At 58.0% G+C, this 54747-nt stretch carries 60 protein-coding genes and 2 tRNA genes (1 of these 62 cut by a window edge); 28 read left to right on the top strand and 34 right to left on the bottom strand.

What is annotated here, in order from left to right; all coding sequences use genetic code 11:
* A partial coding sequence (locus CLM58_RS13860; protein ID WP_198950966.1) for a tetratricopeptide repeat protein occupies nucleotides 1–537 on the bottom strand: 537 nt, incomplete at its 3' end.
* 498 nt (nucleotides 538–1035) lie between these two features.
* On the opposite strand from CLM58_RS13860, the gene CLM58_RS13865 reads away from it, so the two are divergent.
* On the top strand, nucleotides 1036–1419 hold the full coding sequence (locus tag CLM58_RS13865) for a hypothetical protein (RefSeq protein WP_143226579.1): 384 nt from the start codon (nucleotides 1036–1038) through the stop codon (nucleotides 1417–1419).
* Between the two features lie 493 nt (nucleotides 1420–1912).
* Here CLM58_RS13865 and CLM58_RS13870 read toward each other — a convergent pair.
* The 11 genes from CLM58_RS13870 to iscR all read right to left on the bottom strand — a co-directional run bounded on the left by CLM58_RS13870 (nucleotide 1913) and on the right by iscR (nucleotide 10042).
* Nucleotides 1913–1989 (bottom strand) — tRNA-Arg (locus CLM58_RS13870).
* A 47-nt stretch (nucleotides 1990–2036) separates the two neighbouring features.
* On the bottom strand, nucleotides 2037–3257 hold the full coding sequence (locus CLM58_RS13875; RefSeq protein ID WP_095596480.1) for a cysteine desulfurase: 1221 nt from the start codon (nucleotides 3255–3257) through the stop codon (nucleotides 2037–2039).
* Nucleotides 3250–3852 (bottom strand): YIP1 family protein, encoded by a 603-nt coding sequence (locus CLM58_RS13880; RefSeq protein ID WP_095596481.1) that lies wholly within the window; start codon nucleotides 3850–3852, stop codon nucleotides 3250–3252. Before CLM58_RS13880 ends, CLM58_RS13875 begins: the two co-directional genes overlap by 8 nt.
* The gene (locus CLM58_RS13885) at nucleotides 3849–4367 is read right to left on the bottom strand and encodes a YIP1 family protein (RefSeq protein ID WP_095596482.1); all 519 of its coding nucleotides are present in this window, start codon (nucleotides 4365–4367) and stop codon (nucleotides 3849–3851) included. Before CLM58_RS13885 ends, CLM58_RS13880 begins: the two co-directional genes overlap by 4 nt.
* Entirely contained in the window at nucleotides 4364–5650 is a 1287-nt protein-coding gene (sufD, locus tag CLM58_RS13890; protein ID WP_095596483.1) for a Fe-S cluster assembly protein SufD, read from the bottom strand. Before sufD ends, CLM58_RS13885 begins: the two co-directional genes overlap by 4 nt.
* The gene (gene sufC / locus CLM58_RS13895; RefSeq protein WP_095596484.1) at nucleotides 5650–6405 is read right to left on the bottom strand and encodes a Fe-S cluster assembly ATPase SufC; all 756 of its coding nucleotides are present in this window, start codon (nucleotides 6403–6405) and stop codon (nucleotides 5650–5652) included. Before sufC ends, sufD begins: the two co-directional genes overlap by 1 nt.
* Before the next feature lie 5 nt (nucleotides 6406–6410).
* Nucleotides 6411–6728, bottom strand: coding sequence for a heavy metal-binding domain-containing protein (locus CLM58_RS13900; protein ID WP_095596485.1), 318 nt, complete (start codon nucleotides 6726–6728; stop codon nucleotides 6411–6413).
* A 4-nt stretch (nucleotides 6729–6732) separates the two neighbouring features.
* Nucleotides 6733–6936, bottom strand: coding sequence for a hypothetical protein (locus tag CLM58_RS13905; RefSeq protein ID WP_095596486.1), 204 nt, complete (start codon nucleotides 6934–6936; stop codon nucleotides 6733–6735).
* Complete coding sequence (sufB, locus tag CLM58_RS13910; protein WP_095596487.1) at nucleotides 6936–8468, bottom strand: Fe-S cluster assembly protein SufB; 1533 nt, start codon at nucleotides 8466–8468, stop codon at nucleotides 6936–6938. Before sufB ends, CLM58_RS13905 begins: the two co-directional genes overlap by 1 nt.
* Before the next feature lie 42 nt (nucleotides 8469–8510).
* Entirely contained in the window at nucleotides 8511–9584 is a 1074-nt protein-coding gene (locus tag CLM58_RS13915) for a cysteine desulfurase family protein (protein ID WP_095596488.1), read from the bottom strand.
* Nucleotides 9581–10042 (bottom strand): Fe-S cluster assembly transcriptional regulator IscR, encoded by a 462-nt coding sequence (iscR, locus tag CLM58_RS13920; RefSeq protein WP_095596489.1) that lies wholly within the window; start codon nucleotides 10040–10042, stop codon nucleotides 9581–9583. Before iscR ends, CLM58_RS13915 begins: the two co-directional genes overlap by 4 nt.
* A gap of 156 nt (nucleotides 10043–10198) precedes the next feature.
* Between iscR and CLM58_RS13925 the strand changes: the two genes are divergently transcribed.
* Nucleotides 10199–10852 carry an alpha/beta hydrolase gene (locus CLM58_RS13925; protein WP_095596490.1) on the top strand — a complete coding sequence of 218 codons (654 nt, stop codon included), beginning with the start codon at nucleotides 10199–10201 and terminating at the stop codon, nucleotides 10850–10852.
* Nucleotides 10853–10982: 130 nt separating this feature from the next.
* Here CLM58_RS13925 and CLM58_RS13930 read toward each other — a convergent pair whose 3' ends face one another.
* The gene (locus CLM58_RS13930) at nucleotides 10983–11753 is read right to left on the bottom strand and encodes an IclR family transcriptional regulator (protein ID WP_095596491.1); all 771 of its coding nucleotides are present in this window, start codon (nucleotides 11751–11753) and stop codon (nucleotides 10983–10985) included.
* 107 nt (nucleotides 11754–11860) lie between these two features.
* Here CLM58_RS13930 and CLM58_RS13935 point away from each other — a divergent pair, with 107 nt between their 5' ends.
* From CLM58_RS13935 to CLM58_RS13960, 6 genes are all read left to right on the top strand, one after another.
* Nucleotides 11861–13462, top strand: a complete 1602-nt coding sequence (locus CLM58_RS13935; protein WP_095596492.1) for a GMC family oxidoreductase — start codon at nucleotides 11861–11863, stop codon at nucleotides 13460–13462.
* A gap of 134 nt (nucleotides 13463–13596) precedes the next feature.
* Nucleotides 13597–14691: a TRAP transporter substrate-binding protein gene (locus CLM58_RS13940; RefSeq protein WP_095596493.1), complete on the top strand. Its 1095-nt coding sequence runs from the start codon at nucleotides 13597–13599 to the stop codon at nucleotides 14689–14691.
* A gap of 116 nt (nucleotides 14692–14807) precedes the next feature.
* Complete coding sequence (locus CLM58_RS13945; protein WP_095596494.1) at nucleotides 14808–17276, top strand: TRAP transporter large permease subunit; 2469 nt, start codon at nucleotides 14808–14810, stop codon at nucleotides 17274–17276.
* Between the two features lie 3 nt (nucleotides 17277–17279).
* On the top strand, nucleotides 17280–18326 hold the full coding sequence (locus CLM58_RS13950) for a DUF475 domain-containing protein (protein ID WP_095596495.1): 1047 nt from the start codon (nucleotides 17280–17282) through the stop codon (nucleotides 18324–18326).
* Nucleotides 18327–18353: 27 nt separating this feature from the next.
* A complete protein-coding gene (gene hisD, locus CLM58_RS13955) occupies nucleotides 18354–19661 on the top strand; it encodes a histidinol dehydrogenase (protein ID WP_095596496.1) in 1308 nt (435 codons plus the stop codon).
* 47 nt (nucleotides 19662–19708) lie between these two features.
* Nucleotides 19709–20119 (top strand): universal stress protein, encoded by a 411-nt coding sequence (locus CLM58_RS13960; RefSeq protein WP_095596497.1) that lies wholly within the window; start codon nucleotides 19709–19711, stop codon nucleotides 20117–20119.
* 12 nt (nucleotides 20120–20131) lie between these two features.
* Here CLM58_RS13960 and CLM58_RS13965 read toward each other — a convergent pair whose 3' ends face one another.
* From CLM58_RS13965 to CLM58_RS13985, 5 genes are all read right to left on the bottom strand, one after another.
* Nucleotides 20132–20872 carry a squalene/phytoene synthase family protein gene (locus CLM58_RS13965; RefSeq protein WP_229666094.1) on the bottom strand — a complete coding sequence of 247 codons (741 nt, stop codon included), beginning with the start codon at nucleotides 20870–20872 and terminating at the stop codon, nucleotides 20132–20134.
* Entirely contained in the window at nucleotides 20869–22488 is a 1620-nt protein-coding gene (gene cimA / locus CLM58_RS13970; RefSeq protein WP_095596498.1) for a citramalate synthase, read from the bottom strand. Before cimA ends, CLM58_RS13965 begins: the two co-directional genes overlap by 4 nt.
* On the bottom strand, nucleotides 22485–23855 hold the full coding sequence (gene cysS / locus CLM58_RS13975) for a cysteine--tRNA ligase (RefSeq protein WP_095596499.1): 1371 nt from the start codon (nucleotides 23853–23855) through the stop codon (nucleotides 22485–22487). The genes cimA and cysS overlap by 4 nt, the downstream gene beginning before the upstream one ends.
* 154 nt (nucleotides 23856–24009) lie before the next feature.
* Nucleotides 24010–24924, bottom strand: coding sequence for a DMT family transporter (locus tag CLM58_RS13980; RefSeq protein ID WP_095596500.1), 915 nt, complete (start codon nucleotides 24922–24924; stop codon nucleotides 24010–24012).
* The gene (locus tag CLM58_RS13985; protein WP_095596501.1) at nucleotides 24917–25291 is read right to left on the bottom strand and encodes a VOC family protein; all 375 of its coding nucleotides are present in this window, start codon (nucleotides 25289–25291) and stop codon (nucleotides 24917–24919) included. Before CLM58_RS13985 ends, CLM58_RS13980 begins: the two co-directional genes overlap by 8 nt.
* 80 nt (nucleotides 25292–25371) lie before the next feature.
* Here CLM58_RS13985 and soxR point away from each other — a divergent pair, with 80 nt between their 5' ends.
* Both soxR and CLM58_RS13995 read left to right on the top strand, forming a co-directional pair.
* Nucleotides 25372–25836 carry a redox-sensitive transcriptional activator SoxR gene (gene soxR, locus CLM58_RS13990; protein WP_268236381.1) on the top strand — a complete coding sequence of 155 codons (465 nt, stop codon included), beginning with the start codon at nucleotides 25372–25374 and terminating at the stop codon, nucleotides 25834–25836.
* A gap of 42 nt (nucleotides 25837–25878) precedes the next feature.
* The gene (locus tag CLM58_RS13995) at nucleotides 25879–26472 is read left to right on the top strand and encodes a hypothetical protein (RefSeq protein WP_095596503.1); all 594 of its coding nucleotides are present in this window, start codon (nucleotides 25879–25881) and stop codon (nucleotides 26470–26472) included.
* On the opposite strand, the gene CLM58_RS14000 is transcribed toward CLM58_RS13995, so the two are convergent.
* Entirely contained in the window at nucleotides 26469–28277 is a 1809-nt protein-coding gene (locus tag CLM58_RS14000) for an ABC-F family ATP-binding cassette domain-containing protein (protein ID WP_095596504.1), read from the bottom strand. The genes CLM58_RS13995 and CLM58_RS14000 overlap by 4 nt on opposite strands.
* A gap of 104 nt (nucleotides 28278–28381) precedes the next feature.
* Nucleotides 28382–29119 (bottom strand): GNAT family N-acetyltransferase, encoded by a 738-nt coding sequence (locus CLM58_RS14005; RefSeq protein WP_095596505.1) that lies wholly within the window; start codon nucleotides 29117–29119, stop codon nucleotides 28382–28384.
* A 105-nt stretch (nucleotides 29120–29224) separates the two neighbouring features.
* Here CLM58_RS14005 and msrB point away from each other — a divergent pair, with 105 nt between their 5' ends.
* Nucleotides 29225–29620: a peptide-methionine (R)-S-oxide reductase MsrB gene (gene msrB / locus CLM58_RS14010; protein ID WP_095596506.1), complete on the top strand. Its 396-nt coding sequence runs from the start codon at nucleotides 29225–29227 to the stop codon at nucleotides 29618–29620.
* Here the strand turns inward: msrB and CLM58_RS14015 are convergent.
* Nucleotides 29617–30081 (bottom strand): outer membrane protein assembly factor BamE, encoded by a 465-nt coding sequence (locus CLM58_RS14015; RefSeq protein ID WP_095596507.1) that lies wholly within the window; start codon nucleotides 30079–30081, stop codon nucleotides 29617–29619. The two genes, msrB and CLM58_RS14015, sit on opposite strands and share 4 nt — an antisense overlap.
* Before the next feature lie 81 nt (nucleotides 30082–30162).
* On the opposite strand from CLM58_RS14015, the gene CLM58_RS14020 reads away from it, so the two are divergent.
* The 8 genes from CLM58_RS14020 (at nucleotide 30163) to CLM58_RS14055 (ending at nucleotide 35552) form a co-directional block, all read left to right on the top strand.
* Nucleotides 30163–30714: a YceD family protein gene (locus tag CLM58_RS14020; protein WP_095596508.1), complete on the top strand. Its 552-nt coding sequence runs from the start codon at nucleotides 30163–30165 to the stop codon at nucleotides 30712–30714.
* A gap of 142 nt (nucleotides 30715–30856) precedes the next feature.
* Nucleotides 30857–31066, top strand: a complete 210-nt coding sequence (gene rpmF / locus CLM58_RS14025; protein WP_095596509.1) for a 50S ribosomal protein L32 — start codon at nucleotides 30857–30859, stop codon at nucleotides 31064–31066.
* Nucleotides 31067–31095: 29 nt separating this feature from the next.
* Complete coding sequence (gene plsX / locus CLM58_RS14030) at nucleotides 31096–32202, top strand: phosphate acyltransferase PlsX (RefSeq protein WP_095596510.1); 1107 nt, start codon at nucleotides 31096–31098, stop codon at nucleotides 32200–32202.
* On the top strand, nucleotides 32199–33170 hold the full coding sequence (locus CLM58_RS14035; RefSeq protein WP_095596511.1) for a beta-ketoacyl-ACP synthase III: 972 nt from the start codon (nucleotides 32199–32201) through the stop codon (nucleotides 33168–33170). Before plsX ends, CLM58_RS14035 begins: the two co-directional genes overlap by 4 nt.
* A gap of 94 nt (nucleotides 33171–33264) precedes the next feature.
* Complete coding sequence (gene ihfA / locus CLM58_RS14040; protein WP_095596512.1) at nucleotides 33265–33567, top strand: integration host factor subunit alpha; 303 nt, start codon at nucleotides 33265–33267, stop codon at nucleotides 33565–33567.
* A gap of 3 nt (nucleotides 33568–33570) precedes the next feature.
* Nucleotides 33571–34248 carry a MerR family transcriptional regulator gene (locus CLM58_RS17365; protein ID WP_229666093.1) on the top strand — a complete coding sequence of 226 codons (678 nt, stop codon included), beginning with the start codon at nucleotides 33571–33573 and terminating at the stop codon, nucleotides 34246–34248.
* Nucleotides 34249–34316: 68 nt separating this feature from the next.
* Nucleotides 34317–34393: transfer RNA gene (locus CLM58_RS14050), tRNA-Pro, on the top strand.
* A gap of 76 nt (nucleotides 34394–34469) precedes the next feature.
* The gene (locus CLM58_RS14055; protein ID WP_095596513.1) at nucleotides 34470–35552 is read left to right on the top strand and encodes a 2'-deoxycytidine 5'-triphosphate deaminase; all 1083 of its coding nucleotides are present in this window, start codon (nucleotides 34470–34472) and stop codon (nucleotides 35550–35552) included.
* Here the strand turns inward: CLM58_RS14055 and CLM58_RS14060 are convergent.
* The 8 genes from CLM58_RS14060 to CLM58_RS14095 all read right to left on the bottom strand — a co-directional run bounded on the left by CLM58_RS14060 (nucleotide 35549) and on the right by CLM58_RS14095 (nucleotide 42306).
* Nucleotides 35549–36139: a GNAT family N-acetyltransferase gene (locus tag CLM58_RS14060; RefSeq protein ID WP_095596514.1), complete on the bottom strand. Its 591-nt coding sequence runs from the start codon at nucleotides 36137–36139 to the stop codon at nucleotides 35549–35551. The genes CLM58_RS14055 and CLM58_RS14060 overlap by 4 nt on opposite strands.
* 4 nt (nucleotides 36140–36143) lie before the next feature.
* Nucleotides 36144–36377: a hypothetical protein gene (locus CLM58_RS14065; RefSeq protein ID WP_095596515.1), complete on the bottom strand. Its 234-nt coding sequence runs from the start codon at nucleotides 36375–36377 to the stop codon at nucleotides 36144–36146.
* A 14-nt stretch (nucleotides 36378–36391) separates the two neighbouring features.
* Complete coding sequence (scpB, locus tag CLM58_RS14070; RefSeq protein WP_095596516.1) at nucleotides 36392–37030, bottom strand: SMC-Scp complex subunit ScpB; 639 nt, start codon at nucleotides 37028–37030, stop codon at nucleotides 36392–36394.
* Nucleotides 37023–37805 carry a segregation and condensation protein A gene (locus tag CLM58_RS14075; RefSeq protein WP_095596517.1) on the bottom strand — a complete coding sequence of 261 codons (783 nt, stop codon included), beginning with the start codon at nucleotides 37803–37805 and terminating at the stop codon, nucleotides 37023–37025. The genes scpB and CLM58_RS14075 overlap by 8 nt, the downstream gene beginning before the upstream one ends.
* Nucleotides 37798–38802: a beta-N-acetylhexosaminidase gene (nagZ, locus tag CLM58_RS14080; RefSeq protein WP_095596518.1), complete on the bottom strand. Its 1005-nt coding sequence runs from the start codon at nucleotides 38800–38802 to the stop codon at nucleotides 37798–37800. The genes CLM58_RS14075 and nagZ overlap by 8 nt, the downstream gene beginning before the upstream one ends.
* The gene (locus CLM58_RS14085) at nucleotides 38799–39767 is read right to left on the bottom strand and encodes an SPOR domain-containing protein (RefSeq protein WP_095596519.1); all 969 of its coding nucleotides are present in this window, start codon (nucleotides 39765–39767) and stop codon (nucleotides 38799–38801) included. The genes nagZ and CLM58_RS14085 overlap by 4 nt, the downstream gene beginning before the upstream one ends.
* 79 nt (nucleotides 39768–39846) lie before the next feature.
* A complete protein-coding gene (argS, locus tag CLM58_RS14090) occupies nucleotides 39847–41592 on the bottom strand; it encodes an arginine--tRNA ligase (RefSeq protein ID WP_095597121.1) in 1746 nt (581 codons plus the stop codon).
* 75 nt (nucleotides 41593–41667) lie between these two features.
* Complete coding sequence (locus tag CLM58_RS14095; protein ID WP_095596520.1) at nucleotides 41668–42306, bottom strand: cyclic nucleotide-binding domain-containing protein; 639 nt, start codon at nucleotides 42304–42306, stop codon at nucleotides 41668–41670.
* A 242-nt stretch (nucleotides 42307–42548) separates the two neighbouring features.
* On the opposite strand from CLM58_RS14095, the gene CLM58_RS14100 reads away from it, so the two are divergent.
* Nucleotides 42549–42755: a cold-shock protein gene (locus CLM58_RS14100; RefSeq protein ID WP_095596521.1), complete on the top strand. Its 207-nt coding sequence runs from the start codon at nucleotides 42549–42551 to the stop codon at nucleotides 42753–42755.
* Between the two features lie 63 nt (nucleotides 42756–42818).
* Here the strand turns inward: CLM58_RS14100 and CLM58_RS14105 are convergent, their stop codons facing one another.
* A complete protein-coding gene (locus tag CLM58_RS14105) occupies nucleotides 42819–44132 on the bottom strand; it encodes a deoxyguanosinetriphosphate triphosphohydrolase (RefSeq protein WP_095596522.1) in 1314 nt (437 codons plus the stop codon).
* Between CLM58_RS14105 and CLM58_RS14110 the strand changes: the two genes are divergently transcribed.
* A complete protein-coding gene (locus CLM58_RS14110) occupies nucleotides 44099–44422 on the top strand; it encodes a HesB/IscA family protein (RefSeq protein ID WP_095597122.1) in 324 nt (107 codons plus the stop codon). The two genes, CLM58_RS14105 and CLM58_RS14110, sit on opposite strands and share 34 nt — an antisense overlap.
* On the opposite strand, the gene CLM58_RS14115 is transcribed toward CLM58_RS14110, so the two are convergent.
* On the bottom strand, nucleotides 44419–45552 hold the full coding sequence (locus tag CLM58_RS14115; RefSeq protein WP_095596523.1) for an MFS transporter: 1134 nt from the start codon (nucleotides 45550–45552) through the stop codon (nucleotides 44419–44421). The two genes, CLM58_RS14110 and CLM58_RS14115, sit on opposite strands and share 4 nt — an antisense overlap.
* Nucleotides 45553–45718: 166 nt before the next feature.
* On the opposite strand from CLM58_RS14115, the gene CLM58_RS14120 reads away from it, so the two are divergent.
* The 3 genes from CLM58_RS14120 (at nucleotide 45719) to xth (ending at nucleotide 48509) form a co-directional block, all read left to right on the top strand.
* On the top strand, nucleotides 45719–46900 hold the full coding sequence (locus CLM58_RS14120) for a BaiN/RdsA family NAD(P)/FAD-dependent oxidoreductase (RefSeq protein ID WP_095596524.1): 1182 nt from the start codon (nucleotides 45719–45721) through the stop codon (nucleotides 46898–46900).
* Nucleotides 46901–46972: 72 nt separating this feature from the next.
* Nucleotides 46973–47695 (top strand): hypothetical protein, encoded by a 723-nt coding sequence (locus CLM58_RS14125; protein ID WP_308422187.1) that lies wholly within the window; start codon nucleotides 46973–46975, stop codon nucleotides 47693–47695.
* Between the two features lie 34 nt (nucleotides 47696–47729).
* Nucleotides 47730–48509, top strand: coding sequence for an exodeoxyribonuclease III (xth, locus tag CLM58_RS14130; protein WP_095596526.1), 780 nt, complete (start codon nucleotides 47730–47732; stop codon nucleotides 48507–48509).
* Here xth and CLM58_RS14135 read toward each other — a convergent pair.
* On the bottom strand, nucleotides 48506–49078 hold the full coding sequence (locus CLM58_RS14135) for a hypothetical protein (protein WP_095596527.1): 573 nt from the start codon (nucleotides 49076–49078) through the stop codon (nucleotides 48506–48508). The genes xth and CLM58_RS14135 overlap by 4 nt on opposite strands.
* Before the next feature lie 102 nt (nucleotides 49079–49180).
* Nucleotides 49181–49645: an MAPEG family protein gene (locus CLM58_RS14140; RefSeq protein WP_095596528.1), complete on the bottom strand. Its 465-nt coding sequence runs from the start codon at nucleotides 49643–49645 to the stop codon at nucleotides 49181–49183.
* A gap of 144 nt (nucleotides 49646–49789) precedes the next feature.
* Between CLM58_RS14140 and mazG the strand changes: the two genes are divergently transcribed.
* Nucleotides 49790–50608, top strand: a complete 819-nt coding sequence (gene mazG, locus CLM58_RS14145) for a nucleoside triphosphate pyrophosphohydrolase (protein WP_095596529.1) — start codon at nucleotides 49790–49792, stop codon at nucleotides 50606–50608.
* 81 nt (nucleotides 50609–50689) lie between these two features.
* Complete coding sequence (locus tag CLM58_RS14150; RefSeq protein WP_095596530.1) at nucleotides 50690–51694, top strand: Fe(3+) ABC transporter substrate-binding protein; 1005 nt, start codon at nucleotides 50690–50692, stop codon at nucleotides 51692–51694.
* Here CLM58_RS14150 and CLM58_RS14155 read toward each other — a convergent pair.
* The gene (locus tag CLM58_RS14155; protein ID WP_143226580.1) at nucleotides 51691–52470 is read right to left on the bottom strand and encodes a hypothetical protein; all 780 of its coding nucleotides are present in this window, start codon (nucleotides 52468–52470) and stop codon (nucleotides 51691–51693) included. The genes CLM58_RS14150 and CLM58_RS14155 overlap by 4 nt on opposite strands.
* A 165-nt stretch (nucleotides 52471–52635) precedes the next feature.
* Between CLM58_RS14155 and CLM58_RS14160 the strand changes: the two genes are divergently transcribed.
* Nucleotides 52636–53580: a nucleoside hydrolase gene (locus CLM58_RS14160; RefSeq protein ID WP_095596532.1), complete on the top strand. Its 945-nt coding sequence runs from the start codon at nucleotides 52636–52638 to the stop codon at nucleotides 53578–53580.
* 41 nt (nucleotides 53581–53621) lie between these two features.
* Nucleotides 53622–54747 carry the 5' portion of a protein adenylyltransferase SelO gene (locus CLM58_RS14165; protein WP_095596533.1) on the top strand. 308 nt of this gene lie beyond the right edge of the window, so the window shows 1126 of its 1434 coding nt (coding positions 1–1126); the start codon lies at nucleotides 53622–53624; its stop codon lies beyond the right edge, outside the window.

Below are 54747 nucleotides of genomic sequence, written 5' to 3' on the forward strand. Positions count from 1 at the left end.
ATTGAATTGCGCATCCGTGTCGCCTTGCTCAGCAGCTTTGCGATACCATTTGACCGCTTCCGCATAATCCTGTGTGACACCGTCGCCATAATGATACGTCACACCCAGATTGAATTGCGCATCCGTGTCGCCTTGCTCAGCAGCTTTGCGATACCATTTGACCGCTTCCACAGAATCCTGTGTGACACCGTCGCCATTATCATACGTCACACCCAGATTGAATTGCGCTGATGCGTGTCCTTGCTCAGCAGCTTTGCGATACCATTTGACCGCTTCCACATAATCCTGTGTGACGCCGTATCCGTTGTAATACATCACACCCAGACTGTATTGCGCTGATGCGTGTCCTTGCTCTGCCAACGGACGCCATTCCGTCAGTGCATTCTCATAATCACCGCGCTTAGCCGCTGCCAATCCCTTGTCAAAATCCTGAGCAGACAATCCGCCCGCGCTTGCGATTGCTAAGCCCAACACGAATGAAATCGTTCTAAATGCCTTCACTTGATAATCCTCCCGTTCACGAACGGTGATTACCATCGCGATAATGCGCTGCCCTGACCTATGTCAAAATCGCCACTTCAAGCTTTGAGGCGATAAACAGACTGCCGACTGATACCCATTTCACGCGCTGAGATGTTCATTCCGTCATTCAAAAGCTGCTTGGAGCGTTTTGTATCAATCGTCGCTCTACGACCGAGATACGTGCCCGTGATCCTCCCCCACTGAAGTGCTCCGCCGCTATCTTGAGAAAGCGGACACGCTTCGCCAGCAATCTGTCCCAATCTGGTGGCGGGTCCGGTTTGCCCTGCTCTACCCCGTTTGAACATGTCAGACATGTGGCTTGGTTGGGTGCGTTTCCATCTGCCAACCGTGAACACTAAGATTGGGACGGTATTCGAAAATTGAAAATGCGGTCTTTGGAACTTTAAGGGCATGTGTATCTAGTTCAGCCGCAACTGATACCTTGGCTTGCGCTCGGCAGTATCAGTGCCCATAGTTTTTTGTATAAGGACAAAATTTCAGAAAGGTACGCAGGTGAAGAGCATTATTGGAGGGGTAATAGTTGGCATTACTTTAAGTGCTCCTGTATTTGGCTTCGAAGCCAACGACCGTTTAGCTGCTGTAATGGAGCTTGATAACAAGGAATTTACCGAGGTTCAGGGACATCTCAAAAGAAGTTGGATGTGGGATGAAAGCGACCCGAGTTTTGTCGTGACTGTTGGGTTAGTGACATACGATGTTGAGCTTGACGATGGACGAGGCACAACGAAAAGAGCCATGCAGTGCCCTCAGCAGGAAATTTTTGGGAATCCTAACGAAGGCTGTTCTATTTCGTTTGATGGGATTTATCACACGGAAATATCGAACAATATTGTGGAAGTCGATCTAACCATTTGGAACGTGGAATTTATCGACTAGCGTTCCTTCCCAAACTGTTGATTTCGCAACTGAGCGAACACGGCGCTGCAGACCGTCGCGAGAAAAAACCGAACCGCATTGTCCAAGTGAAGTTTCGCGACGAGAAGGTTAAAATCTAGAATATCGCTTATGTGAAAAAAATAGCGATGCGATCCGGGTGCGCAAAGAAGGTTGAATCACCGAACCACTTTTCTTTGGTTGCTCGCCTGTTGTGCGAACGCTGACAAGGAAGCTCGCTCTTCAGACTATTTTCGCTCGTTAGAAAATGGGAAGGTAAACGTACCCCTCCATTGTTCTATGAATAGGAGGGGGTGGCCCATTTTGGTGAAAGTTGGCCCGTGGAACCGCCTGCCCCAGATTCTTTACGCATCCACAATTCAAATAATTCAACGGATGGCTAAGGCCCCGAGCGCTTGCAGGGGGTATTTTAGGGGGGACAGCAGGGAGTTAAATGTCAATTACTCTTAAATTACAACAGCTTAAATAAGAGAAATGGCGCACCCGAGAGGATTCGAACCTCTGGCCTCTGCCTTCGGAGGGCAGCGCTCTATCCAGCTGAGCTACGGGTGCCTGAGGCCGGGATATAGGGCATGCAACCATGCCCCGCAACCGGCAAATCAGTCGAAGAGATCGTGGCAGAGTTCCAGCGCTTCCACAAGCTTATCAACCTCTTGGGTGGTGTTATACAAACCGAACGAGGCGCGGCAGGTCGCACTGACACCCAGGTGATCCATCAGAGGACCGGCGCAGTGGTGTCCCGCACGCACGGCAACGCCCTTTTTATCCAACACTGTCGAGATGTCATGGGCATGGGCCGCACCTTGCAGCGTGAATGAAAAAATCCCGCCCTTGGTCGCCGAATGGCCCTGCACGTTCAACCAGTTCAAACCGTCCAGCTTTTGTCGAGCATAGGCAGTCAGCGCTTTCTCATGCGCTGCGACATTCTCCATGCCCAACTCCATCAGGTACTCAAGCGCCACACCCATTCCGATTTGCTGGACGATGCCGGGGGTGCCGGCCTCAAACTTCATGGGCGGGTCGGCATAGGTGATCTCGTCCTTGTGGACCTCGCGGATCATGTCGCCACCGCCAAAGAAAGGAATCATCTCGTCCATGCGTTCCTTGCGGATGTGGATCGCGCCGGAACCCGAGGGGCCGTAAAGTTTGTGACCAGTGATGGCATAGAAATCAGCGCCGATATCTTCGACATCCACGGGCATGTGCACCGAGCCTTGCGAGCCGTCAACCAGCACGGCAACACCCTTGTCATGAGCGGCCTGCGTGATCGTCTTCACGTCAACGACCGTCCCCAAAACATTCGACATTTGGGTGATCGCGACCAGTTTGGTTTTGGGACCGATCGCATCAATCACCTTCTGTGGATCAAGATCGCCATTCGCGTCGACATCGACCCATTTCAGAACCACACCCTGTCGTTCGCGAAGGAAGTGCCAAGGCACGATGTTGGCGTGGTGCTCCATCACGCTAAGAATGATCTCGTCCCCAGCCTGCAGGTTCGGCATGGCCCAGCTATAGGCGACCAGGTTGATGCCTTGCGTGGTGCCCGTGGTGAAGACGATCTCATCTTCATCCTTAGCACCAAGGAAGCGCGCAACGATGCCACGGACGCCTTCGTACTTCTCGGTCGCCAGGTTAGAAAGGTAATGCAAGCCCCTGTGAACATTCGAATATTCTTCGGCATACGCTTTGGTAACCGCGTCAATTACGACCTGCGGCTTTTGTGCGGATGCTCCGTTGTCCAGATACACAAGCGGCTTGCCATTCACCTCACGCGACAGGATCGGGAAATCGGCGCGGACCTTCTCTAGGTCATACATTTGGAGCCTCCATCACGGGAAGTAATCCCAGTTGAGAGATCAGTGAGATCAACACAAAAGTTGTCAGGACAAACGACAGAACCGTTACGACGATCGCCTGACCAATGCCGTCGAACTTGTGCAGCTCGGCGACAAAATTCAGCAGCAGCCAAATGAACAAGGCGATCGAAACCAGACCCAGCAAAGCCGCAAGAATGGCCATAACCGGGACCAGCAACAGTTGCACGACCTGCAGAGCGATCAGGATGGCCTGCATCCATGCAAACAGACGCAACCCGCCGTCCATATCACCCTGCCCGCCCATCAGGCGCCCGATGCTTACAATGGCCATGATCAACGCCAGCGTTATGCCACCCAAAAGGCCAACAGCCTGAAATGGGGACATCTGCAAGAATGCCAGAACTTGTTCGGGCGGAACGGGAAACAAAATCTGCCCAATGCCGGTCAGGACAACCGACAGCAAGATCATCGCGACAAAGGCGCCCCAGGCCTGTCCGCGCGTTGCGGGCAATTCCAAAACCTTACGGGCCGCGACTCGCGGTGTTTGGACGGACTCAAGCGCCAAGCTCCAAAGGTTTTGGAGGATCGTAGTCATGACTTGGGGCTACCTTCAGCTGTTTTCACTCGGGTCATGCCCTCTGCTTCCAGCAAGGACAAGAGCCAGATCACCCCAAAGCCAATCAACAGGATCGCACCAACCGCCTGTTCGGCCGGGCCTTCACCGATGAATCCGCGCACCATTCCATAGAACAGCCACAACGGCGTTGATGCCAGCAAGGACCAGAACAGCGCCAGACGCGCGCCGAACCAACTGCCTTTGCCACCAAAGATCATCAACACGATGTGAGAAACTGCCGCGACGCCATACAGAAGCAGCGGCGCAACCAGCAGCCATGCCATGGCGGCGTATTGCAGACTGGCCTCTAGCGGCACGGTGTCGTCCAAGTGCGCCTGACGCGCGATCACCGGAAGCTGCGAGATAAAGATCAGCGCGCAGGCACCCATGGCATAAGCCAAGGCACGGTCTTCACGCTGACCTCCCGCAAGCTGTCGAGCGATCACCCGGCGCGGATTGCGCCAGGTGGCCACGATATCCTGAGTTACGCTCATGCGCGGTGGCGCACCAGCCAGCCAGCCATCCGGTCAAGGATTTCCTCGGCCAGTGCTTCATCCGCGATTTCGTCCAGCGCTTCAGCAAGGAAGGCCAGCGTCAGCATGTCGGTCGCGTCATCTTTCGGGACACCACGCGAGCGAAGATAGAATAGACCCTCTTCGTCAATCGCACCCGAGGTAGAGCCGTGAGAACAGGCCACGTCGTCGGCATAGATTTCCAGCTCTGGCTTGGCCAGGAACTGGCTGTCATCGTCCAGAAGCAACGACTGGCTAATCTGATAACCGTCGGTCTTCTGCGCGCCTTCCTTCACAAGGATCTTGCCTTGGAAGACACCGGTCGCACCGTTACGCAGCACCTTTTTGAAAACCTGACGGCTTTCGCAACGCTCGGCGTCGTGGGTGATGAAAACGGTGTCATCGTGATGGAAATCACCGTCGCCAACACATGCACCGGCGATATGGGCCGATGCATCGTCACCGGTCAGTTCGATCACTGCTTCGTTGCGAGTCATCACACCGTTTGCGGTCAGGGTGAAGGACTTGAACAGGCTTTCTTCGCCTAGACGAGCGAAGATATGGGTCACGGCCTGACGCTCATGATCGCGACCTTGGGCCCGCACATGGTGGAACGCAGCGCGGTCTGCGACTTCGACCTCTAGCACCTTGTTGAACCGCGCGGCGGCGGGGCCGTTCTCCAGAAGGGTCAGTTCGCCCCCCTCTTCCACCTTCACGACGTGATGCAAGATCGCGTCGGATTGGGTGTTGGCATGAACGTAAGACAGCGCGACAGGCTTCGAGACCTTGCCTGTGACGCGGATCAGAACACCGTCTGTCGCAAAGGCCGTGTTCAGCGCCGCAAGCGGGCGTTCCACGGGGGTCTGACCATTCGCTTCAAGAACGCCATAAACGTCCTTGGCCCAATGGATGTCAGCGGCCTGAGCCTCTGCCAAACGGGAAATTTCGATACCTTCAAGCGACAGGTCGTCCGAGGCATCGGCGTCAAACACACCATCCACAAAAATGATCCGCAGCCGATCAACTGTCCCGAATACCGGCGACTCGTCGGTTTCAAACAGCGAAGCGGCCTGCGGCTCGACAGACGTCAAGCGCGCCGGGTTGGTGTATTTCCAATACTCATCCCGCGCACCGGGCAGGCCCATCTGACGGACACGCGCCAACGCATCGGCCCGCACCTTGGCGGACCAGCCTGTGGCCGTAACTTCGCCAAGCGCAGCAAGGCGCGCATCGGTGGCGTCTTGTTTCACTTGCGGCAGGGCCATTATGCGACCTCCGCCAGAATGTCGGCGTAACCGTTGTTTTCAACTTCCAGCGCCAGCTCGGGGCCGCCGGTCTTCACGATACGGCCGTCAGCCATGATATGAACGACATCCGGTTTGATGTGATCCAGCAGGCGCTGGTAGTGTGTGATGACAAGGAAGGCACGGCCTTCGTCGCGCAGGGCATTCACGCCTTCGGCAACCAGTTTCATCGCGTCGACGTCCAGACCCGAGTCCGTTTCGTCTAGGATGCACATCTTCGGTTCCAGCATCGCCATCTGCAGAATTTCGTTTCGCTTTTTCTCGCCACCCGAGAAGCCAACGTTCACAGGGCGCTTCAGCATGTCTGCGTCGATCTTAAGGTCCTTAGCTTTGGCGCGAACGACTTTCAGAAAGTCGGCTGCCGACAGCTCTTCTTCACCACGTGCCTTACGCTGCGCGTTCACCGCGGTGCGCAGGAAGGTCATATTGCCAACGCCGGGGATCTCCACCGGATATTGGAACGCGAGGAACAGGCCCGCTGCAGCACGCTCTTCCGGTTCCAGATCCAGCAGGTCTTCACCTTCCAGTGCTGCTTCGCCATCAGTTACTTCATAGCCGTCGCGACCAGACAGGACGTAGGACAAGGTCGACTTGCCCGAACCATTGGGCCCCATGATCGCATGGACCTTGCCAGCCTCGACGGTCAGGTCGACACCCTTGAGGATCTGCTTGTCCTCTTCTTCAAGTTTGACGTGTAGGTTTTTGATTTCCAGCATTTTTCTCAGTCCTTACTTACGGTGACGGCGGTGCCAGAAGCCGACACCATCAGCATGTTGTTGATCACTTCATAGTCGAGGTCGACCCCAACCACAGCATTTGCGCCGACGGCTGCGGCGCGATCTTTCAATTCCCGCAAGGCGACGTCGCGCGCCTTGCCCAATTCCTGTTCATAGGCCGCTGATCGGCCCCCGACGATGTCGGTAATGGCTGCAAAAACGTCACGAAAAACATTCGCGCCCAAGATAGCTTCGCCTACGGCGATGCCCTTGTAGTCAACAATCTTGTGCCCCTCGATCGAGGGCGTTGTTGTCACGATCATCTTTTCACCCCCAAAGCGCTTTCATCAGCATCATCAACGCCATGGCCCCTAGTCCCAGTACCAAGGCGGTCACCAGGACAGAGTTTCCAATCAGCCCCTCGTCAGTTCCGACACGTTTCCGACGCACGCTAAGACCAATCAGCATGCCGACGAACACGCCGACACCAACGCCAGCCGAGTCGATTGCCAAGGCGATGATGGTCGACATCAGCCCACAGAACCTTCCAACGAAATCGCAACCAGCTGTTGTGCTTCCATTGCGAATTCCATCGGCAGGGCTTGCAGCACTTCCTTACAGAAGCCGTTGACGACAAGGGCCACGGCCTCTTCCTCATCCATGCCGCGCTGGCGGCAGTAGAAGAGTTGGTCGTCGTCGACCTTCGATGTGGTCGCTTCGTGCTCTACGCGGGAAGAGTTGTTCTTCACTTCGATATACGGAACCGTGTGCGCCCCGCATTCCGAACCGATCAACAGCGAGTCACACTGGGTGTAGTTGCGCGAGTTCTTCGCCTTCGGGTGCATCGAGACCAGACCACGATAGGTGTTCTGCGCTTTACCCGCCGAGATGCCCTTCGAGACAATCCGCGACTTGGTGTCTTTACCCAAGTGCACCATCTTGGTGCCAGTATCGGCCTGTTGCATGTTGTTGGTGATCGCGATCGAGTAGAACTCGCCCTGGCTTTCGTTGCCACGCAGGATGCAGGACGGGTATTTCCAAGTGACGGCAGAACCGGTTTCCACCTGTGTCCACATAACCTTCGACCGGTCCCCACGGCAGTCCGCACGCTTGGTCACGAAGTTATAGATTCCGCCTTTGCCCTCTTCATCGCCCGGGAACCAGTTCTGGACGGTCGAGTATTTCACTTCGGCGTCTTCTTCGACGATGATTTCGACGACGGCCGCGTGCAGCTGCGCAGTATCGCGTTGCGGTGCGGTACAGCCCTCGAGGTAAGACACGTAAGAGCCCTTATCCGCGATGATCAGGGTGCGTTCGAACTGGCCGGTGTTTTCCGCGTTGATGCGGAAGTAGGTCGACAGCTCCATCGGGCAGCGAACGCCCGGCGGGACATAGACGAACGATCCGTCCGAGAAGACGGCCGAGTTCAGCGTGGCATAGAAGTTGTCCGATACCGGTACGACCGAACCAAGGTATTTCTTCACCAGTTCCGGATGCTCACGGATCGCTTCCGAGATCGAGCAGAAGATAACACCCGCCTCTTTCAGCTCTTTCTGGAAGGTCGTGCCGACCGAGACCGAGTCAAACACCGCGTCCACGGCTACCTTACGCTCGGAATTCGCGCCGTCGGCAGGCACTTCGTCCGCGCCCTCGACACCGGCCAGGATCATCTGCTCTTTCAGCGGGATGCCCAGTTTTTCATAGGTGGCCAGCAGCTTGGGATCGACTTCGTCCAGCGACTTGGGCTTTTCGGTCATCGATTTCGGACGGGCATAGTAGTACTGGTCCTGAAAATCGATTTCCGGGTATTCGACCATCGCCCAATCCGGCTCTTCCAGCTTCAGCCAGCGATCAAAGGCCTGCAGACGCCATTCTGTCATCCACTCGGGCTCTTCGTTTTTGGCAGAGATCAGGCGGACGATGTCCTCGGTCAGCCCTTTCGGGGCGTATTCCATCTCGATCTCGGTTTCCCAACCGTATTTGTACTTTCCGGCCATCGCGTTGACGGTTTCAACCGTCTCGCGGTCTACGCCTTCACGGACTTCGGTGACTTGATCAGACATCGCTGTTTCCTTCCTGCCGGGGGCGCCGCCCCCCCGTGTTCCTTATGCTGCGCGCGCCTGGTGCCGAGACCAAGCCTTTAGCCACGCTTCGGCAAAACGCAGCACGTCATCTTCTGTTGTTGTGGGGCCAAGCGAGACCCTCACAGCCGACCTTGCCTGGTCAGCGTCATATCCCATCGCACGCAAAACGCGGCTTTCCTTGACCTTGCCGCTGGAACAAGCCGACCCCGCCGAAATGGCAAAACCAGCAAGATCCATCTGCATCACCTGCGTCTCGCCCTTCCAACCGGGCGTGATAAAGCAAGAGGTATTAGGAATCCTACGTGCATCTTTTCCGACAAAAATAGTTTTATTTGCCTCAGCCGCAAGCGTGTTTTCTAGAATGTTTCTAAGTTTTTCGACTTGGTCCGGAATACCGACCTCAAGATCGCGCTGAGCTGCCTCAGCTGCGGCCCCGAAGCCCGCGATTCCAATGATGTTTTCCGTGCCAGAGCGGCGCCCCATCTCTTGTCCGCCACCGACGGCCAAAGAGGTGATATCCAGCCCCTGCTTAACGATCAGAGCGCCAACTCCCTTGGGTCCGCCGAATTTGTGGGCAGAAACAATAGCCAGATCAGCGCCGCTCCATGAGAAGGCAAAAGGGATTTTGCCGACGGCTTGAACCGCATCCAACAGCAGATAGTTCGCCTTGCGCGCGCCATAGGGCAAAAGCCCCTCTGCATCGCGCGCGGGCGGCTCGGTGATCACGCCGGTTTCGCTATTGGCCAGCCCCATGGCCAGCGTGTGGCCACCGGCCCCATCTTCGTTGCTCAGATCAAAATGAGACCACAGACAATCATGCGCGGTGTCTTGCACCATGACATCGCAGCCTGCAGGGCGGTTTTCCAAAACCCTCGCGGCCTCGGTCGCGCCGCTGGTGAACACCACCTCTGAAACGTTGCACCCGACAGCCGCCGCGACCTGTGCGCGGGCCTTCTCGACCAGCGACTTCGCGGCACGCCCCTCAGCATGGACCGAAGACGGGTTGCCCACCACATCCATCGCCGCCAGCATCGCTGCGCGCGCCTCTGGCCGCAGTGGGGCCGTGGCGTTCCAGTCAAGATAGGTTCGGTTCATCCCTCGTCCACCACTTGGAACAGGGTCGGAACCGCAGGACACGGCGCCAGATCATTCCTCACCACATCCGACAGGCGCGTCTGGTGAAGGAAGACATACACATGGGCGCTAAGCCCTTCCCACAACCGGTTGGTCATCGACTGCGCACGCGAGCCCGACACGCCGCCCGAGGCCCCTGCCCCGGTGTGCAGCGCACTGACAGTTTCATCCACGGCGCCCAGCACATCGGCCACCCGAATGTCCGACGGTGACTGGGCAAGACGGTAACCACCGCCCGGCCCACGGACCGATTCCACCAGTCCGGCGCGGCGCAGTTTCACGAAAAGCTGCTCGAGATAGGGCAGTGAGATGTCCTGCCGCTTCGAGATTTCGGCCAGCGTTGTCAGCCCATCGGCTGGCTGAAGGGCCAAATCGGCCAGCGCAACCATCGCATAACGGCCTTTCGTGCTGAGTTTCATGGGCCTACCCCCTGCAAACGGTTGACGTGAGGCGGCAGGGCAATTACCTCCCTTTGCACCCCTTTTCGGTATCGTCCGAAAATTTAGAATTGTTCTAGAATGCCTGAGCAAACTCGTCAAGTTTAAGCACAGGCCACCTAAGCGGAAGAGTAGCGCATGCCTGAGGTCATTTTTCCTGGCCCCGAAGGCCGACTTGAAGGTCGGTATCACCCTCAGAAAGAAAAAGACGCACCGATCGCGATCGTTCTTCATCCACACCCGCAGTTTGGCGGCACGATGAACAACAAGGTTGTCTACAACCTGCACTATGCGTTCTACAACATGGGCTTCACGGTTCTGCGGTTTAACTTCCGCGGCGTGGGCCGCAGTCAGGGCGAATACGATCAGGGCGTGGGCGAGCTGTCAGATGCGGCTTCGGCTCTGGATTACCTGCAGTCGATGAACGCCAATGCGAAACATTGCTGGGTCGCCGGCTTTAGCTTTGGCGCATGGATCGGCATGCAGCTTCTGATGCGTCGCCCCGAGATCACAGGCTTTGTCAGCGTTTCGCCGCCTGCGAATATGTATGACTTCTCGTTCTTGGCGCCCTGCCCCAGCTCTGGCCTGATCATCAACGGCTCTGCTGACCGCGTGGCACCGCCCGCTGACACCCAGACGTTGGTCGACAAGCTGCACGAACAGAAGGGCATCACCATCACCCACCAAGAGCTTGAAGGAGCAGACCACTTCTTCAAAGAGCCGCACATGGACACGATGATCGGTAATGTTCAGGAATATGTCTCGCGTCGTCTGACCGAGAACACCCGATAAAGAGTTAGGGCGCATCTCTACGCGCCCTAAACTCCTCTTATGCGGCAGACCTGAAACACCCCTATGGGAATGGGTCTGCCCGCAAGCCGAGCCGCTCGGCGACCAATCCCTTAACTTTCATGACCGAAAATCAGGCGTCGTCCTGAAACAGGACGTCGCTGAGCTTCGCAGCCGCGCCTTGCAGCAGTTCTTTGCGCTCGACAGCCTCGGTCAGGGACATGCGCTGCGACGGGCCGTGATAGGCAAGTCCGGCGACAAAGCGACCATGCGGATCCAGCACGGGCACGGCGATCGCGATCATGCCGTTCATGAACTCTTCCCGGTCTGTGGAATAGCCAAGCTTGCGAATGTTCTGAAGCTCTTCCAGCAACGACGCGCTGTCACACAATGTATGTTCCGTCATCTTTTTAAGATTGAGCGAGGCAACCAAGGCCTCTCTCTTTTTCGGGGCAAGGCTCGCTAGAAAAGCTTTTCCACTTGCGGTGCAGTGAAACGGAACGCTTGTGCCGATCGGCAACTGGATGCGAAACGGCCAGTCGGTCTCGACCCGATCCAGATAGCTCATGCCTTCGTTGCCCGGCACCGCATAGTTGACGGTTTCCCCGACCTGCTCGGCGACTTCCTTCAGGATTTGGTGTCTGGCGACATGATCGCGTGAATTGTGCAGCAAGCCGGACCCAAGGTCGCGTAACCGTCGGGCCACTTGGTACTTCTTTGCGTTTCCGGGCCGCGTGAGAAAGCCATTTTCTTCCAGCGTGACACACAGCCGATGAACCGTCTGCTTGGGCAGACCTATGTGTTCATTGATCTGCGTTGCGGTCATCGCCTGATCGCTTTGACCTAAAACCTCTAGGATTCTCAGCGTTCTCAGATTGGTTGGGATGCGCTCAGATTCCGACACAGTCAGCCCTCTTCAAAAAAAATGATGAATTTCTCGCGAATCACTGTAACGTCCTGAGATCGCAAAATCGAGAACTAAAGTCTCATTTTTTGATATTTTGGGGTAAAATGGAATTCGACTTCGTAATAGTTGGGGCTGGGTCTGCCGGGTGTGCGATTGCTAATCGCCTGTCGGCGGATGGTCGGTTCTCTGTTGCGCTGATCGAAGCGGGGCCGGCAGATCGGAACCCGTGGATCCATATTCCGGTCGGTTATTTCCGCACGATGGGCAACCCGAACTCGGATTGGGGGTATGTCACCGAAAAGGACGAAGGCATCGCCGGGCGCTCTATTTCATGGCCCCGGGGTCGCGTGCTGGGTGGATCCAGCTCGATCAACGGGCTGCTTTATGTCCGGGGCCAACCTCAAGATTATGACCACTGGGCTCAGCTCGGGTGTATCGGGTGGTCTTGGGACAGCGTTCTGCCCCTGTTCAAGCGATCAGAGACATGGAACGGCGAGCATTCGAACGACGTTCGAGGCACAGACGGACCGCTTTCAGTTCAAGACTCTCGGCTGACGCGAGAGGTCGTGGACACGTGGCTGGATGCTGCCGAGGCCGCGGGGTATCGGCGGACCAAGGACTATAACGGTGAAGACCAAGAAGGTGTCGGCTACTTTCAACTGACAATGAAAGGGGGGCGGCGGTGCTCTTCGGCGGTGGCCTATCTGAAGCCCGCCAAAGGTCGCAAGAACCTGACAATCCTTACAAACGCGCAAACAGAGAAAGTTCTGATCGAAGACGGGCGCGCGACTGGTATCCGCATCAAGCGTCACGACCTTTTAGAAGACATCCGCGCCCGGAAAGAGGTGATCCTAAGCGCCGGGGCAATCGGCTCGCCTCAGATCCTGATGCTGTCAGGGATCGGTGACCCCGAAGAACTGACGCCTCATGGGATAGACGTTCACACAGCACTGCCGGGGGTAGGAAAGAACCTGCAAGACCACCTGCAGGCCCGCCCGGTCTATAAAACCAGCCTCAGCACGATCAACACGGAAGCCAACAACATATTCAAGCAAGGCATGATGGCGATGCAATACGCCCTCACCCAACGCGGGCCAATGACGATGGCAGCCAGCCTTGGCACGGGTTTCCTGAAAACCGACGAGCGGCTTGAGACGCCGGATATCCAGTTTCACATCCAACCGTGGAGCGCGGACAAACCCTCCGACGGGCCGCACAAGTTTTCGGCCTTTACGGCCTCTGTTCTGCAGCTGCGCCCGGAAAGCGCGGGACATCTTTCGCTACGTTCGGCCCGGATGGAGGATCACCCGGCGATCCATCCGAACTATCTGGCAACAGACCTTGACTGCAAAACCATCGTCAAAGGCATCCAGATCGCTCGGAAGATCGCCCAGACCAACCCGCTGAAATCTCACATCACCGAGGAACACGCCCCCGGCCCGGGGATCGCGTTTGACGATGAGGTCGCAACACTGGATTGGGCGCGGCGGACCTCGGTCACGATCTACCACCCGACGGGAACCTGCAAAATGGGGGTGGACGACAAAGCCGTCGTGGACCCGCGGCTTCGGGTCAAAGGGGTTTCGGGCCTGCGCGTCGCGGATGCCTCGATCATGCCGACAATCGTCAGCGGCAACACGAATGCACCCTGTATCATGATTGGCGAAAAGGCCGCCGACCTGGTTCTGGAGGACGCCCGATCATGATGCACACACACCAATTCGCCGATCGAAGAATGAAGACGCCTTTGGTCAAAACACGGAACAACAGCGGGGCAACGCCTTCAGCCCCGAAGGAAATATAAAGTCAACGAGGGCACTTAACTTTGGGAGGACTATAAATGTTCAGACTAAAAAATGTGGCAGCGGGTGTAACAGCACTTGCGCTTATGTCGACAGCCGCAATGGCTGAGAAAGTACTGCGGATCCAATCGGTTCTGCCAAACACCGCAGACGAAGTCTTCATGCTGAACGAGTTCGGCAAGGACGTGGCCGCTCTGACGAACGGATCGCTGACGATTGAAGTACTGCCGGCAGGCGCCGTGGTTGGCCCGCGTGACATCATGGACGCGGTGGATGCAGGCCTTGTCGAAGGCGGCTTTGCGTGGACCCACTATTGGGGTGGCAAGCACGTAGCGGCGAACCTCTTTGGTGCACCAGTCGCGGGCGCCGGTGTTGGCCTAGACAACATCGCGTTCCTAAGCTGGTTCCAGTATGGCGGCGGCAAAGAGCTGTATGACCGCCTGTGGGACGAAATGGGCGTAAACGTCAAAGCCTTCATGCTGCAGCCGGTTGGCCCCGAGGCCCTAGGCTGGTTCCCGAAACCGATCGAGTCGATGGATGACTTCCGCCAGATGCGGTTCCGCGCTCCTCCGGGCATGGTTGGCGCAGCCTATGCTGACATCGGCGTTCCAGCCGTCGCAATGGGTGGCGGTGACATCCTGCCGGCACTGGAAAAAGGCACCATCGACGCAGCCGAATGGTGCTGCCCGAAGCCTGACTCTGTCTTCGGCTTCCAGAAGGTGCTGAAGCACTACTATCTGCAGGGTCTGCACCAGGTCACCGTGAACGCCGACATGTATGTGAACGGCGACTTCTACGACAGCCTGACCGACACCGAGAAGAAAGCGCTGGAAGTGGCAGCAAACGCATCGCTGTCGAAGTCCTTGTCCTACCGTATCTATGAAAACGGCAAGGCGCTGAAGGATCTGACCGATAACCACGGCGTTATCCTTGAAGACACTCCGGCGGACTACTTCACCGAGTACATGGCAGCAGCCAAGAAAGCCTTGCAGGCAGCAGCGGACGAGAACGAGTTCTTCGCTGAAGTCTGGCAGTCTCAGAAAGACTTTGCGGACATCGCAGTTCCATTCTGGGCAGGCGCGCAGACCTCGAACGCGGGTCTGGGTCGAGCACATGCAGACACGCTGAAGTGATAATCAGCGACGGTGCGGGGCCCATCAGGGTCCCGCGCTTCATTTTCGGCAAGGGCAAAAGCCTTTTCCAAAAATGAAGACCCACAAGAGGGCAGCGACAACAAGGGAGAATTGGGATGGCCGCAGATGAGGTGAACCCGGATGAGCTTGAGATTGCAGATGAGCTGATCGCGGAACGACGCGCCGAAGCGCCCGGTGAAACGCCAGAGGATATGACGGCGTGGCAACGCCCGATTACCGCAGCGATTGATGTACTGAACCATCGAGCAGGCCAATTGATAGCCTTGCTCATGATCCCGTTGATCGCGGTGGTGGTGTACGAGGTCATTTCACGAAATTCCTTCGCGATCCTGCAAAACGCTGGATTCGAAGAACTGGCTCGTTCCTTAGGGCTTGGACCTACTCTGTGGGTCTATGACACCAGCCGTATGATCGCGGGTGTCTTGTTTATGGGGGCGGCTGGCTATGGCTTGATGCGCGGCGTCCATATCCGGGCGGACTTCCTGTACCGCAACTGGTCCGCCAAGACCCAAGCGACCGTGGACGCGTCGCTGTACCTGCTGTTCTTCATGCCCTCGATGATCTTCTTCACCGTTGTGGCGGCCCAGTTCTGGTGGCTGGCCTATTCCACAGGCGAAACGATGCAGATCGACAGTGCATGGGGCCCGCTATTGTGGCCCGCACGGATCGCGATGCCCATCGGTGGCTTCCTGCTGATGCTGCAGGGCATCCCCGAAATCTTCCGCGCCTTCCACAGAATGGGGAAAGAGCGCGAGCGCCTGTTCGTAAGGGCCCTACCCGTCTATCTGATCGTTCTGATCTGGTTGGTTCTGGCGGTATTCCAGCCCGAGGTTGTTCCGGGCGGAGAATGGTTCTCTGACATCATGTCGGCTCGCCCCAACCTGTCCAAGCCCACCATTGGCTTGATCATGCTGGGCGCGATGCTGTTCGTGATTTTCATCGGGTTCCCGATCTCATTCACCCTGATCTTCTTGGCGTTTGTCTTCGGCATCTGGGGGGCCAACTTCAAGCTGACCACCCTGCTGATGACGCTGAACACCAACTCGACCATGCTGAACGACCAATTGATGGCGGTCCCGCTGTTCGTCCTGATGGGGATCGTGATGGAGGCCGCCGGGTTGATGGAGCGTCTGTTCGCCTCGATTCAGATGATCATGGCCCGCGTCCGCGGCGCCCTGTTCATCGCGGTGTTGATCGTATCGACGATCTTCGCGGCGGCGACGGGTATTGTTGGGGCCTCGGTCACGCTTCTGGGCATCATGGCCGGCGCCACGATGAGCCGCTCTGGCTATAACGTCCAACTGGCGGCGGGTACGATCACGGCAGGTGGCACCTTGGGTATCCTGATCCCACCGTCGATCATGCTGATCGTGATGGGTCCAGTCCTAGAAGTTTCGACGCTGGATCTGTTCCGCGGGGCCTTCATCCCCGGTGCGTTGCTGGCATCTCTGTATCTGCTCTACACGCTTGGGCGTTGCTGGATGAACCCAAGCCTGGGTCCGATCCTTTCGGAAGAAGACCAGCCCGACACTTCGAAGTTCTACGGTGCAGAGGTGGCCCTGATCTGTCTGGGCGTACTGACCATCTGCCGGGTCTTTGGTCTAAGCCTTGGTGGCGCATTTGGGTTCATCCCGTTCGGTGGCCTAATCGTCGTCTCGGCCGTGATCGCCGTTGCCTATCTGGCTTATCGGAAGCTGAACGTCCTGCGCATCGTCTTCCCGATCGGCGTTCTGTTCCATCTGGCCATGGTCTTTGTCGCATCTGGTGAGGGCGGCATTTCGGTCTGGTCGATCATCTTTGCAGCCTTCGTCTTGCTGCTCGCCTTCCTGTCCAAGCCGATCTATGGCGCGGATGCCGAAGGCAACTTCTACTTCTCGCAGCTTTGGGACGAATTCTTCGCGGGGCTGATGCCGCCGACGATCCTGATTTCCTTTGCTTTGGGCTCGATCCTTCTGGGGCTGGCAACACCGGCCGAGGCCGCCGCAATGGGCGCGTTCGGTGCGATCCTGCTGTCGGTCGCTTATCGGAAGTTCACCATCCCAAGCTTCTTCGACAGCCTGATCAAGGCGCTGGAGATCACCGTTCTGATCATGTTCCTGGTCGCGGCTTCGAACTTCTTCGGGGCGCAGTTCAGCTCTTTGGGAACGCCCAAGATGATGACCGAACTGTTGCTGGGGCTGGATATGTCGCCCTACCTGATCCTGATCTTGGTGATGGCGTTGATCTTCCTTCTGGGGTGGCCTTTGGAATGGGTGCCCATCGTGTTGATCGTGGTGCCGATCCTGCTGCCCACGGTCGAGGCGTTGGATGTCTATGGCCTTAGCCGATACGACATGATGGTCTGGTTCGGCATTCTGGTCGCGGTGAACTTGCAGACGGCGTGGCTATCGCCACCCGTGGCCCTATCCGCGTACTTCCTGAAGGGGGTCGTGCCCAACTGGGATCTCAAGGACATCTATCTTGGCATGATGCAGTTCATGCTGGTCCAGCTGTTCGGCCTGATCCTTCTGTTCCTCTTCCCGCAATTGGTGCTTTGGCTGCCAGCCGTAATGTCAGGAAACTAATCGATGACTGTAAAACGAGGTACTCTTTCCTACCTGAAATGGCCGCTGATCACGACAGTCATCGGTCTGGGGCTTAGCGGCTGGTTGGGCTGGGAAACCGAAGGCACAATGTCTGGAGTGGTGTCCTTCCTGATTGTCGGGGCGGTTCTGGCCGCGCTAGAGATCGCGCTGTCCTTCGACAATGCCATCGTCAACGCCAACAAGCTGGTCGAGATGACCCCGGTCTGGCAGCGGCGTTTTCTGACCTGGGGGATCCTGATCGCCGTGTTCGGGATGCGGATCATCTTCCCGCTGGCCATTGTCGCGATCTTTGCGTGGATCAATCCTTTCGCTGCGATGCATCTGGCCCTGTCAGACCCGGATGAATACAGCCGGATTATCGGCCACGCACACGGCCCGATCTCTGCCTTCGGCGGGACCTTCCTGATGATGGTCGCGCTGAAGTTCTTCATCGACGAGGACAAATCCATCGACTGGATTGAAATGCTGGAACGGAGGCTGCGCCGGTGGGGCTCGATCCGGGGGTTCGAAATCTCTTTCGTGCTGGTGATCGTGCTGGCGATCTCTCAGACCCTTCCCGACAAGGACATCGGCCGTTTCCTGACCTCGGCGGTCATGGGCCTTTTGGTCTTTGCCATGGTCGACGGGCTGGGCACCTATCTGGACAATATCGCAGGGTCCACCGCCGAGATCGGCGCCAAGGGCGGGTTGGGTGCGTTCCTGTATCTTGAAGTTCTGGACGCAAGCTTTTCGTTCGACGGCGTGATCGGAGCCTTCGCGCTGACGACCAACATCCTTTTGATCGCGATCGGTCTTGGGATCGGTGCCATGTATGTCCGTTCAATGACCATCATGCTGGTCGAACGCGGGACTTTGGCTGAATTCCGATATCTCGAACATGGCGCCTTTTATTCGATCTTTGCTCTGTCGATCGTGATGTTCCTGCAATCCATCGTCCATGTGCACGAGTTGATCACCGGCGGGGTCGGCATGACGCTGATCGCGACGGCCTTTTATGCCTCAATCCTTCATAACAAGCGACAGGCCTAGGGAGCCGCAACCAGAAAGGACCTTGAAGTGGCGCGTAACTATTTGAAAAAAGCGGCCCTTACCTCGCGGTCGGACGCGGGTGAAACCACGAAGATCGTCGCAGGTATTCTGGCCGATATCGAGGCCCGCGGCGAAACCGCAGCGCTGGAATACGCCGCCAAGTTCGACAAATACGATGGGAACGTTCAACTGACCCCGGATGAGATCGACGCTGCCTGCGCCAAGGTCCCGCAGAAGCTGAAGGACGATATCCTATTCGCCCATGACAACGTGCGCAGGTTCGCAGAGGTCCAGAAGAAAACCGTCGAAAATGTGGAATACGAGATCAACCCGGGCCTGATTGCCGGGCAAAAGGCGATCCCGGTTTCGGCCGCCGGGTGCTATGTACCTGCGGGTCGGTATCGTCACATCGCAAGCGCGATCATGACAGTGACCACGGCAAAGGTCGCTGGCTGTGAACATATCACCGTCTGCTCCGCGCCCCAGCCCGAAGTCGGGCTTTACCCGGCGATTGTCTTTGCCGCGCACGCCTGCGGGGCGGACAAGATCATGGCGATCGGGGGCGTTCAGGGCATTGCGTCGATGGCCTTTGGTCTGTTCGACCAACCCAAGGCAAATATTATCGTGGGCCCCGGCAACCAATTCGTGGCCGAGGCCAAGCGCACGCTTTATGGCCGCGTCGGTATCGACATGATCGCTGGCCCCACAGACAGCCTGATCCTTGCCGATCAGGGTGCTGACCCACACATCGTCGCAACCGACCTCGTAAGTCAGGCAGAGCATGGATATAACTCTCCTGTTTGGCTGGTGACAGACCATCGCCCCTTGGCCGAAGCAGTCCTTGCCCGCGTCCCCGACCTGATCGCTGACCTGCCAGAGCTGAACCGCGAAAACGCCGAAGCTGCGTGGCGCGATTATGCCGAGGTCATCCTGTGCGACGACCGAGAGGAAATGGCCGCGACCTCTGACGCCTATGCGCCTGAACACCTAACCGTTCAGGCCGGCGATCTGGATTGGTGGCTGGACCGGCTGCGCTGCTATGGCTCGTTGTTTTTGGGCGAAGAGACGACCGTGTCTTACGGCGACAAGGCCTCTGGTACGAACCACGTTCTTCCGACCTCGGGCGCGGCTAGCTATACTGGCGGCCTGAGCGTTCACAAATTCATGAAGATCGTCACATGGCAAAGGGCAACACGCGAAGGGTCAAAGAAGGTCGCCGAGGCAACCGCCCGCATTTCGCGGCTGGAAGGGATGGAGGCACATGCCCGTGCCGCGGACGTCCGCCTTGCCAAATACTTCCCCGATGAAACCTTCGATCTTAGCGCTGATGGTTAAAACGACACAGATTTGAACGGACTGAACACGTCACGAAAGGACATCTAATGTTTCAAAAAATACTCGTGCCACTGGCGCTGACCCATGGCGTGTCCGAGAAAACCTTGGCCGCCGCGAAATCCTTGGCCGATGCCGACGGTAAGATCACGGCCCTGCATGTCTATGAGATTCCTCAAGGCACGGTCAGCGCCCTGATGGGAGAAGAGCGCATTCAACAGGGTCTGGACGCCGCGTGGGAGGCCTTGAAAGAAAAGACCAAAGGGTTTGACGGTGTTGAGGCAGAAATCATCCGCGGCCACGCCTATCGCTCTATCGTGGATTATGCCGAAAGCGGCGGTTACGATTGCATCGTGATCGGCTCTCACAAACCCGGTCTTAGCGACTATCTGATCGGATCGACCGCAGCGCGGGTCGTGCGCCATGCGTCCTGCACCGTGCATGTCTATCGCGGCGGCTAGATCAGGCTCGCGTTAGACTTTCCCGGTGAGAGAGGTCAGCAACAACCCGCCCCGACGTCGAAACTCTGACAATTGCAACGCCCCTTCCGCGACAAGCATCGGATTAGACAGCGCGCGCTTCAACAGCGCCCGCGCCTGCCAGGCAGGCCATGTGGCCGGGTTCTTGGTCTTGGCGCGTGACAGTCTGTTCAGCGCTTTCTGGGCCAGTTCAGAAATCGCTTCGGGGCGACCATCCAGCAAGGGTATGCGGTTCTGCGCCTCTAGCTCTGGGATGGCGCGCAGCCAACTGGCGACGCCACTGGCATAGGCAATGTCGCGGATCGCCGTTTCGTTGGTCTCACCCAACAACCGGGCAGCGGTCCACATCAGGTGGCCCGAGGTCGCATCGATATAGCGGTCGAAATCAGCCTCATCCTTGAACGGGTCACGGTAGATGTCCCACTGGCGCGCGGTAACCAGCCCGTCCAGAACAGCGGCAGCTTCGGCGTCCAGAACCTCGGCCAAAGGGGTTACGACCTCATGTCGACGCACGTGCCCGCCCTTGGCGATTTCATCCAAAGCGTCCCGCCACCATTGCAGGCGCATCTCGGCGATCATGGCTTCTTGCGTGACCCAAGGGGCCCGGGCCACTTCGAGGTTCATCGCATAAAGCGGGAACAGCACGGCACGCGCCGAAACCGGCGCGGCCATCGTCGCGGCAAATCGGTCCGGGTCGCCCTTGGCAACCTGATCTGCACAGGCCTGAAGGGTCAAACCGCAGCCACCTTGTCGTGAACCAGTTTGTAGGTAATCGCATCCAGAAGCGCCTCGAACGAAGCATCGACTATGTTCGGCGACACACCCACGGTGGACCAGCGATGGCCATCGCCATCTTCGCTGTCGATGATAACGCGGGTCACGGCCTCGGTGCCGCCTTGTGTGATGCGGACCTTAAAGTCGACCAGCTTCATATCGTCGATCACCTGCTGATAGGGACCAAGGTCCTTGCCAAGCGCGCGTGACAGCGCGTTCACCGGCCCCCGGTCATTGCCAGCGTCATCAAGGCTTTCCGAAGCGCTGATCATCTTTTCGCCACCCACTTCGACCACCACGACGGCCTCTGACAGGGTCTTCAGCACGTTATGGTCATCGCGGATACGTTCCACGCTGACACGGTAGCGGCGGACAGAGAAATAGTCCGGCAGAATGCCCAGCTCTTTCCGCGCTAAAAGTTCAAAACTGGCCTGCGCGGTGTCATAGGCATAGCCCAGCCCCTCGCGCCGCTTGATCTCGTCAAGGATGCGCGGCAAGGCCGCTTTGTCGGACACATTAAGGCCGGCTTCTTTCAGACGTTTGCGCAGGTTGGACTGGCCCGCCTGGTTGGACATCGGGATGATGCGTTCGTTGCCGACAATTTCAGGATCGATATGTTCGTAGGTCGAAGGATCCTTCAGGATCGCACTGGCATGAAGCCCGGCCTTATGGGCAAAGGCCGATGCACCCACGTAGGGGGCGCTTTTCGACGGAACACGGTTCAGGATGTCGTCCAGCTTACGCGATGCACGGGTCAGGCCAGCCAATGCTTTTTCCGTAACACCGACCTCAAAGGCACTGCGATAAGGCTCTTTCAGCATCAGCGTCGGGATCAGGGTCACAAGGTTGGCGTTGCCACAACGCTCTCCCAGGCCGTTCAGCGTACCTTGAATCTGACGCGCGCCCGCATCCACCGCGGCCAGAGACGAGGCAACGGCGTTGGACGTGTCATTATGGGTGTGGATGCCAACGTGATCGCCGGGGATACCGCCTTCGATCACGGCCTTGGTGATCTTATAGACCTCGGCCGGCAGGGTGCCGCCATTGGTGTCACACAGGACGATCCAGCGCGCACCGGCCTCGAATGCCACGCGCAGACACTGCATCGCATATTCAGGGTTGGCCTTGTAGCCGTCAAAGAAATGCTCGGCGTCAAACAGCGCCTCGCGGCCCTGCGCCACCAGATGCGCGATCGAGGCGCCGATGTTTTCAAGGTTCTCTTCCAGCGTGATCCCAAGCGCCTTGGTCACGTGGTAGTCGTGGCTTTTGCCAACCAGACAGACGGCGGGCGTGTTCGCGTTCAGAACGCCAGCCAACACATCGTCATTCTCGGCAGAGCGCCCTGCCCGCTTGGTCATCCCAAACGCGGTGAAGGTCGCGCGGGTTTTCGGCGCTTGCTCGAAGAACTCGCTGTCAGTGGGGTTCGCCCCGGGCCAGCCGCCTTCGATATAGTCAATGCCAAGCGCGTCCAAAGTCTTTGCGATCTGATGCTTTTCAGCCGTCGAGAACTGGACGCCCTGCGTCTGCTGGCCGTCGCGAAGCGTGGTGTCAAAAAGATACAGGCGTTCTTTGGTCATTTCAGCGCCTCCAGTTTGGCGGGGTCGAAACCGGCGGCGGGCTGAAGCTCTACCCCGGCTTTGCTCATACGGACTTCAACGCCCGCCTCAAGCAGTGCTGTTTTCAGGGCATCAACACCCGAGAAGTCTTTTGTTTCCATAGCCTTGGCACGAAGTGCCGCCAGCTGGCCAGCATATGCTGACAGGTCGACTTCTGGTGCCTTGGCCCAGTTGGGAACTTCGTCTCCCATAAACCCTAAGAACTGCAGTGTATGCCTCAAAGTTGGAGCATCATCAGCAACAGCAAGTTGATGACATTCTGCGATCGCGCCCGCGGTATTCAGATCGTCTGACAACGATTGAATGACGGCAACGTAAGGATTTCCAATTCCAGAGCCTTTATCTGCGATCGCATACCATTTTCGAAGAGTACGTTCTGCCTCTTCCCGCTTCTTCTCGGTCCAATCCATCGGCTTGGAATAATGCGTCGACAGCATCACGAAGCGGATCACCTCGCCCGGCACGCCTTGGTCCAGCAAATCCCGTACGGTGAAGAAGTTGCCAAGCGACTTGGACATCTTCTTGCCTTCGACCTGCAGCATCTCGTTGTGCATCCAGACCTTGGCGAATTCGCCGTCTGGGTGGGCACAGCAGCTTTGCGCGATCTCATTTTCATGGTGCGGGAATTGCAGATCCAGCCCGCCGCCATGGATGTCAAAGCTTTCGCCCAACAATTCATAGCTCATGGCAGAACATTCGATGTGCCAGCCCGGACGCCCCCGGCCCCACGGGCTGTCCCAGCCCGGCAGGTCGTCAGAGGACGGCTTCCAGAGCACAAAATCCATCGGGTTACGCTTATAGGGCGCGACCTCGACCCGGGCCCCCGCGATCATGTCATCGACCGAGCGGCCCGACAGCGCACCGTAATTCTTGTAGCTTTCCACGGCGAACAGCACGTGACCTTCGGCCGAGTAAGCGTGGCCTTTTTCGATCAACCCTTCGATCATCGAAATCATCTGCGGGATATACGCCGTGGCGCGCGGCATATGCGTCGGCTCTAGCGCGCCGATGGCGGACATGTCGTCCAGATACCATTGCGTGGTTTCGGCGGTGATCTCGCTGATCGGACGGCCGCTTTCGGCGGCACGCGCGTTGATCTTGTCATCGACGTCCGTGAAATTGCGGACGTAGGTCACGTGATCAGCGCCATAAACCTGTTGCAGCAGGCGGAACAAGACGTCGAACACCAGCACGGGGCGCGCGTTGCCCAGATGCGCCCGGTCATAGACCGTCGGGCCACAGACATACATCCGCACATTCGCCGGATCGATGGGCGTGAAGACCTCTTTCTTGCGGGTCTTGGAGTTATAAAGCTTGATCTCGGTCATAGCCGTTCCTTGCGCCTGTTCAGGCGGGGCTTATCACCAGTTTCAAAGGAATGAAATGACCGACCCGCCTGACTATGTCAGCGGATAATAATGCAGCAGATGATGTTGGTGCCTTTGGTCATGGAGGCGACCATAGGCACCGTCACCGCGCGGGTCAAGCGCTCGCACGGTGGATCATCCGTAGATTGGGGCGCATTTGAGTGAGGATGGTCAAACCAATCCCCACAGCAATGATCAACGCCCCGATCCAAGTGAGCGGCGGATAGACCTCTGCCAGAAACAACGATCCCGACCCAAGGCCGATGGCGGCTGACACATAGGCAATCTGGCTTAGCATGACGGGTCCACCCAACTCCTGCAGCCGGAAATAGGCTGGGAATGTCATGCCTGCTGCCAGAAACTGGACAAGAGTTACCCAGATCAACTGGCCCTCAAACAATTGTCCTGCGGGAACTCCGCCATAAAGAACGAATTGCAGCCCCACTAAGGGGATCAGCGCGAAACTGTGGCTCCAGAACGCCAACGCCAACGGATGCGCCCCTTTAGGCCAGTCCAGCGTGCGGTAAATGTTGCCGCTGGCAAGGATCGCGGGAAGGCCAAGGGCCGCAAGGCTCCACAAATCCACCGCATCCACACCCCCCTTGCCAAGAGTGACCAAACCCGCGCCGATCAGGCCGAACAGTATTCCGGCTACGCCCAAAAAGCCCGGTCCTTTCAGCCCGAATACGACTGACAGGCCAAGCGTGGCAACAGGCGACAACGCGGCCACAAGGCTGACCTGCCCCGCGCCAACGCGCGGCACCAGCACGGTGATCACGAAGTTGACCAAGGCAAAGCTAACCGCCCCGGAAATCAGGGTATAGCGCAACATCTGCCCGCGCGGCAGGGCGATCCCGCCCCGCAGGATCAGCGCCGGAAGGATCAGACCCGCCCCGCCCGCTGAAAGAACCATCGCCCACAAAAGCGGCGGCACCCCCGCAGCAGCAGCCAGCTTGCTAAGCGGAAAGGTCAGCCCGAACAGGCCCCCGGTATAAAGCAGCAGGAAGATGGCCTTGATACGATCAGGCATAGCTTACGACCTCGTATTCGATGTCATCTGGCCCATCGAAATAGAAGCGCTTGCCGGGCTCGTAATCGGCATGATTGAACGTGGCATAGCCCGCCGCACTGACCTTGGCTTCGGCGTCATCCAGATCCTCAACGACGATCCCAATGTGGTTCAGGCCCGCGCGACTGTAGTGCGGGTCGCCATTCGTGATCAGTTTTTTGCCGGGCGTATAAAGGGCTAGATAACTGTCCTTGTTGCCAACGTGGACACTGTAACCGCCGTTAATCGCCGCCCCTTCCCACCGGACTGTCCAATCAAACAGGCCGCACAGAACCTTGGCCGTGGCTTTCGGATCGGGGACAGTGATGTTTACATGCTCGAGGTGCATCTGACTTCCTTTCGAATTGAAAAAACTCGAAAAAGAACATAATCTTTCAACTTAACTTGAACTCAATAGGAAAAGTTTTGTTGAAAAACAGTCGGGTAGAGAAACGCGGACTGACAATTGGCCAAATGTCAGAGCGGACCGGCCTCGCCACGTCTGCAATCAGATTCTACGAGGAACAAGGTCTGGTGCATCCGTTTCGCACCGATACTGGACAGCGAAGGTATGACCGGGCTGACCTGCGCAGGCTGTCATTCATCATGATCTCGCAGGGTCTTGGGTTCTCGATCGCCCAAATCCGCGAAAGCCTGTCGAAACTGCCCGAGAACCGAACTCCGACAAAGGCGGACTGGACGCGCCTATCAAAGGGGTTTCAGCAAGAGTTGGATGCCCGGATCGAACAGATGCAGGCCCTAAGGGAACGGCTGGACGGGTGCATTGGCTGCGGTTGCCTCTCGTTGAAGAAATGCACCCTCTACAACCCTCGCGACCGGGCGCGGCAAAAAGGGGCTGGGCCACGTTATGTGATGGGGGACAGCCCGGATTAGGGCGCACTTGACCAAATCGAAGCTCGGGCGCACCTTAATTACATGGCTTTGCAGAACCGCGTAACACCGGAAGGAAAGATCATCGCCAACCCCGCACGCGGGGGATGGATGGGCAATCGCGGCATTTTGCATGACGACAACAAACAGCTTCAGCAGGCCCGCTGGCGCCACAAGGCGTGGATCATCTGCAAGCTGAACTTCAAGGGGCGCCATCGGGACGTCATGGCCCCGAACCACTATACAGAGCTATTTTTTCTAGACGAAGCCACCGCCCTTGCTGCCGGACACCGCCCCTGCGCCGAATGTCGTCGCGCCGCGTTCAATGCCTATCGCGATGCAATTGACGGCAAAGCCTTGCGCGCCCCGCAAATCGACGCGCAATTGCACAGCGCCCGATTGGATCCCTCGAAACGCCAAAAGATCATCTGGGAAGAGTGGTTCGACTTGCCGGACGGCTGTTTCGTCCGTCACGAAGGTCAGGTGTGCGTCATCTGGAAAGGCGCGCTACACCCCTATTCGCCATGCGGCTATGGCCCAGCCTTGCCGCGCCCGACTTCAGGGTTGACCGCAGTGCTGACCCCAGGCCCTTCGCTGACAGCATTGCGTAACGGCTATGTCCCGCAGGTCGCGCTTTAGCCGGCCTTGTCTTCCAGCATCAGCCACTCTTCTTCCGCCTCGGCCAGTTTGGTTTGGCGTTCGACCAATCCCTCGCTGGCTTTCTGGAATTTGACCGGCTCTTTGCTGAACAACTCGGGATCGGACAGGAATTCTTCCAGCTTGGCGATCTCGGCCTCCAGCCGTTCAATGATTGCAGGCAGCTTTTCCAGCCGGTGCTTTTCGGTATAGGTCAGCCCTTCGACGGGTTTGGAAGCTGGCTTTTCCTTGGCTGGCTCGGCCTTCACAGCTTTCTTTTTCTCGACCGGGGCTGCGATCTCTTCACGTTGGTCCTGATAGTCGCTCCACCCGCCGGCATAGGTCGTGGCCTTGCCATCACCTTCCATCGCGATGGTGGTGGTGGCGACACGGTCAAGGAAATCGCGGTCATGGCTGACAAGCAGCACCGTGCCGTCATAGTCGCCAAGAATTTCCTGAAGCAGGTCCAGCGTTTCTACGTCCAGATCGTTGGTCGGTTCGTCCAGCACCAAAAGGTTGCTTTCCCGTGCCATGATCTTGGCAAGCAACAAGCGCGCCTTTTCGCCCCCGGACAAAGACCGCACCGGCGCACGGGCCTGTCGTTCGTCGAACAGAAACTCTTTCAGGTAACCAACCACGTGTTTCGGGTTCCCTCGCACCATGACTTGATCGGCGCGGCCAGAGACGCGCATCTCGGGATCGCCCGTCAGACTTTCCCAAAGGGTCATATCCGGGTCCAGCTGCGCACGGTTCTGATCGAAGACGGCCATCAACAGATTGGTGCCCAGTTCGACCGTCCCGGTGTCGGGTTCGACTTTCCCGGTCAACACCTTCAGCAAGGTGGTTTTGCCCACACCGTTCGGGCCAACAAAAGCTACGCGATCCCCACGAAGTACGCGTAAATCAAATGGCTTAAAGATGACCTTTTCACCGTAAGCCTTTGAAATATCTTTCGCTTCGATAACCCGTTTGCCCGACTTCGGACCGGCCTCTAGTGCCATGCTGGCGGCACCTTGGCGCTTGATCTGGCTGGCACGTTCAGCCCGCAGTCCCTGCAAAGCCCGTACGCGGCCTTGGTTCCGCTTGCGACGCGCACTGATGCCCTCGACTGCCCAACGCGCCTCTGATTTGATCTTACGATCCAGCTTGTGGCGGGCGATATCCTCTTCTTCCCAAGTCTTGTCGCGCCATTCCTCGAAGGCCTCGAACCCCTTTTCCTGGCGGCGCACCTGCCCACGGTCAATCCATAGGGTCGCGCGTGTCAGTGCGCGCAGGAAGGCCCTGTCGTGCGAGATCAGGACGAACGCGTTCCGCGTTTCGCGCAGATGGGTCTCAAGCCAAGCGATGGCCTCGATGTCTAGGTGGTTGGTCGGCTCGTCCAGCAGCATCAACTGCGGCTCTTCCGCGATCAGCTTTGCAAGAGCTGCTCTGCGACGCTCGCCGCCAGAGGCGGCCTTAACCGAAGTCGCAGGATCAAACTTCAACCCTTCTGCAACCATCTCAACCTTATAGGCCTCGGACGGGTCCAAGCCCGATACAGCGAAATCTCCAAGCGTCTGGAAGGACGACAGATCGGGGTGTTGCTCCATATAGCCGACGCTGATCCCCGGCGGCACAACGCGTGTCCCCTGATCAGCCTCGACAAGCCCCGCCATGACCTTCATCAGCGTCGATTTACCGGACCCGTTCCGCCCCACAAGGGCCACCCGGTCACCGGGCTGAACAACAAGATCCAAGTGGTCAAAAACCGGGTCCCCCCCGAAGGTCAGGGAAATATCAGAAAGCTGAAGTAAAGGTGCGCGTGCCATACCGGCGGGCTATCCAAGCGGGCGCATTAGGTCAATCCCCGCTGATTGGTCCCGCCAATCAGCACGCTGGTCGAGGCCGGCCTTTAGGCTGCCCGAGAACAGCGTCACCCTGCCGTGGCGCGCAACAAGCGTTTCCGCGCGGGCGGGATGGCCTTGATCTCTAGCCCCGTAAAGACATGCAGCGTGTTCAGGTCCCGGTCGACCACGGCGTGGTCCGACACCCATCCGCCCATCAGAAGATAGGTCCGCAGCAAGGGCGGCATCCGTAACTGGGCACGTTTCAGGTCAGGTTTACGCAAGCGCAGTTTCTGCGCAAAACGAAACACATTCGGGGCCTTCACACGCGGCAAAAATCGTTTTGGGGCCAGATGGCGATCTTTCAGCAAGGCAAAGGCGTCCATATACTCTTCCGACTCGGTTCCTTTGAACGAAGAACAGCCGAACAACATCTCGACACCTTCATCGTCGACATATTGGGTCATCGCGCCCCAGGCGACGCGCAGGATGTCCGCGTCTTTCCAGTCTGGGTGAATGCAAAACCGCCCCATTTCGACCAACGGACCGCTGAAATCCTCCAAGGCCGACAGTTCGTAATATTGAGCCGAATAGCTTTTGCTGATCTCTTTACCGGTTGCCAAAGGCAGCAGGCGAAAACAGCAGACAAGCGTTTTGGACTTGGTTTCCTCAACAAGCATGTGGACACAAGAGGCGTCGAACTCGTCAGCGTCCACTCCGGCAGCTTCTCCGCGGAACGTCAGGCCCCGAAGGGCCTGCGCAGCCCGAAGGTCTTCTTCGCTGTTTGCGATCCGCGCTTGATAGCGGCCTTTAAGAAGTCCACGCATCGCTCACATCCTCTTGCATTGCGACATGTATTCTGTCGACTAGATATGGTCCCAAGCATAATAGCACGCAAGACATGACATAAATTTGACGGGAGAGATGCACCAATGATCGAAAAAGTCGTTAAGTCCAAGGAAGAGTGGAAGGCGCAACTGTCTGATCTTGCGTATAAAGTTACAAGAAAACATGGGACAGAACGCGCTTTTAGCCATGACAACTTCCCCAAGGATCCGGGAAAGTTCCGTTGCGTCTGTTGTGGGGCTGATCTTTTTGATCAGGCCACGAAATATGACAGCGGAAGCGGCTGGCCCAGCTTTTATCAGCCCATTGATTCCGATATCATCGGGGAAAAAACAGATCGTAGCTTCTTCATGCGCCGCACCGAAGTGCACTGCAACCGCTGCGATGCGCACCTCGGACACGTCTTTCCTGACGGCCCCGAACCAACAGGGCTGCGTTACTGCATCAATGGTGTCGCGCTGGAATTCGAGCCAGACGACTAGTTGTCGAGGAACTGACCGGGGACAAAGTTGCCGAAGTTACCCAGAAGCTGACGCAGGAAGGTGATGCGGTTAATATTGTCGTCTGTCACACGACGGTTCAGAACCACGACCTGCCCGTCTTCCAGACCAAACCGTTCAACGTTCGAAACGGTGCCGCCTTCGTCAAAGGAAATCGCGACGACCTCGCGCTCTACCTCTTTGGGCTTGAAGTACAAACGCGTCTCCCAACGGCTGGCGACATAGTAATAGTCACCATCGCTGATCACACCGCTTGTGGAAGGAGTACCGACATTGGTCGCCACCGTGTCGCGCGTATCGACGCCGACGATCACGTTTTCCAGGTCTTCCTCGGAAGGAACATAACCGTGCGAGCGTTCCAGTGTCGCGGTGCCGCACGCGGACAATCCAAGGCATAGCCCCGAAACCAGGACCAGATTACGTGTCAAAGCAGATTTGAACATACACACCCCTTGCCTTGCGCTGCTGCGCCTCGTAACGGCTTACAGAAGGAATGGGTTTGGTTCAAGAATGGAACGCACCAGATGAGCAATACAGAATCAAAGATTAACCTGCGGCGCCTGCCCGCCGATCAGTCATTTGCCTTTCTGTTAGAGCCTGACGCGGAAGCGCGCGCAGCGATCGCGACACAGTTGGAGCTGATCGCTCTGCGCAAAGTGCGGTTCGAAGGAGAGCTGACCCCGGCTGGCAAGAAAGACTGGCGTTTAAAGGCCAAAGTGGGTGCAACCGTGGTGCAGCCCTGCGTGGTCACGCTTGGGCCCGTCTCTACCCGGATCGACGACACGATCGAACGGCTTTACCTTGCCGATTTCGACGAACCCGAAGAGGGATCAGAGGTCGAAATGCCCGAGGATGACTCGATTGAAGCGATTCCCGACATTCTGGATCTGGAAGAGGTCATGATCGAAGCGATTGCCCTTGCCCTGCCCCTTTATCCAAGGGCCGATGATGCGGCCTTGGAAACCTCTGACTTCGCCGCGCCCGGCGTGGCCCCAATGACCGATGAAGATGTCAAACCTTTCGCAGGTCTTGCAGGCTTGCGGGACAAACTGGCAAAAGGCGAAAAAGAAGACTGAAAAAACACTTGCGCCGGGACAGAATCTTAGTATGTTCCCGGCCTCGTTTGAATGTTGGGCAGAGCGGCGCGCCACGAAGGTGCGATTGTTGCTGGACCCTTAGAAAACAGGGCGTAAGCCCCACCAATACCGAGGTTGTGACATGGCTGTCCCTCAGAATAAAATCACGCGGTCGCGCCGCGGTAACCGTCGCTCGCACGATGCACTGGTTGCGGGTAACCCGCAGGAATGCCCGAACTGCGGCGAACTGAAGCGTCCGCACCACGTTTGTGGCGCTTGCGGTCACTATGATGATCGCGAAGTCGTTGCTGCTGCAGACGACATCGATCTGGACGAAGAAGACGCCGCTTAAGCGTCAGCTGACCAGCGATTAGAACTCAGATGACCGCAGACGCAAGTCACGCGGCGCAAGAGGCGCCTCGCACCGTTCTTTCGGTGGACGCGATGGGGGGCGACAGAGGACCGGCGGCAGTTGTCGCCGGTATTGCTCGTTCTGCGGCCAAAAATCCTGAGATCGCCTTCATCCTGCATGGGCCCGAAAAAGAGCTCACCAAGCTCGTCAAGCGCCGCAAGGTTCTGGCGGGTCGCTGTGAGATTCGGGATGCCGACGAAGTTGTGACCATGGACGCAAAGCCTAGCCAGGTGATGCGCAAGGGTAAGAACACGTCGATGTGGTCCGCGATTGAAGCGGTTCGTAACGGTGACGCCACCGTCTGCGTGTCCTGTGGCAACACCGGCGCGCTGATGGCGCTTAGCATGGTGCGTCTTCGCAAGTTGCCCGGCGTAAATCGCCCGGCGATCGCCTGTCTCTGGCCATCGCGCAACCCGCAGGGGTTCAACGTGATGCTAGATGTCGGCGCCGATATTCGCGCCGATCAGCATGATCTTCTGCAATATGCGATGATGGGGGCATCCTATGCCCGCAACGGTCTGCACCTGCCCCGCCCGCGTATCGGCCTGCTGAATGTCGGCACCGAAGAACACAAGGGCCGTGCAGAGCTGAAAGCGGCGCATGACCTGATCGAAGAAGCGGCCAAAACCAACGACTATGACTTTGTCGGCTTCGTCGAAGGTGGTGATATCCCCTCGAACAAGGTCGATGTGATTGTCACGGACGGTTTTACTGGCAACGTTGCCCTGAAAACGGCCGAAGGGACCGCCAGCCTGATCAGCGAGCTGCTGCGCGCGGCGTTCAAATTCAGCCCGCTTTCGCGGATTGCTGCCTTGTTGGCACTGACCTCTTTGCGTCGTTTACGCAAGCGGATCGACCCTCGCCGTGTGAACGGCGGCGTATTTCTGGGCCTGAACGGAACAGTCGTGAAATCTCATGGTTCTGCTGATGCGACGGGAGTGTCCTCGGCCGTCAAACTGGCGTTTCAACTGGCCCAAAGTGGTTTTGCAGAAAGACTGGCGGCTCGGGTTGCATCCACCCCGACACAGCGTCAAGATGATGAGACTTTCCACTCCGAGAGTAGCGGACAAAAATGACAATCAGAGCTGTCGTCAAAGGCATCGGCCACTATCTGCCGGAACGCGTGGTTCCGAATTCCGAATTCGAAAAGTCGCTGGATACCTCCGACCAATGGATTCGCAGCCGTTCGGGAATTGAACGCCGCCATTTCGTTGCAGAAGGCGAAACAACCTCTGATCTGGCAGCAAACGCTGCACGCGCCGCTTTGGACGATGCAGGTCTGACCCCCGACGACGTCGACGCGATCATTGTGGCGACCTCGACCGCGGATAACACCTTTCCGTCAGCCGCGACCGTTGTTCAGGCAAAGCTTGGCATGGAAAAAGGCTTTGCCTTCGACGTGCAAGCCGTCTGCGCGGGATTTGTCTTTGCTCTGACCAATGCAAACGCCCTGATTCTGGCCGGTCAGGCCAAACGGGTGCTGGTCATCGGCGCTGAAACCTTCAGCAAGCTGATGGACTGGAACGACCGTGGCACATGCGTTCTGTTCGGTGACGGCGCTGGTGCGCTGTTGATCGAGGCTCAGGAAGGCAAAGGCACCAACGAAGATCGCGGCATTCTTGCCTGTGACCTTAACTCGGACGGTCGTCATCGTGACATTCTGTTCGTGGATGGTGGCGTGTCTACCGGTACCGTTGGCCACCTGCGGATGGAGGGCAAAGAAGTCTTCCGCCACGCGATCGAAAAACTGGCGGCCACAGCCCATGCCGCTTTGGACAAGATCGGAATGTCGGGTGGAGATGTGGACTGGATCGTCCCGCATCAGGCCAATCTGCGCATCATCAAAGGCACTGCTCAACGCATGCAAGTGCCCATGGATCGCGTCATTGTCACCGTCCAAGATCATGGCAACACCTCTGCCGCATCGATTCCCCTTGCCCTGTCTGTTGGCAAGGAACGGGGCGACATCAAACCCGGTGATGTGGTGGTAACAGAGGCAATTGGCGGTGGTTTGGCCTGGGGATCGGTGGTTCTGCGCTGGTAATCGCGTAAGCAGGGTATCCTGCAAGCCATTGATATTGACTCGGAAAATCATTTCTCCGTATCTTTGCAAAACACGCGGATTTCAGGGGGATATTATGGCTTCGAAGACTTTGACACGTATGGACTTAAGCGAAGCTGTCTTCCGCGAGGTTGGGTTGTCGCGAAACGAATCCGCGCAACTGGTTGAATCCGTACTGGATCACATGTCCGATGCACTGGTCTCTGGCGAGACCGTAAAGATCTCTTCTTTCGGTACTTTCAGCGTCCGCGAAAAAGCCGCGCGTGTTGGCCGGAACCCTAAAACCGGCGAAGAAGTTCCAATTTCTCCGCGCCGGGTTTTGACCTTCCGCCCGTCTCATCTGATGAAAGACCGCGTCTCGGCCGGTAACAAAGGCTGATAGATGCCGGCGCGTAAATCCAAAGACGCCTTTCGCACAATCAGTGAAGTTTCTGAGTGGCTGGACACCCCGGCCCATGTGTTGCGTTTTTGGGAAAGCCGCTTTCCACAAGTCAAACCCGTGAAGCGTGCTGGTGGGCGGCGCTACTATCGCCCTGCCGACATGATGCTTCTTGGGGGCATCAAGAAGCTGTTGCATCAGGATGGTATGACGATACGTGGCGCCCAGAAGTTGTTGCGCGAGGAAGGGATCAAACACGTGAGCGCGATGTCGATCCCCTTGGACGGTCCCGCACTTCAGAAGACGGACCAGCCTGCACCTGAGGTGACAGCCGAGCCCGAAATCAAGGAAACCCCGATTCCCGAACCGACTCCGGATCCGGAAACAGCTGCTGCCGACCAGTCGGCCTTTTTCCTTGAAGGCGGAGAAGTTCGCGCACCAGAGAAGCCAACGCCCCCCTCTGCCCCGGTAAAGACCAGCGCCGAGGATGACGAAGAGACAGAGCAGTTGGACCTTATGGACGACCCGGAAACGCCTGCTGCGGCCAAGATGACACCGACAGAGTTCCGGGCACGTTTGGCCGATAAAGAAACGCGGACGCGGCTTCAGGCGAACCCCAAGGCGGTCCAGCAAGTGATCGTCAAACTTCTGGCGCTTCAGACCCGCATGGCAGGTCGTTGAAATCTGGTGAAGATGACCACATTTCTGACTTGCCCCCACATTCAGACATGGTATGACACACGCCACGTCGGGCTATGGCGCAGCCTGGTAGCGCGTCCGTCTGGGGGACGGAAGGTCGCAGGTTCGAGTCCTGCTAGCCCGACCATTTTCAAAACCGCCCGCCCGTGTATCGGGCGGGTGTTTTTGTATCTGCCCACATTGGGCCAAGGGGGAGAGACCGCATGAAAACCGGCGTGCTGGCCGATCATCAGATCAGGCAGATGATTTCCACGGGCGGCATTTCGGCAGCCTCTCCGATACTGAACGATCAGATTCAGCCTGCCTCTCTGGACCTGCGCCTTGGTGACAAAGCCTATCGCGTGCGGGCGTCATTCCTGCCGGGCAAAGATTCGACTGTTGCCGAACGGCTGGACGAATTGACCATGCACGAGCTGACGCTGACAGGCGGTGCGGTGCTGGAAAAAGGCTGTGTCTACGTGGTGCCCTTGGTGGAACGTCTGCGACTGCCCAAGGGCATGACAGCCGCCGCCAGCGCCAAAAGCTCGATCGGTCGCGTTGACCTGATGACCCGTGTCATCACGGATCAGGGGATCGAATTCGACCGCGTCCCCGAAGGGTATGACGGCCCGCTTTATGCAGAGCTTTGCCCGCAAAGTTTTTCTGTCGTCGCCCAACCCGGTCAGCTTCTGAACCAGATCATCTTCCGCCAAGGAAAGACGATCCTGACAGATGACGAGTTGCGCGCTGTCCACGCCAAAACCCCGATCGTGTCGGGGGAACCTGTGATCTCTGACGGATTGGGCTTCTCGGTCGACCTAAAACCACAAAGCGGCGATCTGGTGGGATATCGCGCCAAGCGGCACTCTGGCGTGGTCGATCTGTCGAAACTGAACCACTATGACCCCGCTGAATACTGGGAAGAGGTGCGCACCACCGATGGGCGCATCATCCTTGATCCGGGTGCGTTCTATATTCTTGTCAGTCAGGAAGCGATCGCCATCCCGCCTGACTGCGCTGCTGAAATGGCCCCCTATCTTGCGATGGTCGGTGAGTTCCGCGTCCACTATGCGGGTTTCTTCGACCCCGGGTTCGGGTTTGACGCCGCTGGCGGAACGGGCTCTCGCGGCGTGCTAGAGGTTCGCTGCCATGAGGCCCCGTTTGTGCTGGAACACGGGCAAGTCGTGGGCCGCTTGGTCTATGAACGCATGTCCGAGACGCCCGAGGCGCTGTATGGCATCGACATCAAGTCGAACTACCAAGGCCAAGGGCTGAAACTGTCCAAACACTTCCGCAGCCCCAGCTAGGGTCGCGGCAGGCTTAGCTTGGATTGCAAGTGGGCTTTGATCGACGGCCACTCGAACCGAGTGATCGAATAGACGGCTGTATCGCGGATCGTGCCGTTCGGCATCACGGAATGAGACCGCAACACCCCATCAAGCTGCGCGCCAAGACGTTCAATCGCCCGGCGACTTTGCGTGTTCAGACGGTGGGTCCGAAACTCTACGGCGATACAGTCCAAAGCTTCAAAGGCATGGGTCAGAAGCAGCAGCTTGCATTCGGTATTCATCGGCCCGCGCTGAACCGATTTACGATACCAGGTAGAGCCGATTTCAACCCGTTTGTTCGCAGCATCAATGTGCATGTAGGTCGTCATGCCCACCGCCTTGCCTGTGGGTGAAAGAATGGCGAAGGGCAGCATGCTGCCCGCCTTCATCAATCCAAGGCGACGGTCAATCTCGGCAGACATCTGGTCCGGCGCAGGGACAGAGGTGTACCAAAGCTTGTGCAGATCCCCATCAGCCGTGGCCTCTTGCAGGTCAGCGCAATGATCCTGAGACAAAAGCGATAACGCGACGTGTTCGCCGCGCAGCTCTACCGGTTCCGGCCACATGGGCTTATCCCCGGCGCTTACGAGGCTTGGGCTCGGGCTCTTCCTCGTCAAACAGACCAAAGGCCTGAATGTCACCAGGCTCTTCTGATTTGCGCGCGGGCTCAGGTGCTGAGTCCGACTTCTTGGTCATGCGATTGAACTGTTCACCGGCGACGTCGAACCCCTTGTTGACGCCCATATTGATGATACGGCCCAAAACGCGCCGGACAATCATGTTGATGATGCGGTCCAAATTCATAGCAAACGTCCTTGTCAGCTTTCGTCCTCGAACATATCGCCCTGCCCTTCGGTGTCCAGTTCTTCTTCCTCGGTTGGTGAACCGGGTTTTGGACGGTTCTCCAACAGGCCGGCTGCGCGCAGCTCTTTCAGGCCCGGCAGGTCGCGCGCGCTTTCCAACCCAAAGTGATCAAGGAAGGTCGGCGTCACCACGTAGGTAACCGGGCGGCCCGGGGTCATCCGGCGACGGCCAAAGCGGATCCATTCCAGATCAAGCAACTGGTCAACGGTGCCCCGACTGACCGAAACGCCGCGGATCTCTTCGATCTCGGCCCGGGTAACTGGCTGGTGATAGGCGATGATCGCAAGGGTTTCGATTGCAGCGCGGGACAATTTACGTGTCTCAACCGTTTCCTTCTGCATCAGAAAGCCAAGGTCGCCCGCCGTGCGGATCGCCCAGCCATCGCCCACTTTTACAACGTTCACACCACGCCCGTCATAGCGCTTGCGCAGATGCACCAAAGCCTCTGCCGCGTCGCAGCCGTGGGGCATTCGCCCGTTCATCTCAGCCACGCTGACCGGGTCGGCTGTGGCGAACAGGATCGCCTCGACCATGCGTTCTTGCTCGGCCATGGGTGGGGCCTCGAACAGGCTTTCTTCTTTTTCTTCACTCATCCGGGTCGGTCCTGCGGATTTGAATGGGGGCAAAGAGTTCGCTTTGCCGGATTTCGATCTGCCCGCGCTTGGCCAGTTCCAGCGAGGCCGCAAAGGTTGATGCAGTGGCCGAGCGGCGCTTGGCCGGGTCGTTTTCCCAACCATCGGGCAGGTAGCTGATCAATTCGGTCCAGTCGCCAGCGAAACCGATCAGACCCCGCATGCGGTCCAAGGCCTGTTCCATCGTGAAAACGCTGTCGCGATCCATTACGAAAGGCCGGAACTCATCCTTGGTCCGAATGCGTGCGTAGCCCTGCATCAGGTCCAAGAGCGTGGCGGTATAGGTGATTTTCTTGACGCGGGTGACGTCCTCGGTGATGCCACGCGCAAAGAAGTCGCGGCCCAATTGGTCGCGCGCCATCAGGCGGGCGGCGGATTTACGCATTGCTTCCAACCGTTCCAGCTGGAACGCAAGGTGGGCGGCAAGGTCTTCGCCCGACGGCCCCTCATCCGCTGGATCGGGGGGCAGTAACAACCGTGACTTAAGGAAGGCCAGCCAAGCGGCCATCACCAGATAATCTGCCGCAAGTTCCAGCCGCAGTTCCTTCGCTTTTTCAACAAAAGCCAGATACTGCTCTGCCAGTTGAAGGATCGAGACCTTCCGCAAATCCACCTTCTGGGTACGCGACAGTGTCAGCAAAAGGTCCAACGGGCCTTCGAATCCGTCCACGTCGATAATCAGGGCCTCGGCAGCAAGCCGGGCCTCGACATCGATATGGGTGGTTTTCTCAGACATTGGCGGTGGTTCCCTCAAGCGCCTTAAGCTCTTCGCGGAGCGCTTCAATGTCAAGCTGCTCTGGCTCTTGGCGCTGGTCAAGCGCGGCAGTGGCCCGGGCGGCCTCTTCGGCTGTAAACTGCCCCGAGGCAGAGACAACAGCCTCCATTTCCGCCATGTCCCCATTGCAGTGCAGGACCACATCACAGCCAGCCGCGCGGGACGCGGCAGAGCGATCCGCGATACTGCCGGACAAGGCCTGCATCGAAACGTCATCGCTCATCAAACAGCCGGTAAAGCCCATTTCCTGACGGATCAGGCGGATCATCTCTGGCGATGTGGTCGCCGGGGCAGTCGCGTCGATCGCTGAAAAGACGATGTGCCCAGTCATTGCGAAAGGTGCGTCACACAGGGCCTTGAAGGGCGCGAAATCAATCGCCGAAAGATCTGCATGGGGCAGATCTACGGTCGGCAGTTCATGGTGGCTGTCCACCAGCGCAAGCCCATGACCGGGGATGTGTTTGATCACCGACAGAACACCACCAGCGCCTTGCCCATCCATTACAGCGCGGGCTGCACGGGCCACGGTGTCCGCGTCCATCCCGAAACAACGGTTCAACAAGAACGGATGCGTGTTGGACCGCGCGACATCGCAAGTCGGCGCACAGTTCACATCGACACCAACCGCATACAACTCTGCCGCAATCAGGCGCGAGCGTATCCAAACAGCGCGCTCAAACTGCTCCCCCGCACGCTGGACCTGCTCCATTGGCGGCAGGAACTGCGTCCAATGCGGTGGGGTCAGGCGCTGTACGCGCCCACCTTCCTGATCAATCAGGATCGGCACGTCGCGGCCCATCAGGTCGCGCAGGTCAGCCGTCAACGCGGTCAGTTGCGCCGGGTCTTCGACATTCCGGGCAAACAGGATGAACCCATAAGGGTCGGCCTCATGGAAAAAGGCCCGCTCCTGAGGTGTCAGGACCGGACCCGAAAGACCAAGGATCGTGGCCGAGGTCATTTTGCGGTGACAGGCACGCAGCCTGCGCCCTCGGCTGTCAGCGCGGCACAGAAGCGGCGTGTATCAGAGAGGTCGGCAAAACCCACTGCGCGCAGGCGATAGAATGTGCGCCCGCCGCGTTCTGCCTGTTGGATCAGGCGCTGTTTGCCCTCTAGGAAGCTGCCGAACCGGCCAGACAGGCGGTCCCATTCGCTGCGCGCGATGGCTTCGCTGTCAAAAGCGCCCAACTGGACCAGATGCGCTCCGGCCGCAACCGAAGCGACCTCTGTCGGAGCGGGCGCTGCGGGTGCTGCCATAGCCTCTGCCAACGCGGCCGCAGTCGCCGACGCAAAGCGCGAAGGTGCTGGGCGTCCGGACGGCCGGATAGAGCGGCTTGGCCCCGGAACGCTGGCCGGCAGAATTTCCACACCCGACGGAGTGGTCAGGACTGCGGGTTTGGGTGCAACCGGCTCTTCCGGTTCTGTTGCCGCAAGAACGGGTTCCGGCGCCGTGATGGGCTCTGCCCCGCTTGTCACTGGCGGAGGCGCGGTGATCGCGTTTTGGGTGGCGGCCTCAACAGGGGTCTGTTCGACAGGTGTATTCGGAACAATCCGGGCTGCCGGGCGCAAATTCGACAAGGGTTTATCGGATTCGGTCAAGGTAACAGGGCGCGGCGCCAGAACCAGACGTTCTGCCGGGGCTGCGGCCTCGCCTTCCGAAGCGACCTGATTCACGGCCAGCCCCATGTGTTCTGCCAATCGTCCACCCGGATCTTCGGGTGCAACCCTCATTGGCCCTTCCAGCGCGCGCACAACGGGAACACCGTGCACATCACGCATCATCAGGTCGTAGCCCCAGAAAGCCACCCCACCGACAAGGCCAAGCGACACCAAGGCGCCCACCCAGTTTACTGCATTGGAGATTTTAGGACCCTCAGAATAAGAGGGACTCGTGTCCGCGAAATCATCAAAATCAATATCTGCCATACCTGCTCTCACTGCCCTCGAGCAGCGTCGCAGAAACGCCACCCGGTTTGCCTGTTTGGCCCCGGGTGGCGCCTGTTTTTTAGCGCATTTCTTCTACCGGGGTCACGCCAAGGATACCAAGTCCGGCAGAAATAACAACGGCAACGGACCGTGCTAGGGCGATTTTCGCCTGTGATGTTGCTACGTCACCCTCTTGCACGAAGCGCAATTCGGGCAGGTCGTTGCCACGGTTCCACAGCGCGTGAAGGTCCGAGGCCAGTTCGTACAGGTAGAACGCGACCCGGTGCGGTTCGTGCGTGCGGCCCGCGATTTCCACCAGACGTGGCCATTCGGCCAGTTTCTTGGCGACTTCAATCTCGGCCTCGTGGCCCAGTTTGGTCAGGTCAGCCGCCGACAGGGTGGCGTCGTCAATGGCGATACCCGCCTCTGTCGCCTTCCGCAGAACCGAGCACACGCGCGCATGGGCGTACTGCACATAAAAAACCGGGTTGTCCTTGGACTGTTCCAGCACCTTGTCAAAGTCGAAATCCAACGGCGCATCGTTCTTGCGTGTCAGCATGTGGAAGCGGGTCACATCGGGACCCACCTGATCCACAACGTCGCGCAGGGTGATGAATGTACCTGCACGCTTCGACATCTTGAAAGGCTCGCCGTTCTTGAACAGGCGCACCAGTTGGGTCAGCTTGATATCCAGCGGAACTTCGCCGCCAGACAGGGCCGACACAGCCGCTTTCATCCGCTTGACATAGCCGCCGTGGTCAGCGCCAAACACATCGATAAGCGCGTCGAAGCCTCTGGAAACCTTGTCATAATGATAGGCGATATCCGGCGCGAAATAAGTCCAGGAACCGTCCGACTTTTTCACCGGGCGGTCCACGTCATCGCCATGCTCGGTCGATTTGAACAGGGTCTGTTCGCGCGGCTCCCAGTCTTCGGGCTTCTTTCCTTTGGGCGGCTCTAGCACGCCTTCATAGATCAGGCCTTTGTTCTCGAGCGTCTCAAGCGCAGCCTCAATCTGCCCAGTGCCATAAAGCGATTTCTCGGAATAGAACACGTCCATCTCGACGCCAAGCGCCTTCAGGTCTGCGCGGATCAGGTCCATCATCGCTTCGGTCGCGAATTCCCGCGTCTCCGCCAGCCAGACGTCTTCAGGCTGGTCGACATAAGCGTCGCCCACCTTGGCTTTCAGCGCCTCGCCCACCTCAACCAGATACTCACCCGGATAGGTGCCATCCTCGAACGCCACCTCTTGGCCGTGCGCCTCAAGGTACCGCAGGTACACAGAGCGCGCCAGAACGTCGACCTGCGCGCCACCGTCGTTGATGTAATACTCACGTGTCACATCGTAGCCAGCATAGTCCAACAGGCTGCACAGCGCGTCGCCGAACACCGCGCCGCGAGTGTGACCCACGTGCAGAGGGCCAGTCGGGTTTGCCGAGACGTATTCGACATTGACCTTTACGCCCTGCCCCATGGTCGAGCGACCATAGTCGGTGCCCGCCTCCAGCACGGTCTTCACCAGGCCCTGCCAGACAGACGCATCCAGACGTAGGTTCAAAAAGCCCGGGCCCGCGACTTCGGCCACGGTGATGCGCGGGTCATCGGCCAGCTTAGCAGCCAGCGTTTCCGCAATGTCGCGCGGCTTCATCTTGGCGGGCTTTGCCAGCACCATTGCGGCGTTGGTGGCCATATCGCCATGGGCAGCATCACGCGGCGGCTCGACCGCTACGTTTTTGAAATCCAAGCCGTCGGGCAGCGCACCTTCGGCCACCATTGTGTTCAGCGCGTCGATCACCAGCGCGCGAAGATCGGTGAATAGGTTCATCACATTTGTCCTGTTACTTGCGCGCGGGTTTAGCATGGCTGGATGTGAGGTCAATTCAGTAGGCCCAAAGAGCCCTTAATTTTCGACCGCAACCGGCATCGATTGGCGCAACAATGACTGATTATTCTGCTGAAGGCGCGCTGCAATCAGTTTGCTAAGGAAAAGTCCGAAGCTTGGGTCGGTGACCACAAGCTGCTGAACTTTCTTTTCGGACAGCGAGAATACCTCGCAGGGTCCGGCACAAACCGCGCTGGCTGTGCGCCGGTTATCCTGCAGGAACAGCGCAATCTCTCCGAAAATCTCACCCGCACTCACAACAGCGCCCACTTCGGGGAATTCCACCTTTCCTTGGCAGAGGTAGTACATTTCGTCTGCCTCTTCGCCCTGCCTAAATATGATATCGCCTTCCGTGAATTTCCGGCGCGTCATCAAAGGCAGCAGCTTTGCGATATCCGGCTCGTTCTCTGAGGCTTCCCTTACCCGTCGCACCAAACTGATATGCTGTGAAATCCGAATGATATTTAAAGGCAGCAGGGCCGCGTGCAGGATCAGAATGGGCAAGATACCAGCCCCGGCGGCATAGGCGACGAAAGCGATGTTAGAGGCCATGGCCACAAGCCGCAAAGGAACAATGGCTTTCATAAAGAAAGCAGCAAACACAAGAACAGAGGCCAGATAGGACGAATATTCGACCCAATCACCTGAAACCTGCATCTGATTACCCACCCAAAAACAACCCCGTTCCCGATCTTAAGCCGGAACTTGATCCGACGCCTAGCCCGAATATCCTTTGAGCAAAGTCGTTGACTGCCCGCAAACGATCATTCATTGCTTATATTGCTACGTTACTCTCTATCGACCTCCTTTCTGCTAACTGCGTCTGGCTTTTCGATCTTGCCCTGACGCCGCCGAGCTGCCGCATCTCCGCGGGCAGCACATCAGAAGGAGACTACGGAATGGCCAATGGCACCGTAAAATGGTTCAACGACACTAAAGGCTACGGCTTTATCGCACCGGAAGAAGGCGGCAAGGATGTGTTCGTCCACATCTCTGCGGTCGAACGCTCTGGCCTGCGCGGCCTCGCCGACAACCAGAAAGTGACCTATGACCTTGAAGCAGGTCGTGACGGTCGCGAAAGCGCTGTGAACATCGCGCTGGCCTGATCTTTCAGCCATACAGAAGATCAAAGGGCGCCGTTGGGCGCCCTTTTTTGTTTCAGCTCAGGATTATCCTTCGGGAACCCAACCCGTTTGCATCGGTAGGGCCCGAAGCTTGTCTTTCTGCGGACCGCCCAGCAATTCGCCGTGGATCTCGATCGCAAACCGGTCGGTCATGCCCGAGACATAGTCGGCCACCACGCGCGCCAGGGCGATTTTATCTTCGCCGCAATCCTCGACATCGACCTGCCAGCGGGGCGGCAGGTGTTCGGGGTGCTCCATGTAATGGGGGAACAACTCCATCACCACCTGAGTGACCACCTCGCGGACTTTCATAACCGATGGCGCACGGTACATGCGCGTGAACATGAAATGGCGCAGGACCTTAAGGTCTTCCCACAAGGCGGGGCTGAACCGGACCACCGGGCGGCCAGCGTTGCGAATATCGTCAGCGCTATGCGGGTCCATCTCGGTCAGGTTGCGGCGAGTCTCGGCCATGACGTCTTCGACCATAACACCAAAGAACCGACGCAGAGCCTCATGCCGGCGGCGATACCGGTCGATGGTCGGGTGTTCGCGGTCGACCTCGGCATAGCAGTCGCGCAGGATCGGCAGTTCAGCCACCTCTTCCTGATCGAACAGCTGCGCACGCAGCCCATCGTGAATGTCGTGGTGATTGTAGGCGATGTCATCGGCCAATGCCGCAACCTGCGCCTCGGCGCTGGCATGTGTATGCAGCTCTAGGTCGTGACGGGCGTTATAATCCGCCAGCGCATAGGGCAGATCACCGGTCACCGGACCGTTGTGCTTGGCAATGCCTTCCAGCGTGTCCCACGTCAGGTTCAGCCCGTCGAAATTGGCATAGTGGCGCTCCAGTGACGTCACGATGCGGATCGCCTGCGCGTTGTGATCAAAGCCGCCGTAGGGCTCCATCAACACATCCATGGCGTCTTCGCCCGTGTGGCCAAAGGGCGTGTGCCCAAGGTCATGGGCCAGCGCAACGGCCTCGGTCAATTCCGAGTTCAGCCCAAGCGCCCCGGACAGTGTCCGCGCCACCTGCGCCACCTCGATCGAATGCGTCAGGCGGGTGCGATAGAAATCGCCCTCGTGTTCGATAAAGACCTGTGTCTTGTGCTTCAGCCGCCTAAACGCCGAGCAATGGATGATACGGTCCCGGTCCCGCTGATAGCAGGATCGAAACGCACTTTCGTCTTCAGGGTACAATCGTCCCCGTGTTTTTGCCGGATCGCAGGCATATTTTGCCAGCATTCTGCCCCCTTGGCTTGTCGCCTCTTTTTTGGAAACATATATGCGTGACAGAAACACTTGAACCGGAACGTCCCATGAACCTGACCCTGCCACCCAAAGTAACGGACCGTGCATTCGCGCGTTTGTCGGAAATTGGTGCCAGCGCCGAGGGCAAAGCCCTGCGCGTCGCTGTCGAAGGCGGCGGCTGCTCTGGCTTCCAGTATGACATAAAGCTGGACGATGTGGCCGACGGCGACCTGGTGCTGGAAGGCGCCGGAGAGAAGGTCGTGGTCGACGAAGTGTCCCTGCCCTTCCTTGCCGATGCGGTCATTGATTTCAGCGACGAGCTGATCGGCGCGCGCTTTGTGATCGAGAACCCGAACGCGGCTTCTAGCTGTGGCTGCGGAACCAGCTTTTCGATCTAGCCTACGGGTTTGGTGCGCAGGCTTCCCGCAAGGACAGAGCTGAGCAGCGCCAAGACGATCAGTATTCCAAATGACATTTGCAAGGATGTCAGTTCGGCAATACCACCCAGAACCGGCGGCCCCACCAGCAATCCCCCGTAGCCCATTGTCGCTACGCTTGCGATCGCTGCGCCTGACGGAACATCTGGATCACGGGCGGCGCGGCTGTAGGCCAACGGAAAGATCATCGCGACCCCCAGCGCCATCAGGCCAAAGCCAACCAAGGCTACGGTATAGTTGGGCCCAAACACCACCAGACAAGCGCCGATCGCAGCCACCACGCCTGAAACGCTGGCAACGCCGACCGAGCCAAACCGGGCCGTTATCCGATCGCCCGACAAGCGCATTGTCACCATAGCAACGGAAAAGACTGCGAACCCCAGCGCGGCTTTGGCCTCGGAAACGGCCGTCGTCTCGATCAACATCAATGCGCCCCAGTCCGCTGCCCCGCCTTCGATCACCGCAGAGCACAGCGCAAACAGACCCACCAAAAGCAACACCCCTTTTGGTAGGGCGAAGATCGGACTGTCCTGAACGGCGGGCTTTGTTGGCCTCTGCCAATCGATCCAGACCCACCAAAGCATCGAAGTTATGACAAGGCTGAACAGCACAAAGTGCAGCAGAGGGGCCATCGCGACCTGCACCGCAAAAAAGCCTGACGCCGCGCCTACCCCGGTTCCAAGGCTCCAGAGACCGTGGAAAGACGCCATGATGGGCTTTTTCAGATATTCCTCTACCTCGCCAGCCCAAGCGTTCATCACCACATCCATCGCCCCATGCGTGGCCCCAAAGAAAAACAAAGCCATCGCCAGCGTAAGCGGGTTGGGTGCCAGCCCAAGAAAGGTGAGCGACGTCAGATAGGCAAACGCCACATAGCGTGTCGCCTTAGAAGCCCCGATCGTGTCGGATGCACGCCCGGCCAATGGAAACGACAGGATTGCCCCAACTCCCATAACCAGCAACAGAAGACCAAAGTCCCCAGCTGTCAGCGCATGTTTTTCGGTGATTGCCGGAATACGCGAGGCCCATGCCCCGAACAGGGCGCCATTCAGGACGAAGCTTGCCATTACAGCGCGGCGTGGGGTTCTCATGGAATATTTCCGTATTGGTTAGATTTGGCACGTTGTTTGCAACTTCGGTCTCGGTCAAGGGGACGCGCGGACCAAATTGGCAAATCTCTGCTTGCGCGCTCACAAGGTTGAAATAATTGGGGTTTACGGGCACAAACCGTCGACTGTACTTGTCCCGGATTCCCGAATGCCCCATCACCCTACGATTATCATTGGCGCAGGCGCGGCTGGCCTGATGTGCGCCGCCCATGCCGGGCCGGGAACGCTTGTGATTGATCACGCCAAAGCGGCAGGTGAGAAAATCCGTATTTCGGGCGGCGGGCGCTGCAACTTCACCAATATGTATGCCGGGCCAGAGAACTTTATCTCGGGCAACCCGCATTTCGCCAAATCTGCGCTGGCCCGTTACACCCAATGGGATTTCATCGATCTGGTGGCCCGGCACGGCATCCCCTATCACGAGAAGACCCTCGGTCAGCTGTTTTGCGACACTTCTGCCAAAGACATCATCGCGATGCTGTTGGACGAGATGGCCAAGGCAGGCGCGACCCTGCGTTTGCAGACCTCGGTGACCGAAGTCTATCACGACGGCAATCAATATCACCTGACCCTATCAGAGGGCGCGCCCTTGACCTGTGACCAACTGGTCATTGCCTCGGGCGGGAAATCCATTCCCAAGATGGGCGCGACTGGTTTCGGCTATCAGATCGCCTCGCAATTCGGCCTGCCGGTGACTGAAACACGCCCCGGGCTTGTCCCGCTGACCTTTGGCGACACGTTCAAAGCCTATTCCGGCGTATCCCTGCCCGCCCGCGTCACCGCGAACGGCCCCGGCTTTGACGAGGCGCTTTTGTTCACACATCGCGGCCTATCTGGCCCTGCGATTCTTCAAGCATCCAGCTATTGGCACGAGGGAGAGGACATTTCGATCAACCTTCTGCCCAACCAAGACGTTTTTCAGACCCTACGCGACCTGCGCGCGCGTGCCGGGGCCAAGAATGCCTCGACCATGTTGGCAGAGGTGCTGCCCTCGCGTCTGGCCCCCTATTTCGCCGAGCAATGGGGCCTGACCGGCAACCTTGCCGATTATTCCGATGTCCGCCTACGGGAACTGGCCGAGCAATTTCAGAACTGGACGGTGCGCCCCACGGGATCCGAAGGCTATCGCACCGCCGAGGTCACGTTGGGCGGCGTCGATACCGACGCGCTGAATGCCCGCACGATGGAAGCCAAGGCACAACCGGGCCTGTATTTCATCGGCGAGGTCGTTGATGTGACGGGCTGGCTGGGTGGTTTCAACTTTCAGTGGGCTTGGTCCAGCGGATGGGCCGCGGGTACGGCGATTGCGGAACTGACCAAGCCAAAGTGACCTGACCGTGGACCTTCGTGCCCATCGCCCTAAGATTGGGATGAATAGGGTCTAAGGTCACAAGGTTTGTTCGTGTCTCGCATTCTCATCATAGGTTCCGGCCCCAATGCCATCGAAGCACGTGAGTTTGACCGGGCACGTTTTGACCGGGTCATTGCCATCAACAACGCTTGGCGTATTCGCCCCGACTGGGACGAGATGATCTGCCCTGATGACTTTCCCAAGGAACGGCGTCCGGACCAGATCGGCGCTTCTCAGCGTATTGTCACCTCTGACGACTATGTCCCTGCTCAGAACAGCCTAGGCGGCTTTGTCTATGCCGGTGGGACCATGGCATTTACCGCCGCTTACTGGGCGCTTGCGCATCATCGCCCTGCAAGCATAGCTATGATCGGCTGCGACATGGTTTATCCCAATACCGGCAATACGCATTTCTATGGGACTGGAACAGCAGACCCATTGCGAGATGATCCAACCTTGCAATCCTTAGAGGCAAAGGCAAATCGCCTGATGGTGCTGGCCCGGGAACGCGGTTGCAACATGCTAAACCTATCTACGGATGAAAGCCGCCTGACCTTTCCCCGGGCAACCGCGCAAACCGCGAATCCTCTGCCACCCTTTGACCCCAGTGCCGTTGAAGCCGCCAAGGCGCGTGAGGCTGAACTGGGGTATCTCAGCGCCTCTGGCATGTACTGGAAAGAGCCCGATCTTTACGACCCAAGCGAACTGGCCGCGCTCGACCAGCTTTGGCTTGCGGCCGTGCCGAACGCGGGTGGACTTTCGCGCCCCGCTTAGGGATAGTCGCGCCACTTGCTTTCGGGGGTCCACCATGAAAATCGCCACGTTCAACATCAACGGCATCAAGGCGCGGGTAAACGCGCTGTCCGACTGGCTGGACGAGGCGCAGCCCGATGTCGCCCTGCTGCAAGAGATCAAGTCGGTCGACGAGAACTTCCCCCGCGAACTGTTCGAGGAAAAGGGCTACAACGTCGAAACCCACGGCCAGAAAAGCTTTAACGGCGTGGCAATCCTGTCGAAACTGCCGCTAGAAGACGTCACACGTGGCCTGCCCGGCGACCCGGAAGACGAACAGGCCCGCTGGATCGAGGCCACAGTTGTCGGCAAGCAGGCGATCCGCCTGTGCGGGTTGTACCTGCCCAACGGCAACCCACGTCCGGGCCCCAAATACGATTACAAACTGGCTTGGATGGAACGCCTGCACGCCCGCGCGCAGGAGTTGATGGCAGCCGAAGCACCTGCACTGATGGCGGGCGACTACAACATCATCCCCCAAGACGAAGACGCGGCCCGCCCCGAGGTATGGCAGGAAGACGCCTTGGCCTATCTCGACAGCCGCGCGGCCTATCGCCGTATCCTGAACCTTGGCTTTACCGAGGCATTCCGCGCCCGCACCCAAGGGCCGGAGCACTACAGTTTCTGGGATTATCAGGCCGGCGCCTGGAACCGGAACGACGGTATCCGGATCGATCACTTCCTGCTGACCCCACAGGCGGCCGATTTGCTGGTTGATTGCCAGATCGACAAGGAAATCCGGGGCCGTGAAAAGCCCTCGGACCATGTACCTGTGTGGGTCGAACTAGACCTTTAACGGCGCTGGTGCGCCAACTTCCGGGCAAAGACTTCTTGGCGCGGTATCCAGTCGTAGCGCTTGTCTTCCAGCACTTCTGACCAGAACAGCACACCACTGTTGCGCCACGGGTCCAGAATGATGCCTTCGAACAGGCCTTCGCTTTTGCTGCTGATGATAACCGTAGAGTGATCGATCAGGATCGGGTTTTCAGAGTTCGCAATGGCGCGGTGCAGCCGAAGCGTTTCGAACTCTTCCCGTGCCAGACGTGCCTGCATGTCATCCGCCCATTGGTAACACAGGCCGCGCGGCTTGGTGCCCCGATTGACCTTCATGTTGTGAACCAGCGGCGGATCTTCGAGTTCGTACTCTTTGGCCAGATGCAAAGGATAGTCATAGGCCAGTCGCGCCGCTGTTGCGGCCTCGATCGGGTCAACCTCGGGGTTCATCTGGACAATGGCGGTTGCAAGAGCTTCGATCTGGGCTTTGCTCGCGGCGGGCGGACCACCGGGCGGCAGGCTTTTACACCCCGCGAGCCCAACGACTGCCACCATTGCAAACACACGCAATGCCCACCGTTTCAATGTCATGATACTCTCGCTATCTGTTTCCGGCCCAGACGCTAATATGAGCACCACCACTTTGTCGAGGCACCATCTTGCCGCGAAGGTCACATCCTCGTGGGTTTGCGCCTAGAGAAGAAGTTTCCACAGAACGTGAAGCGCCATGTAGATCACGATCAGGGATCCGACCGTGTAAAAGGTTGCCCTAACTTCGTGGGTCTGCTTGCTGGCATAGGCCAGAAAATGCGCGAGCCGCGCCAGCACGAATCCGTACATCAACACCTGCGCCAACCAGAGCGCGGGATTAATGACGACGAACAGCAGCCCAACCGCCAGAAAGCCGGGAATATTCTCTAGATCATTGCGGTGCATCCGGCGGGACCGATCGACATAGTCGTTGACCTCTAGCTGCGAGGGATCCGGATCGCGATTGATCAACCCGCGCTGCAAGTCCTCTGGGCTGGCAAGGCCAGAGTTGCTTTTCAACATGCGATAGACGGTCATCCACCCCTGCCCCATGATTTTCAGCACCATCAGTGCAGCACAAATCGCGTAGGTCACAAAAACAGGGTTATCGATTGTCAGTAGTGCCATTCCAAAATCCCTCCCTCACACTATGCGCGAAATCCTATCCTTCGAATGATCACCTGACAAATCCCGCGTAAAATCTGACGAGATGTCTGGACACTCTTCGGCCCATTGATCAGGTTTGGGCGTCAGCAATCAAAGAGAACACCTATGCCTCAAGACCTGATCCACGACCCGAAGGGCGGAATGCCGCGCCTGCTAGAAATCATGCGCCGCCTGCGCGATCCGAACACGGGTTGCCCCTGGGACATAGAGCAGGACTTTGCCACCATCGCCCCCTACACGATCGAAGAGGCTTACGAGGTCGCCGACGCCATCCAGCGCGAAGACTGGGCGGAACTGAAGGGCGAATTGGGCGATCTGCTGTTCCAATCCGTGTTCCATGCGCAGATGGCCGCGGAAAAGGGCCTGTTCACCTTTGATGACGTTGCCAACGGCATGTCCGACAAGATGGTCGCACGTCACCCCCATGTCTTTGGGGATGAAAGCCGGGACAAGTCCGCTGAACAGCAGACCGCCGACTGGGAAAAGATCAAAGCCGCCGAACGCGCCGGAAAAGAACAGCAAGGCACCTTGGACGGTGTCGCGGTGAACCTGCCCGCCCTGACCCGCGCGGTGAAGTTGCAGAAACGTGCGGCTCGGGTCGGATTTGACTGGCCAGACAGCAGCCTTGTCATCGACAAGATCGTCGAAGAGGCGCGAGAGTTGGAAGAAGCCAGCGACAGCCTGACCGAAGAGGCCGTGAAAGAAGAGTTCGGAGACCTGCTGTTCGTGGTCGCCAATCTCGCTCGCCACTTGAAGGTCGACCCCGAAGAAGCCCTGCGGGCAGCCAACGCGAAATTCACGCGCCGGTTCGAAGGGATTGAGGCGAAACTGGCCGCGATCGGCAAAAGCCCGGCCCAATCCAACCTAGAAGAAATGGACGCGCTTTGGGACGCCGTAAAGCTGGAAGAAAAAGTCGAAAAATAAACCCGATAAAAGAAATCAGGTATTGACCCGATTAAATTAGTCAGGTTTATACGCTCTTGAAGAAACATTCAGGAGTCACAAATGACTATTCTGCGCAGCGCACTTATCGCCGCCACACTTGCCACCCCTGCCGTAGCCGCGGAGGAAGTGAACCTTTACTCCTACCGCCAGCCGGAACTGATCCAGCCTCTGCTGGACGCCTTTACCGCTGAGACGGGCATCGAAACCAACGTCGCCTTCCTTGCCAAAGGCATGGTCGAGCGCCTGCAGGCCGAGGGCAAACGCTCTCCTGCTGACGTGATCCTGACTGTCGACATCTCGCGCCTGTCCGAGGCCGTAGAAGCAGGTGTCACCCAGTCCATCGAAAGCGAGGCGCTGACGGCCAACGTTCCGGCCGAATACCGTGACCCTGAGGGCCACTGGTATGGCGTTACCACCCGTGCACGGATCGTCTATGCTTCCAAAGACCGCGTCGCACCGGAAGAGGTCACCACCTACGAAGACCTCGCCGATCCGAAGTGGCAGGGCCGCATCTGTACCCGCTCTGGCACTCACCCCTACACGCTGGCGCTGGTTTCGGCGATGATCGAACACCACGGCGAAGAGGCCACCAAGACTTGGCTGGAAGGCGTAAAGTCCAACCTCGCGCGTAAACCGCAGGGCAACGACCGCGCTCAGGTCAAGGCGATCTGGTCGGGTGAATGCGACATCTCGCTCGGCAACACCTACTACATGGGTAAAATGCTGGAAGACGCAGAGCAGCAGGAATGGGCGAACTCTGTCAACGTTCTCTTCCCCGTGTTCGAAGGTGATGGCACCCACGTGAACGTCTCGGGTGTCGCAATGACCAAGTCGTCCCCGAACCCTGAGAATGCGCTGAAACTGATCGAATTCCTGGCCTCGCCAACCGCGCAGGAAATCTATGCCGAAGCGAACTATGAATACCCGATCGCACCGGGCACAGCACCGACCGAACTGGTTGCCAACTGGGGATCGTTCGAGGCGGACAGCCTGAACCTGATGACCATTGCTGGCCACCGCGCAGCCGCGCTGAAACTGGTGGAAGAGGTCGACTTCGACGGCTAACGCACCAGCGTGACACCATCCATCTTAGAAATCACGTTCAGGTCCGCTTCATAGCGGGCCTGAAACTTTTTGGTCTGTTCGTCAGAAAAGGCGATCCGGCCCAGACCCGGCGACGGCTTGTCGTGCATTTTCTGCCAGAAACCATTCTGGATCTCGATCAACTGCTCTTCGGGCTTGCTGGCGTTGACCTGCCACTTCACTGGCTTCCACCCGGTTTTGGGCAGTTCTGGAAACAGAAGACGCAGCTGCTCTTTTGACGTCAGCCGGTCCTCATGCACACAGACAAAGAACTCTTCCGCGCGACACGCATCGCGCAGCTCTTCGATCACATCAGGCCAAGTGGTTTCTAGCAGGCACAACGGCGCCTCATAGTCCTGAAACGGATCGACGGCATTCTCTTCGATCCGCTTACGGTAGGTCGACAAGAAAAAACTATCGTAAGAACGGACGGTCAGAAAGGCGCGGCGCACTGGCTGCTGCAACTGATTGACCAGAAACTCTACGCGCTGCCCTGCCCCTTCATAGAAGTTCCGGCGCATGATCGCGCCCAGATTGCCAAGAATGTTCTCTTCCGAGATCAGAACCGGGCTTGGGAATTTGACGCCCAAACGCTCCATCTCTTCGCGCAGCCAAGTCTCATGCTGTTCCAAGTTGTTGCGCTTGAAATGCTTCCGGCCCGGGCTGCGCAGCCTTAGGCGACCACCCTTTGCACCGTCTCGACCGGGATACAGCGGCTTGATGCCGAACCCTTCCAGCCGGTCGCGATTGCGTCCCAAGAAGGCCTGAAAACTACTTGTCCCAGTGCGATGCGCGCCTAAGTGCAGGTAAAGACCGTCTTTAATTTCCACTTGACCCGACGGCGAAATCTGCCGCTCCTTGAGAATGCATAGAGGGTTTGAAACACCTTGTTGGTGTCAAGACAAGAGCCGTAGAGTCCAGAGATGTCAGAACCGCGCAAAATTATCATTGATACCGACCCCGGCCAGGACGACGCCGTTGCGATCCTGCTGGCACTGGCCTCGCCCGAGGAAATTGAGGTGCTTGGCATCACTGCGGTTGCGGGCAACGTCCCGTTGGCGCTGACCCAAAAGAACGCCCGGATCGTGTGCGAATTGGCGGGCAAACCGGAAACTCGCGTCTTCGCAGGCTGTGCAGAACCGCTGTCGCGCAAGCTTGTGACGGCAGAGCACGTCCACGGTAAAACCGGTCTGGACGGGCCAGAGTTGCACGATCCCACGATGCCCCTTCAGGACCAACACGCCGTGGACTTCATCATTGAAACCCTGCGGTCAGAACCCGAGGGCACGGTCACATTATGTCCGCTTGGTCCGCTGACAAACATCGCAACCGCTTTGCAGAAAGCCCCGGATATTGCGCCCCGAATTCAGGAAATCGTGCTGATGGGCGGCGCGTATTTTGAAGTTGGGAACATTACGCCATCGGCCGAATTTAACATTTACGTCGATCCGCAAGCTGCTGAAATTGTTTTTAAATCTGGCATTCCATTGTTCGTTATGCCACTGGATGTAACGCATAAGGCGCTTGTAACGACCCCGCGCAACGACGCCTTCCGCGCCATCGGCACCCCGGTGGGTATCGCGGTGGCAGAGATGACCGATTTCTTTGAACGGTTCGACAAGGAAAAATACGGCAGCGAAGGCGCCCCCCTGCATGATCCCTGCGTCACCGCTTATTTGATCCGTCCAGAGCTGTTTTCGGGCCGCCATATCAACGTCGAGATCGAAACCCAGTCAGAACTAACATTGGGCATGACCGTCGCCGACTGGTGGGGGGTTTCTGGACGCAAGCCCAACGCGACCTTCGTTGGCGATCTGGACGCGGACGGTTTCTTTGATCTGCTGACAGAGCGCCTGTCGCGCCTCTGACCCTTGGCAAAGGGCCTATACCGCGCCACATATAGCGCATCATGACTTTGCCATTCGACAACAGCTACGCCCGCCTGCCCGACCGCTTTTTCGCGGCCCTGCCGCCGACACCGGTCAAAGCGCCGGAATTGATCCGGGTGAACGACACTCTGGCCAAGGAATTGGGGCTTGATCCGGAATGGCTGCGCTCGGGCGACGGGATTTCTATGCTCGCGGGGAACCATGTTCCCGACGGCGCCAACCCGATTGCGCAAGCCTATGCTGGGCATCAGTTCGGCGGTTGGATCCCCCAGCTTGGCGATGGGCGCGCGATCCTTTTGGGAGAAGTCATCGACCAGAAAGGCCAACGCAGGGATATCCAGCTCAAAGGCTCAGGTCGCACACCGTTTTCTCGGCGCGGCGACGGTCGTGCGTGGCTTGGGCCGGTCCTGCGTGAATACATCGTGTCTGAGGCGATGCACGCACTTGGCATCCCGACGACGCGCGCCCTTGCCGCCGTCACAACTGGCGAGCGGGTACAGCGCGAAAAGGGGTTTCCGGGCGCCATTGTCACCCGCGTTGCCTCTAGCCACATCCGCGTGGGCACGTTCCAGTTCTTTGCCGCCCGCAACGACACCGAGGCGCTTAAACTACTGACAAGTCACGCAATTAAACGCCACTACCCCGAAGCGGAAACCGCGCTTGACCTGCTGAATGAAGTGATCGCGGCACAGGCCAATCTGGTCGCGCGCTGGATGGGCGTCGGCTTTATTCACGGGGTGATGAACACCGACAATATGACCGTATCGGGTGAGACCATCGACTATGGCCCCTGCGCTTTCATGGATGTCTATCACCCGGAAAAGGTGTTCAGCTCGATCGACCAATACGGGCGCTATGCCTACAGCCGGCAACCCGATGTCGCTGTGTGGAACCTTGCACAGCTTGCAACCGCCCTTTTGCCCCTGATCGATGACAATCAGGACCAAGCGATTGAAAAAGCAACCGAAGCCGTCAATCGCTTCCCCGCCCTGTTCCGAGAGGCGTGGCTTCAGGTTTTCCGCTCCAAGATCGGCCTAAGGGACGCTCAAGAGGGCGACGCTGAACTGATCCACCTTCTGATGGACCGTATGGCAGCCACCAAAGCGGACTTCACCAACACGTTCCGCGCCCTGTCCGACGACAGCG

Origin of the sequence: Actibacterium pelagium (assembly GCF_002285415.1) — a bacterium.
Classification (GTDB): Bacteria; Pseudomonadota; Alphaproteobacteria; order Rhodobacterales; family Rhodobacteraceae; genus Actibacterium_B; species Actibacterium_B pelagium.

What these genes read in the sequence shown, in the direction of transcription:
- CLM58_RS17365 (WP_229666093.1), top strand. Translation starts at nt 33,571, where the DNA reads ATGCCGGCGCGTAAATCCAAAGACGCCTTTCGCACAATCAGTGAAGTT.
- CLM58_RS14005 (WP_095596505.1), bottom strand. Translation starts at nt 29,119, where the DNA reads ATGCGTGGACTTCTTAAAGGCCGCTATCAAGCGCGGATCGCAAACAGC.
- CLM58_RS14095 (WP_095596520.1), bottom strand. Translation starts at nt 42,306, where the DNA reads ATGCAGGTTTCAGGTGATTGGGTCGAATATTCGTCCTATCTGGCCTCT.
- CLM58_RS13995 (WP_095596503.1), top strand. Translation starts at nt 25,879, where the DNA reads ATGGCTTTGCAGAACCGCGTAACACCGGAAGGAAAGATCATCGCCAAC.
- CLM58_RS14020 (WP_095596508.1), top strand. Translation starts at nt 30,163, where the DNA reads ATGAGCAATACAGAATCAAAGATTAACCTGCGGCGCCTGCCCGCCGAT.
- CLM58_RS13945 (WP_095596494.1), top strand. Translation starts at nt 14,808, where the DNA reads ATGGCCGCAGATGAGGTGAACCCGGATGAGCTTGAGATTGCAGATGAG.
- CLM58_RS14160 (WP_095596532.1), top strand. Translation starts at nt 52,636, where the DNA reads ATGTCAGAACCGCGCAAAATTATCATTGATACCGACCCCGGCCAGGAC.
- nagZ (WP_095596518.1), bottom strand. Translation starts at nt 38,802, where the DNA reads ATGACCTCGGCCACGATCCTTGGTCTTTCGGGTCCGGTCCTGACACCT.
- CLM58_RS13960 (WP_095596497.1), top strand. Translation starts at nt 19,709, where the DNA reads ATGTTTCAAAAAATACTCGTGCCACTGGCGCTGACCCATGGCGTGTCC.
- CLM58_RS14140 (WP_095596528.1), bottom strand. Translation starts at nt 49,645, where the DNA reads ATGGCACTACTGACAATCGATAACCCTGTTTTTGTGACCTACGCGATT.
- CLM58_RS14000 (WP_095596504.1), bottom strand. Translation starts at nt 28,277, where the DNA reads ATGGCACGCGCACCTTTACTTCAGCTTTCTGATATTTCCCTGACCTTC.
- CLM58_RS13985 (WP_095596501.1), bottom strand. Translation starts at nt 25,291, where the DNA reads ATGCACCTCGAGCATGTAAACATCACTGTCCCCGATCCGAAAGCCACG.
- CLM58_RS13940 (WP_095596493.1), top strand. Translation starts at nt 13,597, where the DNA reads ATGTTCAGACTAAAAAATGTGGCAGCGGGTGTAACAGCACTTGCGCTT.
- CLM58_RS14150 (WP_095596530.1), top strand. Translation starts at nt 50,690, where the DNA reads ATGACTATTCTGCGCAGCGCACTTATCGCCGCCACACTTGCCACCCCT.
- CLM58_RS14100 (WP_095596521.1), top strand. Translation starts at nt 42,549, where the DNA reads ATGGCCAATGGCACCGTAAAATGGTTCAACGACACTAAAGGCTACGGC.
- CLM58_RS13905 (WP_095596486.1), bottom strand. Translation starts at nt 6,936, where the DNA reads ATGTCGACCATCATCGCCTTGGCAATCGACTCGGCTGGCGTTGGTGTC.
- cysS (WP_095596499.1), bottom strand. Translation starts at nt 23,855, where the DNA reads ATGACCGAGATCAAGCTTTATAACTCCAAGACCCGCAAGAAAGAGGTC.
- scpB (WP_095596516.1), bottom strand. Translation starts at nt 37,030, where the DNA reads ATGAGTGAAGAAAAAGAAGAAAGCCTGTTCGAGGCCCCACCCATGGCC.
- CLM58_RS13880 (WP_095596481.1), bottom strand. Translation starts at nt 3,852, where the DNA reads ATGACTACGATCCTCCAAAACCTTTGGAGCTTGGCGCTTGAGTCCGTC.
- CLM58_RS14065 (WP_095596515.1), bottom strand. Translation starts at nt 36,377, where the DNA reads ATGAATTTGGACCGCATCATCAACATGATTGTCCGGCGCGTTTTGGGC.
- CLM58_RS13915 (WP_095596488.1), bottom strand. Translation starts at nt 9,584, where the DNA reads ATGAACCGAACCTATCTTGACTGGAACGCCACGGCCCCACTGCGGCCA.
- iscR (WP_095596489.1), bottom strand. Translation starts at nt 10,042, where the DNA reads ATGAAACTCAGCACGAAAGGCCGTTATGCGATGGTTGCGCTGGCCGAT.
- CLM58_RS13925 (WP_095596490.1), top strand. Translation starts at nt 10,199, where the DNA reads ATGCCTGAGGTCATTTTTCCTGGCCCCGAAGGCCGACTTGAAGGTCGG.
- CLM58_RS14035 (WP_095596511.1), top strand. Translation starts at nt 32,199, where the DNA reads ATGACAATCAGAGCTGTCGTCAAAGGCATCGGCCACTATCTGCCGGAA.
- CLM58_RS14015 (WP_095596507.1), bottom strand. Translation starts at nt 30,081, where the DNA reads ATGTTCAAATCTGCTTTGACACGTAATCTGGTCCTGGTTTCGGGGCTA.
- CLM58_RS14060 (WP_095596514.1), bottom strand. Translation starts at nt 36,139, where the DNA reads ATGTGGCCGGAACCGGTAGAGCTGCGCGGCGAACACGTCGCGTTATCG.
- CLM58_RS14055 (WP_095596513.1), top strand. Translation starts at nt 34,470, where the DNA reads ATGAAAACCGGCGTGCTGGCCGATCATCAGATCAGGCAGATGATTTCC.
- CLM58_RS14075 (WP_095596517.1), bottom strand. Translation starts at nt 37,805, where the DNA reads ATGTCTGAGAAAACCACCCATATCGATGTCGAGGCCCGGCTTGCTGCC.
- CLM58_RS13885 (WP_095596482.1), bottom strand. Translation starts at nt 4,367, where the DNA reads ATGAGCGTAACTCAGGATATCGTGGCCACCTGGCGCAATCCGCGCCGG.
- CLM58_RS14085 (WP_095596519.1), bottom strand. Translation starts at nt 39,767, where the DNA reads ATGGCAGATATTGATTTTGATGATTTCGCGGACACGAGTCCCTCTTAT.
- CLM58_RS13900 (WP_095596485.1), bottom strand. Translation starts at nt 6,728, where the DNA reads ATGATCGTGACAACAACGCCCTCGATCGAGGGGCACAAGATTGTTGAC.
- CLM58_RS14115 (WP_095596523.1), bottom strand. Translation starts at nt 45,552, where the DNA reads ATGAGAACCCCACGCCGCGCTGTAATGGCAAGCTTCGTCCTGAATGGC.
- CLM58_RS13935 (WP_095596492.1), top strand. Translation starts at nt 11,861, where the DNA reads ATGGAATTCGACTTCGTAATAGTTGGGGCTGGGTCTGCCGGGTGTGCG.
- CLM58_RS13950 (WP_095596495.1), top strand. Translation starts at nt 17,280, where the DNA reads ATGACTGTAAAACGAGGTACTCTTTCCTACCTGAAATGGCCGCTGATC.
- CLM58_RS14120 (WP_095596524.1), top strand. Translation starts at nt 45,719, where the DNA reads ATGCCCCATCACCCTACGATTATCATTGGCGCAGGCGCGGCTGGCCTG.
- CLM58_RS13875 (WP_095596480.1), bottom strand. Translation starts at nt 3,257, where the DNA reads ATGTATGACCTAGAGAAGGTCCGCGCCGATTTCCCGATCCTGTCGCGT.
- msrB (WP_095596506.1), top strand. Translation starts at nt 29,225, where the DNA reads ATGATCGAAAAAGTCGTTAAGTCCAAGGAAGAGTGGAAGGCGCAACTG.
- plsX (WP_095596510.1), top strand. Translation starts at nt 31,096, where the DNA reads ATGACCGCAGACGCAAGTCACGCGGCGCAAGAGGCGCCTCGCACCGTT.
- argS (WP_095597121.1), bottom strand. Translation starts at nt 41,592, where the DNA reads ATGAACCTATTCACCGATCTTCGCGCGCTGGTGATCGACGCGCTGAAC.
- sufD (WP_095596483.1), bottom strand. Translation starts at nt 5,650, where the DNA reads ATGGCCCTGCCGCAAGTGAAACAAGACGCCACCGATGCGCGCCTTGCT.
- sufB (WP_095596487.1), bottom strand. Translation starts at nt 8,468, where the DNA reads ATGTCTGATCAAGTCACCGAAGTCCGTGAAGGCGTAGACCGCGAGACG.
- xth (WP_095596526.1), top strand. Translation starts at nt 47,730, where the DNA reads ATGAAAATCGCCACGTTCAACATCAACGGCATCAAGGCGCGGGTAAAC.
- cimA (WP_095596498.1), bottom strand. Translation starts at nt 22,488, where the DNA reads ATGACCAAAGAACGCCTGTATCTTTTTGACACCACGCTTCGCGACGGC.
- mazG (WP_095596529.1), top strand. Translation starts at nt 49,790, where the DNA reads ATGCCTCAAGACCTGATCCACGACCCGAAGGGCGGAATGCCGCGCCTG.
- sufC (WP_095596484.1), bottom strand. Translation starts at nt 6,405, where the DNA reads ATGCTGGAAATCAAAAACCTACACGTCAAACTTGAAGAAGAGGACAAG.
- ihfA (WP_095596512.1), top strand. Translation starts at nt 33,265, where the DNA reads ATGGCTTCGAAGACTTTGACACGTATGGACTTAAGCGAAGCTGTCTTC.
- CLM58_RS14105 (WP_095596522.1), bottom strand. Translation starts at nt 44,132, where the DNA reads ATGCACGGTCCGTTACTTTGGGTGGCAGGGTCAGGTTCATGGGACGTT.
- rpmF (WP_095596509.1), top strand. Translation starts at nt 30,857, where the DNA reads ATGGCTGTCCCTCAGAATAAAATCACGCGGTCGCGCCGCGGTAACCGT.
- CLM58_RS14135 (WP_095596527.1), bottom strand. Translation starts at nt 49,078, where the DNA reads ATGACATTGAAACGGTGGGCATTGCGTGTGTTTGCAATGGTGGCAGTC.
- CLM58_RS13980 (WP_095596500.1), bottom strand. Translation starts at nt 24,924, where the DNA reads ATGCCTGATCGTATCAAGGCCATCTTCCTGCTGCTTTATACCGGGGGC.